This is a genomic window from Pseudomonas alkylphenolica (genome assembly GCF_016009175.1).
Taxonomy (GTDB): Bacteria; Pseudomonadota; Gammaproteobacteria; order Pseudomonadales; family Pseudomonadaceae; genus Aquipseudomonas; species Aquipseudomonas alkylphenolica_B.
The window spans coordinates 1-56,482 of record NZ_JADUCM010000005.1; the positions used below are offsets into that span (position 1 = coordinate 1).

Annotated in this window: 52 protein-coding genes (1 of these 52 cut by a window edge); 25 read left to right on the plus strand and 27 right to left on the minus strand. The window is 62.3% G+C overall.

Annotated elements, in window-relative coordinates; translation table 11 throughout:
- On the plus strand, positions 1-191 hold a 191-nt coding region (locus tag I5S59_RS26435), incomplete at its 5' end, for a hypothetical protein (protein WP_232239625.1).
- Positions 192-293: 102 nt separating this feature from the next.
- Here the strand turns inward: I5S59_RS26435 and I5S59_RS06980 are convergent.
- Both I5S59_RS06980 and I5S59_RS06985 read right to left on the minus strand, forming a co-directional pair.
- Positions 294-1,787 (minus strand): CoA-acylating methylmalonate-semialdehyde dehydrogenase, encoded by a 1,494-nt coding sequence (locus I5S59_RS06980; RefSeq protein WP_128321427.1) that lies wholly within the window; start codon positions 1,785-1,787, stop codon positions 294-296.
- A 75-nt stretch (positions 1,788-1,862) separates the two neighbouring features.
- A complete protein-coding gene (locus tag I5S59_RS06985; protein WP_128321428.1) occupies positions 1,863-3,209 on the minus strand; it encodes an aspartate aminotransferase family protein in 1,347 nt (448 codons plus the stop codon).
- 117 nt (positions 3,210-3,326) lie between these two features.
- On the opposite strand from I5S59_RS06985, the gene I5S59_RS06990 reads away from it, so the two are divergent.
- From I5S59_RS06990 to I5S59_RS07005, 4 genes are all read left to right on the plus strand, one after another.
- The gene (locus tag I5S59_RS06990; RefSeq protein WP_128321429.1) at positions 3,327-4,244 is read left to right on the plus strand and encodes a LysR family transcriptional regulator; all 918 of its coding nucleotides are present in this window, start codon (positions 3,327-3,329) and stop codon (positions 4,242-4,244) included.
- Positions 4,245-4,306: 62 nt separating this feature from the next.
- A complete protein-coding gene (locus I5S59_RS06995; protein WP_128321430.1) occupies positions 4,307-4,963 on the plus strand; it encodes a TetR/AcrR family transcriptional regulator in 657 nt (218 codons plus the stop codon).
- Positions 4,964-4,979: 16 nt separating this feature from the next.
- Complete coding sequence (locus tag I5S59_RS07000) at positions 4,980-5,564, plus strand: IMPACT family protein (protein WP_197875988.1); 585 nt, start codon at positions 4,980-4,982, stop codon at positions 5,562-5,564.
- 336 nt (positions 5,565-5,900) lie between these two features.
- Positions 5,901-6,581: an SDR family oxidoreductase gene (locus I5S59_RS07005; RefSeq protein ID WP_197875989.1), complete on the plus strand. Its 681-nt coding sequence runs from the start codon at positions 5,901-5,903 to the stop codon at positions 6,579-6,581.
- Between the two features lie 9 nt (positions 6,582-6,590).
- Here I5S59_RS07005 and I5S59_RS07010 read toward each other — a convergent pair whose 3' ends face one another.
- Positions 6,591-7,670: a calcium:proton antiporter gene (locus tag I5S59_RS07010; protein WP_197875990.1), complete on the minus strand. Its 1,080-nt coding sequence runs from the start codon at positions 7,668-7,670 to the stop codon at positions 6,591-6,593.
- A 147-nt stretch (positions 7,671-7,817) separates the two neighbouring features.
- Between I5S59_RS07010 and I5S59_RS07015 the strand changes: the two genes are divergently transcribed.
- Positions 7,818-8,771: an adenosine deaminase gene (locus I5S59_RS07015; RefSeq protein WP_197875991.1), complete on the plus strand. Its 954-nt coding sequence runs from the start codon at positions 7,818-7,820 to the stop codon at positions 8,769-8,771.
- A 69-nt stretch (positions 8,772-8,840) separates the two neighbouring features.
- Here the strand turns inward: I5S59_RS07015 and I5S59_RS07020 are convergent, their stop codons facing one another.
- Positions 8,841-9,557, minus strand: coding sequence for an ArsR/SmtB family transcription factor (locus tag I5S59_RS07020; protein ID WP_197875992.1), 717 nt, complete (start codon positions 9,555-9,557; stop codon positions 8,841-8,843).
- Between the two features lie 470 nt (positions 9,558-10,027).
- On the minus strand, positions 10,028-10,945 hold the full coding sequence (locus I5S59_RS07025; RefSeq protein WP_197875993.1) for a LysR family transcriptional regulator: 918 nt from the start codon (positions 10,943-10,945) through the stop codon (positions 10,028-10,030).
- Positions 10,946-11,059: 114 nt separating this feature from the next.
- Between I5S59_RS07025 and I5S59_RS07030 the strand changes: the two genes are divergently transcribed.
- Positions 11,060-12,073, plus strand: a complete 1,014-nt coding sequence (locus I5S59_RS07030; protein ID WP_197875994.1) for a zinc-binding alcohol dehydrogenase family protein — start codon at positions 11,060-11,062, stop codon at positions 12,071-12,073.
- Between the two features lie 135 nt (positions 12,074-12,208).
- Positions 12,209-12,373, plus strand: coding sequence for a hypothetical protein (locus I5S59_RS07035; RefSeq protein WP_197875995.1), 165 nt, complete (start codon positions 12,209-12,211; stop codon positions 12,371-12,373).
- On the opposite strand, the gene I5S59_RS07040 is transcribed toward I5S59_RS07035, so the two are convergent.
- The gene (locus I5S59_RS07040) at positions 12,357-13,538 is read right to left on the minus strand and encodes a multidrug effflux MFS transporter (protein WP_197875996.1); all 1,182 of its coding nucleotides are present in this window, start codon (positions 13,536-13,538) and stop codon (positions 12,357-12,359) included. The two genes, I5S59_RS07035 and I5S59_RS07040, sit on opposite strands and share 17 nt — an antisense overlap.
- Positions 13,539-13,654: 116 nt before the next feature.
- Entirely contained in the window at positions 13,655-13,852 is a 198-nt protein-coding gene (locus I5S59_RS07045) for a heavy-metal-associated domain-containing protein (RefSeq protein WP_197875997.1), read from the minus strand.
- A 147-nt stretch (positions 13,853-13,999) separates the two neighbouring features.
- Here I5S59_RS07045 and I5S59_RS07050 point away from each other — a divergent pair, with 147 nt between their 5' ends.
- Genes I5S59_RS07050 through cueR form a run of 3 tightly spaced genes read left to right on the plus strand, consistent with a single transcriptional unit; the run spans position 14,000 to position 17,243 of the window.
- Positions 14,000-14,386, plus strand: coding sequence for a hypothetical protein (locus I5S59_RS07050; protein ID WP_197875998.1), 387 nt, complete (start codon positions 14,000-14,002; stop codon positions 14,384-14,386).
- A gap of 53 nt (positions 14,387-14,439) precedes the next feature.
- Positions 14,440-16,842 (plus strand): heavy metal translocating P-type ATPase, encoded by a 2,403-nt coding sequence (locus tag I5S59_RS07055; protein ID WP_197875999.1) that lies wholly within the window; start codon positions 14,440-14,442, stop codon positions 16,840-16,842.
- Positions 16,839-17,243, plus strand: a complete 405-nt coding sequence (gene cueR, locus I5S59_RS07060; RefSeq protein ID WP_197876000.1) for a Cu(I)-responsive transcriptional regulator — start codon at positions 16,839-16,841, stop codon at positions 17,241-17,243. Before I5S59_RS07055 ends, cueR begins: the two co-directional genes overlap by 4 nt.
- Positions 17,244-17,247: 4 nt before the next feature.
- Here the strand turns inward: cueR and I5S59_RS07065 are convergent, their stop codons facing one another.
- Together I5S59_RS07065 and I5S59_RS07070 are read right to left on the minus strand one after the other, a co-directional pair.
- Positions 17,248-18,141, minus strand: coding sequence for a PA4780 family RIO1-like protein kinase (locus I5S59_RS07065; protein ID WP_128321442.1), 894 nt, complete (start codon positions 18,139-18,141; stop codon positions 17,248-17,250).
- A 182-nt stretch (positions 18,142-18,323) separates the two neighbouring features.
- Entirely contained in the window at positions 18,324-19,112 is a 789-nt protein-coding gene (locus tag I5S59_RS07070) for an AraC family transcriptional regulator (protein ID WP_197876001.1), read from the minus strand.
- An 87-nt stretch (positions 19,113-19,199) separates the two neighbouring features.
- On the opposite strand from I5S59_RS07070, the gene I5S59_RS07075 reads away from it, so the two are divergent.
- Positions 19,200-20,219 carry a bile acid:sodium symporter family protein gene (locus I5S59_RS07075; RefSeq protein WP_197876002.1) on the plus strand — a complete coding sequence of 340 codons (1,020 nt, stop codon included), beginning with the start codon at positions 19,200-19,202 and terminating at the stop codon, positions 20,217-20,219.
- Here the strand turns inward: I5S59_RS07075 and I5S59_RS07080 are convergent.
- Positions 20,206-21,483: an acetyl-CoA C-acetyltransferase gene (locus tag I5S59_RS07080; RefSeq protein WP_197876003.1), complete on the minus strand. Its 1,278-nt coding sequence runs from the start codon at positions 21,481-21,483 to the stop codon at positions 20,206-20,208. The two genes, I5S59_RS07075 and I5S59_RS07080, sit on opposite strands and share 14 nt — an antisense overlap.
- 118 nt (positions 21,484-21,601) lie before the next feature.
- On the opposite strand from I5S59_RS07080, the gene I5S59_RS07085 reads away from it, so the two are divergent.
- The 7 genes from I5S59_RS07085 (at position 21,602) to I5S59_RS07115 (ending at position 28,217) form a co-directional block, all read left to right on the plus strand.
- A complete protein-coding gene (locus I5S59_RS07085; RefSeq protein WP_197876004.1) occupies positions 21,602-22,954 on the plus strand; it encodes a 3-oxoacyl-ACP reductase in 1,353 nt (450 codons plus the stop codon).
- A 2-nt stretch (positions 22,955-22,956) separates the two neighbouring features.
- Positions 22,957-23,811: a MaoC/PaaZ C-terminal domain-containing protein gene (locus tag I5S59_RS07090; RefSeq protein WP_197876005.1), complete on the plus strand. Its 855-nt coding sequence runs from the start codon at positions 22,957-22,959 to the stop codon at positions 23,809-23,811.
- A 60-nt stretch (positions 23,812-23,871) separates the two neighbouring features.
- Positions 23,872-24,177 (plus strand): MazG-like family protein, encoded by a 306-nt coding sequence (locus I5S59_RS07095; protein ID WP_197876006.1) that lies wholly within the window; start codon positions 23,872-23,874, stop codon positions 24,175-24,177.
- Positions 24,174-24,923: a methyltransferase domain-containing protein gene (locus tag I5S59_RS07100; RefSeq protein WP_197876007.1), complete on the plus strand. Its 750-nt coding sequence runs from the start codon at positions 24,174-24,176 to the stop codon at positions 24,921-24,923. Before I5S59_RS07095 ends, I5S59_RS07100 begins: the two co-directional genes overlap by 4 nt.
- A gap of 19 nt (positions 24,924-24,942) precedes the next feature.
- A complete protein-coding gene (locus I5S59_RS07105; RefSeq protein ID WP_197876008.1) occupies positions 24,943-25,581 on the plus strand; it encodes a DUF4136 domain-containing protein in 639 nt (212 codons plus the stop codon).
- Between the two features lie 19 nt (positions 25,582-25,600).
- The gene (locus I5S59_RS07110; RefSeq protein ID WP_197876009.1) at positions 25,601-26,161 is read left to right on the plus strand and encodes a DUF4136 domain-containing protein; all 561 of its coding nucleotides are present in this window, start codon (positions 25,601-25,603) and stop codon (positions 26,159-26,161) included.
- 103 nt (positions 26,162-26,264) lie between these two features.
- On the plus strand, positions 26,265-28,217 hold the full coding sequence (locus I5S59_RS07115) for a pilus assembly protein TadG-related protein (protein ID WP_332262069.1): 1,953 nt from the start codon (positions 26,265-26,267) through the stop codon (positions 28,215-28,217).
- On the opposite strand, the gene I5S59_RS07120 is transcribed toward I5S59_RS07115, so the two are convergent.
- Positions 28,202-30,901 carry a PAS domain-containing sensor histidine kinase gene (locus I5S59_RS07120; protein ID WP_197876010.1) on the minus strand — a complete coding sequence of 900 codons (2,700 nt, stop codon included), beginning with the start codon at positions 30,899-30,901 and terminating at the stop codon, positions 28,202-28,204. The genes I5S59_RS07115 and I5S59_RS07120 overlap by 16 nt on opposite strands.
- A complete protein-coding gene (locus I5S59_RS07125; protein ID WP_197876011.1) occupies positions 30,898-31,341 on the minus strand; it encodes a TadE/TadG family type IV pilus assembly protein in 444 nt (147 codons plus the stop codon). The genes I5S59_RS07120 and I5S59_RS07125 overlap by 4 nt, the downstream gene beginning before the upstream one ends.
- A 74-nt stretch (positions 31,342-31,415) precedes the next feature.
- Between I5S59_RS07125 and I5S59_RS07130 the strand changes: the two genes are divergently transcribed.
- On the plus strand, positions 31,416-31,886 hold the full coding sequence (locus I5S59_RS07130; RefSeq protein ID WP_197876012.1) for a prepilin peptidase: 471 nt from the start codon (positions 31,416-31,418) through the stop codon (positions 31,884-31,886).
- Between the two features lie 133 nt (positions 31,887-32,019).
- Positions 32,020-32,802 carry a response regulator transcription factor gene (locus I5S59_RS07135; protein WP_197876013.1) on the plus strand — a complete coding sequence of 261 codons (783 nt, stop codon included), beginning with the start codon at positions 32,020-32,022 and terminating at the stop codon, positions 32,800-32,802.
- 18 nt (positions 32,803-32,820) lie between these two features.
- On the opposite strand, the gene I5S59_RS07140 is transcribed toward I5S59_RS07135, so the two are convergent.
- From I5S59_RS07140 to cpaB, 8 genes are read right to left on the minus strand one after another with little or no spacing between them, the layout of a single operon-like run.
- Complete coding sequence (locus tag I5S59_RS07140; protein WP_197876014.1) at positions 32,821-33,084, minus strand: DUF3613 domain-containing protein; 264 nt, start codon at positions 33,082-33,084, stop codon at positions 32,821-32,823.
- A 32-nt stretch (positions 33,085-33,116) separates the two neighbouring features.
- Positions 33,117-33,818 carry a tetratricopeptide repeat protein gene (locus I5S59_RS07145; RefSeq protein WP_197876015.1) on the minus strand — a complete coding sequence of 234 codons (702 nt, stop codon included), beginning with the start codon at positions 33,816-33,818 and terminating at the stop codon, positions 33,117-33,119.
- Between the two features lie 12 nt (positions 33,819-33,830).
- Complete coding sequence (locus I5S59_RS07150; RefSeq protein ID WP_197876016.1) at positions 33,831-34,718, minus strand: type II secretion system F family protein; 888 nt, start codon at positions 34,716-34,718, stop codon at positions 33,831-33,833.
- Position 34,719: 1 nt separating this feature from the next.
- Positions 34,720-35,577: a type II secretion system F family protein gene (locus I5S59_RS07155; RefSeq protein WP_197876133.1), complete on the minus strand. Its 858-nt coding sequence runs from the start codon at positions 35,575-35,577 to the stop codon at positions 34,720-34,722.
- 20 nt (positions 35,578-35,597) lie between these two features.
- Positions 35,598-36,869, minus strand: coding sequence for a CpaF family protein (locus I5S59_RS07160; RefSeq protein ID WP_197876017.1), 1,272 nt, complete (start codon positions 36,867-36,869; stop codon positions 35,598-35,600).
- Positions 36,866-38,056 carry a pilus assembly protein gene (locus tag I5S59_RS07165; protein ID WP_197876018.1) on the minus strand — a complete coding sequence of 397 codons (1,191 nt, stop codon included), beginning with the start codon at positions 38,054-38,056 and terminating at the stop codon, positions 36,866-36,868. The genes I5S59_RS07160 and I5S59_RS07165 overlap by 4 nt, the downstream gene beginning before the upstream one ends.
- The gene (locus tag I5S59_RS07170; RefSeq protein WP_197876019.1) at positions 38,053-39,300 is read right to left on the minus strand and encodes a type II and III secretion system protein family protein; all 1,248 of its coding nucleotides are present in this window, start codon (positions 39,298-39,300) and stop codon (positions 38,053-38,055) included. Before I5S59_RS07170 ends, I5S59_RS07165 begins: the two co-directional genes overlap by 4 nt.
- Before the next feature lie 20 nt (positions 39,301-39,320).
- Positions 39,321-40,250 (minus strand): Flp pilus assembly protein CpaB, encoded by a 930-nt coding sequence (cpaB, locus tag I5S59_RS07175; RefSeq protein ID WP_197876020.1) that lies wholly within the window; start codon positions 40,248-40,250, stop codon positions 39,321-39,323.
- A 322-nt stretch (positions 40,251-40,572) separates the two neighbouring features.
- Here cpaB and I5S59_RS07180 point away from each other — a divergent pair, with 322 nt between their 5' ends.
- Together I5S59_RS07180 and I5S59_RS07185 are read left to right on the plus strand one after the other, a co-directional pair.
- Positions 40,573-40,782: a Flp family type IVb pilin gene (locus I5S59_RS07180; RefSeq protein ID WP_197876021.1), complete on the plus strand. Its 210-nt coding sequence runs from the start codon at positions 40,573-40,575 to the stop codon at positions 40,780-40,782.
- Positions 40,783-40,852: 70 nt separating this feature from the next.
- Positions 40,853-41,260, plus strand: coding sequence for a response regulator (locus I5S59_RS07185; RefSeq protein WP_128321464.1), 408 nt, complete (start codon positions 40,853-40,855; stop codon positions 41,258-41,260).
- Between the two features lie 9 nt (positions 41,261-41,269).
- On the opposite strand, the gene I5S59_RS07190 is transcribed toward I5S59_RS07185, so the two are convergent.
- Both I5S59_RS07190 and pbpC read right to left on the minus strand, forming a co-directional pair.
- Positions 41,270-42,937: a ShlB/FhaC/HecB family hemolysin secretion/activation protein gene (locus I5S59_RS07190; protein WP_197876022.1), complete on the minus strand. Its 1,668-nt coding sequence runs from the start codon at positions 42,935-42,937 to the stop codon at positions 41,270-41,272.
- 107 nt (positions 42,938-43,044) lie between these two features.
- Positions 43,045-45,399 carry a peptidoglycan glycosyltransferase PbpC gene (gene pbpC, locus I5S59_RS07195; protein WP_197876023.1) on the minus strand — a complete coding sequence of 785 codons (2,355 nt, stop codon included), beginning with the start codon at positions 45,397-45,399 and terminating at the stop codon, positions 43,045-43,047.
- 104 nt (positions 45,400-45,503) lie between these two features.
- On the opposite strand from pbpC, the gene I5S59_RS07200 reads away from it, so the two are divergent.
- Entirely contained in the window at positions 45,504-45,797 is a 294-nt protein-coding gene (locus I5S59_RS07200) for a hypothetical protein (RefSeq protein WP_197876024.1), read from the plus strand.
- A gap of 19 nt (positions 45,798-45,816) precedes the next feature.
- Here I5S59_RS07200 and I5S59_RS07205 read toward each other — a convergent pair whose 3' ends face one another.
- The gene (locus I5S59_RS07205) at positions 45,817-50,724 is read right to left on the minus strand and encodes an alpha-2-macroglobulin family protein (protein ID WP_197876025.1); all 4,908 of its coding nucleotides are present in this window, start codon (positions 50,722-50,724) and stop codon (positions 45,817-45,819) included.
- A 137-nt stretch (positions 50,725-50,861) separates the two neighbouring features.
- Between I5S59_RS07205 and I5S59_RS07210 the strand changes: the two genes are divergently transcribed.
- Positions 50,862-52,202, plus strand: coding sequence for an MATE family efflux transporter (locus I5S59_RS07210; RefSeq protein WP_197876026.1), 1,341 nt, complete (start codon positions 50,862-50,864; stop codon positions 52,200-52,202).
- 101 nt (positions 52,203-52,303) lie between these two features.
- Here I5S59_RS07210 and speA read toward each other — a convergent pair whose 3' ends face one another.
- From speA to I5S59_RS07230, 4 genes are all read right to left on the minus strand, one after another.
- A complete protein-coding gene (gene speA / locus I5S59_RS07215; protein ID WP_197876027.1) occupies positions 52,304-54,217 on the minus strand; it encodes an arginine decarboxylase in 1,914 nt (637 codons plus the stop codon).
- 153 nt (positions 54,218-54,370) lie between these two features.
- Positions 54,371-54,742 carry a translation initiation factor Sui1 gene (locus tag I5S59_RS07220; RefSeq protein WP_010221702.1) on the minus strand — a complete coding sequence of 124 codons (372 nt, stop codon included), beginning with the start codon at positions 54,740-54,742 and terminating at the stop codon, positions 54,371-54,373.
- A gap of 194 nt (positions 54,743-54,936) precedes the next feature.
- The gene (locus I5S59_RS07225; protein ID WP_197876028.1) at positions 54,937-55,473 is read right to left on the minus strand and encodes an NUDIX hydrolase; all 537 of its coding nucleotides are present in this window, start codon (positions 55,471-55,473) and stop codon (positions 54,937-54,939) included.
- 3 nt (positions 55,474-55,476) lie between these two features.
- Positions 55,477-56,482, minus strand: partial view of a DUF2333 family protein gene (locus I5S59_RS07230; RefSeq protein ID WP_197876029.1) — the 3' portion only. Its footprint extends 68 nt past the window's final position; only the last 1,006 of its 1,074 coding nucleotides appear in the window; the start codon falls outside the window, past its right edge; its stop codon occupies positions 55,477-55,479.

The following is a 56,482-nucleotide window of genomic DNA, read 5'->3' on the forward strand; positions in this document are numbered from 1 at the left end:
ACTCGCTGCGATCTCTCGCCAGCGGGAGGCGAATTCTACAGCGTTTCAATCCGCTGTCAACCACCTTTTTCACCGCTGCCGATCTTTCGATCGAAGCCCCTCCGGTACTACCTGGAACATCTAACTCGTTGAATCTCAAGGAGTTTTCCGTTCCGACTACGCCGGAAGTGGGGCGAATTATAGAGAGATAAAACGGTGCGTCAAGGCTTAATTGCAATAAATCTGTCGCAGAGGTCAAAAACCCTAAAAACAACGGGGGAGGCCTGTCGGCCTCCCCCTTTATCTACCTTGCCTTAAAGGCTAGGGAACGCGAATTGCGACGCCTCATGGCTGGCACGTTGCGGCCAACGCTGGGTGATCGCCTTGCGACGGGTGTAGAAACGCACACCGTCCGGACCGTAAGCATGCAGGTCGCCAAACAGCGAACGCTTCCAGCCGCCGAAGCTGTGGTAAGCCACGGGCACCGGCAGCGGTACGTTGACGCCGACCATGCCGACTTCGATCTCGTCACAGAACAGGCGCGCAGCTTCACCGTCGCGGGTGAAGATGCAGGTGCCGTTGCCGTATTCGTGTTCGTTGATCAGGCGCATTGCCTCTTCCAGGCTGTTGACGCGAACCACGCACAGTACCGGCCCGAAGATTTCTTCTTTATAGATACGCATCTCCGGGGTCACGCGGTCGAACAGCGTGCCACCTACAAAGTAGCCATCTTCGTTACCGGCAACACGGAACCCCCGGCCATCCACAACCAGCTGCGCACCTGCGGCAACGCCGTCGTCGATGTAGCCAACCACTTTGTCACGCGCGGCTGCAGTAACCAGCGGGCCCATGTCCAGGCCGCAGGACGTGCCGGCACCGATTTTCAGTGCCTTGATCTGTGGTTCGAGCTTGGCGATCAGTGCATCGGCTACCTGGTCACCGACGCAAACTGCGACGGAGATGGCCATGCAACGCTCACCGCAAGAACCGTAGGCAGCGCCCATCAGGGCACTGACCGCGTTGTCCAGATCGGCATCCGGCATCAGCACGGCGTGGTTCTTCGCGCCGCCCAGGGCCTGGACGCGCTTGCCGCGCTTGGTGCCTTCGCTATAGATGTACTCGGCAATCGGGGTCGAACCCACAAACGACAGGGCCTTGACCTCTGGCGCCTCGATCAGTGCATCGACCGCCTCTTTGTCGCCGTGCACCACGTTCAGCACGCCGTTAGGCAGACCGGCTTCGTGCAGCAGCTGGGCAATCAGCAACGTCGAGCTTGGGTCACGCTCCGACGGTTTGAGAATGAAGCAGTTACCGCAGGCAATGGCCAGCGGGTACATCCACAGCGGCACCATCGCCGGGAAGTTGAACGGGGTGATACCGGCAACCACACCCAGCGGCTGGAAGTCAGACCAGGCATCGATGTTCGGGCCGACGTTGCGGCTGTACTCGCCCTTGAGCACTTCCGGGGCCGCGCAGGCGAATTCGACGTTCTCGATGCCGCGCTTGAGCTCGCCTGCGGCGTCTTCAAGGGTCTTGCCGTGTTCTTCGCTGATCAGTTGCGAGATACGCGCTTCGTTCTGCTCCAGCAGTTGCTTGAAGCGGAACATCACCTGGGCGCGCTTGGCCGGCGGCGTATTGCGCCAGGCCGGGAACGCAGACTTGGCCGAGTCGATCGCCTGCTGTACGGTTTGCTTGCTGGCCAGGGCGACCTTGTGGATAGCCTGGCCAGTCGACGGGTTGAAGACATCCGCGGTGCGCTCATCAGCAGCAACCAGCTCGCCATGGATCAAATGTTGAACAGTGCTCATGCAGAACTCCAGAAAGAGGCTGTAGCTGGACGCGAGCGAACCCGCGTCCTCTTCTTATATAGAAAGGGATAAGGATCAGGAGACCTGGTTGATCGCTTCGCCGACGGCGTCGAACAGACGATCCAGTTCCTGCGGCTGGCTGTTGAAAGTCGGGCCAAACTGCAGGGTGTCGCCACCAAAGCGCACATAGAAGCCGGCTTGCCACAGTTTCATGGCGATCTCGTACGGACGCACGATGGCGTCACCGTCACGGGCGGCAATCTGGATGGCGCCTGCCAGGCCATAGTTACGGATGTCGATGACGTTCTTCGCCCCCTTGACACCGTGCAGCACTTTCTCGAAGTGCGGCGCCAGTTCGGCGGCGGCCTGAACCAGGTTTTCCTTTTCCAGCAGTTCCAGCGCGGCGAGACCTGCGGCGCAGGCAACCGGGTGGGCCGAGTAGGTGTAACCGTGAGGGAATTCCACGGCGTATTCCGGCGTAGGCTGGTTCATGAAGGTCTGGTAGATCTCGCTGCTGGCAATCACTGCGCCCATCGGGATCGCGCCGTTGGTGACTTGCTTGGCGATGCACATCAGGTCCGGGGTCACACCGAAGGCTTCAGCACCGGTCATTGCCCCCATACGGCCGAAGCCAGTGATCACTTCGTCAAAGATCAACAAGATGTTGTGCTGGTCGCAGATTTCGCGCAGACGCTTCAGATAGCCCTTGGGCGGCGGCAGTACTCCGGCCGAACCGGCCAGTGGCTCGACGATCAGCGCAGCGATGTTCGAGGCATCGTGCAGCTCGATGACTTTGAGCATTTCGTCAGCCAGGGCAATACCGCCCTCTTCCGGCATGCCTTTGGTGAATGCGTTGCTGGCCAGCAGGGTATGCGGGATATGGTCAACATCGAGCAACTGGCCGAACAGTTTACGGTTACCGTTAACGCCACCGAGGCTGGTGCCGGCAATGTTCACGCCGTGGTAGCCACGGGCACGGCCGATCATCTTGGTCTTGGTGGCCTGGCCTTTCAGGCGCCAGTACGCGCGAACCATCTTCAGCGCGGTGTCACAGCACTCGGAACCGGAGTTGGTATAGAAGACGTGATTGAGATTGCCCGGGGTCAGGTCGGTGATCTTCTCGGCCAGCTGGAACGACAGCGGGTGACCGAACTGAAACGCCGGCGAGTAGTCGAGCACGCCCAGCTGACGCGATACCGCTTCCTGAATCTGCTTGCGGGTGTGGCCGGCACCGCAGGTCCACAGGCCCGACAGCGAGTCAAATACCTTGCGGCCTTTGTCGTCGGTCAGGTAGCTGCCTTCGGCGGCGACGATCAAGCGTGGATCGCGCTGAAAATTGCGGTTGGCGGTGTAGGGCATCCAGTGGGCGTCCAGCTTCAGCTGGCTGGCCAGACCGACAGGAGCGTTTTCAGGCAGATTCATCGGGCAAGTCCTCGCAAGGCAATTGAGCAGCGAAAGTGTTGTTGCGACTAAGTTGTCACGCGGATAAAGTCTGGAAAAGCCAACTTTTCTAATCTTCAGGTTGATGATCACTAAACTATGAGCCGCCGCCCCGATCCACTCGCTCAAGTCAGCGATTTCGATATTCGCCTGCTCAAGATCTACCGCAGCGTGGTGGAGTGCGGCGGCTTTTCCGCAGCAGAGAACGTGCTGGGTATCGGCCGCTCTGCCATCAGCCAGCAGATGAGCGACCTGGAGCAACGCCTGGGGTTGCGCCTGTGCCAACGCGGACGCGCTGGCTTTTCACTGACCGAGGAAGGCCGCGAGGTGTATCAGTCGGCCCTGCAACTGCTCAGTGCCCTGGAGAGTTTTCGCACCGAGGTCAACGGCCTGCACCAGCACTTGCGCGGCGAACTCAACATCGGCCTGACCGACAACCTGGTGACCTTGCCGCACATGCGGATCACCCACGCCCTGGCCCAGCTCAAAGACCGCGGCCCGGATGTGCGCATTCAGATTCGCATGATTGCCCCCAGCCAGGTTGAACAAGGGGTACTCGACGGTAGCCTGCATGTCGGCGTGGTACCGCAAACCAGCCCGCTGTCGGGCCTGGAATATCAGCCGCTGTACAGCGAACGCTCGCTGCTCTACTGCGCCGTGGGCCACCCGCTGTTTTATGCCGATGACCGCCAGCTGGACGACGACCGGCTCAATACGCAGGACGCCATTGCCCCGACATTCCGGCTGCCAGCCGATATCCAGGCGCACTACCAGGCACTCAACTGCACCGCCAGCGCCTCGGACCGTGAAGGCATGGCCTTTCTGATTCTCACCGGGCGCTACATCGGTTATCTGCCGGATCACTACGCCAGCTTCTGGGTGCAACAAGGGCGGCTGCGCGCACTCAAGCCCACCCAACGTTTCTACGACCTGAGCCTGTGCTGGGTAACGCGCAAAGGCCGACGTCCGCACCTGGTGCTGGAAAGCTTTCTGGAAAGCCTGGCGGCTACTCGCTGAGTGCTAATGCTGGTAGGTTAGCCCTTTGGAAGTGATACCCATTGCCTTGACTGGAACCGCCCATGTCCTTTGAAGTCCCTGCGCATCGTGTCACCGCCCCAGGCAAGCCCGCCGGGCGCATTCGTCAGAAGAACGAACAAGCCATCATCCAGGCAGCCGAAGACGAGTTCGCCCGGCACGGTTTCAAGGGCACCAGCATGAACACCATCGCCCTCAAGGCCGGCTTGCCCAAGGCCAACCTGCACTACTACTTCACCAACAAGCTCAGCCTGTATGTGGCGGTGCTGAGCAACATCCTCGAACTGTGGGACAGCACCTTCAACACCTTGAGCGTCGAAGACGACCCGGCAACCGCGCTAAGCACCTACATCCGCACCAAAATGGAATTCTCCCGGCGCAACCCTCAGGCCTCGCGAATCTTCGCCATGGAGATCATCAGCGGTGGTCAATGCCTGAGCGACTACTTCAGCCAGGATTACCGCGACTGGTTCAAGGGCCGGGCGGCGGTGTTTCAAGCCTGGATCGATGCCGGAAAAATGGACCCGGTCGACCCGGTCCACCTGATTTTCCTGCTCTGGGGCAGTACTCAGCACTATGCCGACTTTGCCACCCAGATCTGCCAGGTCACCGGCCGCAGCCGCCTGACCAAGCAGGACATGGAAGATGCCAGCAACAATCTTATCCACATTATTCTCAAAGGCTGTGGCCTGAAACCCTGAGACCGAATCTGCGTTTATGCCTTTTACCCTGCTCGACACCTGCGAGTTTCGCGAAGATATTCGCAAGAGCCGCTTCATCACCCTGGCGGCGCCGATCAACAGCGCCGCCGAGGCCATGAGCTTCATTGAACAGCACAGCGACCTGGCTGCCACCCACAACTGCTGGGCCTGGAAGCTGGGGGCGCAGTATCGCAGCAGTGACGATGGCGAACCCGGCGGCACGGCCGGACGGCCTATCCTCGCCGCCATCGAAGCCCAGGACTGTGATCAGGTCGTGGTCCTGGTGATCCGTTGGTATGGCGGCATTCAGTTAGGCACCGGCGGCCTGGCCCGGGCCTACGGTGGCGGCGCCAACAAATGCTTGCAGCAAGCCGAGAAGCGCTTGCTGGTAACCCGCAGCGAAGTCAGTTGCAGTTGCAGCTTCAGCGAACTGGCCCTGCTCAAACTACGCGTGAGCGAGGCCAATGGCCTGGTCCTGAACGAAACATTCACCGCCAATGGCGTCGACCTGCTGCTCGCGCTCGGTGAAGAGCAGATCGAGCCGTTGCAGCGTCACCTGGCCGACCTCAGCCGCGGGCGGATCCTGCTTGAACGCCACTGAACAATTGCCCACTTTTACTGTGGGCCCGGCTGTGGATAAGCTCTGAGCATTCCCTTGGGGCCCTTGATTTACGTGGCCTGCACGCAAACGATCATATTTTGATCAAGATTTGATGACAGCCTACCAACCGCCGAAAAATCAGTCAGTTATCTCCATTTATTGCCGGTGGGAAGAAGCCGACAGGCACTTATATCCACATGCTGTGATTGCTCACAGATACTGTGGAGCAAGCTGTGGATAAGCCGTGTAACCCTTCTTCAATGGCCTGTTCGGCCACGGTTTGACTAGACTGGTTATTCTTTGATCAACGACTCATTCATTGAAAGGAGTTCCTTCATGCCTTCGAACAAAACCGCCCTGATCATCGGTGCGTCACGCGGCCTCGGGCTCGGCCTGGTACAGCGCCTCAAGGAAGACGGGTGGGAGGTCGACGCCACGGTCCGCAACCCAGAGAACGCCCCCGCATTGTCGGCAATTCCTGGCGTCCGGGTACACACCCTGGAAATGAACAGCACCGAGCAACTCAATGCACTGCAAGCAAAGCTGCAAGGTCAGACTTTCGACCTGCTGTTCGTGAACGCCGGGATCATGGGGCCAGGCGACCAGAATGCCGAACGCGCAAAACTGGCCGATGTCGGCGACTTGTTCATGACCAATGCCGTATCGCCCATCCGCGTCGCCCAGCGCTTCAACCCGCAACTGCGCAACGATGGCGTGCTGGCCTTCATGAGTTCGATCCTGGGCAGCATTGCCATTCCCGACGGTAGCGAGATCTGCCTGTACAAAGCCAGCAAGGCGGCGCTGAACTCGATGATCAACAGCTTTGTGACCCTGAATCAGCCCACGCAAACCGTACTGGCCATGCACCCGGGCTGGGTCAAGACCGACATGGGCGGCGAAAATGCCGAGATCGATGTGCTGACCAGCACCCGTGGCATGGTTGAGCAGATCAACGCCAAAGCCGGCAAAGGCGGCCTGCACTTCATCAACTACAAAGGCGACAGCCTGATCTGGTGAAATGAGCAGTCAGAGCCCAAGCGTGGCCAGCAGGATAAAGGTGGCGAACAGCACAAAGTGAGTCATGCCCTCGATGGCGTTGGTTTCGCCATCGTTGAGGTTGATTGCACTGACAATCAGGGTGATGGAAATCATCACGGTCTGCACCGGCGTCATGGCCATCTGAAACGGCTGGCCAGTGTAGAGCGCCATCGCCTCCATCAGCGGAACCGTCAATATCACCGTGGACAGCGATGCGCCCATGGCGATATTGACCACCGACTGCATACGGTTGGCCAACGCTGCTCGCAAGGCGGTGAGAATCTCCGGCGCTGCCGAGATGGTAGCCACCACAATAGCCATCAACACCGGCGGTGCACCGCTGCCCTCCAGGCCATACTCCAGCGGATGAGACATGGTCTCCGCCAGCACGCCGATGATCACCACGCCGGCCACCAGGATCACCATCGAACGGGTCTTGCTGGTCGGTATCGGCGAAATGTTCCTGCGCTTTTTCTGTGGATAGCTGTAGCTGAAAAAGTAACTGTGCGGGCCGACCTGCATGCGCAGGAACAACGCGTAGAGCAACAGCATGGCGGCAATGGTGAAGGCCGAATACAGCTTCCAGTCACCCCGGGGAATGAACTCGGGCACCACCATCGAGACGCCCATCGCGGTCATGATCATCACGCTGTAGGTGCGTGCCGAATCATCGTTGTACGACTGCTCCCCATGCTTGAGCCCGCCCATAAGTGCCGCAAGGCCCAGGATGCCATTGATGTCGAGCATCACCGCCGAGTAGATGGTGTCGCGCACGAGGGTTGGCGATGACTGGTTGCTCATCATGATCGCCAGCACCAACACTTCGACCATCACCGCAGACAAGGTCAGAATCATCGTGCCGTAAGGATCGCCAACTTTCTCGGCCAGTACTTCCGCGTGCTGGGCAACACGCATCGACGCACAAATGATCGCCACCACCAGCACCAGCCCAGCCAGTAGCGCGACCGTGTGGCCATGCCCCAACAGCTGCCCTTGCAGCGGCCAGGCCAGCACCGCCAGCAGCACGGCCAGCAACAACGGCTTTTCCTGATTCAGAAGGGTGAGCATCGGCGACAGGGCTCAAGTGACGGCAGGCACCATGACTGTAGCCACTGTAGCAAGATTACGACATGTAACGCCCGGTCAGCTTTCTCCTCCAGCAGGGGACAACCCCTGTAGAATGCCGCCAACCGCACCTGATGAGAAACCGAGTTTATGTACGACTGGCTTAACGCGCTGCCCAAGGCAGAATTGCACCTGCACCTGGAAGGATCGCTGGAGCCCGAGCTGCTGTTCGCCCTGGCTGAACGCAACAAGATTGCCCTGCCGTGGAACGATGTCGAAGCCTTGCGCTCGGCCTACGCCTTCAACAACCTGCAGGAATTTCTCGACCTCTATTACCAGGGCGCAGACGTGTTGCGCACCGAGCAGGACTTCTACGACCTGACCTGGGCCTACCTGCTGCGCTGCAAAGCGCAGAACGTGATTCACACCGAACCGTTCTTCGATCCGCAGACCCACACTGATCGGGGCATTGCCTTTGAGGTGGTGCTCAACGGCATCAGCCGTGCACTGAAAGATGGCCAGCAGCAACTGGGCATCAGCAGCGGCCTGATCCTCAGTTTCCTGCGTCATCTGAGCGAAGAAGAAGCACACAAGACCCTCGATCAGGCCATGCCATTTCGCGATGCCTTCATCGCCGTCGGCCTGGACAGCTCGGAAATGGGTCACCCGCCAAGCAAATTCCAGCGTGTTTTCGACCGTGCCCGCAGTGAAGGTTTCCTGACTGTTGCTCACGCCGGCGAAGAGGGCCCTCCCGAGTACATCTGGGAAGCCATCGACCTGCTCAAGATCCAGCGAATCGACCACGGCGTGCGCGCCATCGAAGACGAGCGCCTGATGCAACGCATCATCGATGAGCAGATCCCGCTGACCGTCTGCCCGTTGTCCAACACCAAACTCTGCGTGTTTGACCACATGCGCCAGCACAACATCCTCGACATGCTCGAGCGTGGCGTGAAGGTGACGGTTAACTCGGATGACCCAGCGTATTTCGGTGGTTATGTGACCGAAAACTTCCATGCGCTGCACACCCACCTGGGGATGACCCAGGACCAGGCCCGACGCCTGGCGCAAAACAGCCTGGATGCACGTCTGGTAAAGCCGTAACGGCCTAAAGCCACACCGCGGGACCTGCTGCACAAGCAAGCCGGCCCCGCACTACCCGGCAAATGGCGCCTAGCTCACCGATTGCAACGCCCTGGGTTGCGCCATCTGGTTGATCTGCCGGATGCCGGTCGCACTGATCTGCAGCAGGCGGGATGTCTCGTTTTCGCGAATCCACCCGGACTGCATGAACAGTTTCAGCAAACTGCTACGCAAGGCGCCGCCCAGGTGCGGACGATGATCGTTCCATTCGCTGCAGCACCGGCAACTACTCAAGCCTTTGCATTGATAACGGGCAAACGCATCGATAAAGATGCCGTGGCGGGCAAACTGTCGCCGCCCTTCGGGAGTCACTTCGGCCTGCTGTTCCACACCCTCCAGCCAACCGGCATCATACAGGCGCTGATAGAGGTCGGCGGCCAGTTCGCCGCCCAGGTGATCACCACACAACCGTGCACGGCGCATCGACAAGGGCACATCGACACGCGCCTGGGCCGTTCCCTGGTCCCGGCCACTAACCTGAACACTGGCCAGCGCCTCCACGGCTGCGCCGACTTCAGGCCCGGCCAGTCTGAAGTAACGCTTTCGCCCTCGGGGCTCAAGTTTGAGCAAACCACTGGCGGACAGCTTTGCCAGATGCGCACTGGCCGACGACGGCGTCAGGCCGGCCAGGTGCGCCAGTTCATCCGAGGGCCGCGCCATGCCATCGATCAACGCCCAGAGCATCGCGCTACGTTTTGGATCGGCAAGCAAACTGGCAATCTGGCTGATACTTGTTACAGGTTTCATATCTCAACTCCCTGCGAGATCACATCTGATATCGATTGAATAACCATGTCAGCAGCATTTACTGCGAGGTTCCCGATGCCAGTGCGACTGGAAGTTGTAATGTCGGCTCACCTGTAGCCCGTACTGAAAAAATAAAAGTCAGAGTGAGAGCAATACGTGCCGGCCGTTGGCATGGAAGTTCCTCTCGCTGGAAACGACTGCTGGATCCATTATAAGCCGCTATGAGGATACAGTTTCCGCTGCCACTGGCAGGCACAAGGCAAATCAATCCTGCTCCTGCCAACCAGGAGAGGTCCTCACGCCAGATAATTATTGATAACTTTCGAAATGATTGTTGTAAAACCGCAGCCCACACCTATTTATTAAAGTTATTAAATAGCTGGCCATAAAAAAAATTGAAATGGAACCTACAAACACTGCACATAAAGACTACAAATCATTAAGTAAATTCTGCGGCATTGGATGGCCCTCTACAGACTGAAGGCCTTCAGTTGATCAAACAGTACCTGGCAACGCGCCCTGAGCAGGTTGCGCAGCAACTGCACCGGTTTGCCCAGTTGTGCCCGATGTGTGCAGATCAGGTTCAACGGCGCGGGTTCCCCCGGCAGCCCCCCCAACAGCACCCTCAAACGCCCTGAGCGCACATCATCAGCCACATCCAGCCAGGATTTATAGGCGATCCCGTGACCGGCCAGTGCCCAGCGACGAACCACATCGGCATCATCACAAAAGCGGTCACCGCTCACACTGATACCTGCAGCACTCGGTCCCTGGCCGAACTGCCAATAATCGTGAGCACGATTGCCCAATTGATAGAGCAGGCAATTGTGCTGCGCCAGGTGTGCCAACGCCGCAGGTTCACCGTAGCGTTCCACATAGGCCGGCGACGCGCACAATACCCGCCGATTGTCCGCGCACAGGGGTAACGCCACCAGGCTTGAGTCCTCCGGCGTGCCATAGCGCAAGGCTATGTCTGCAGCCTGACGAAACAGGTCGGCATTGCGGTCACCCAACAGCAGGCGCACGGACAGCTTCGGGTGGTCGCGTTGCAGTTCATCCAGCCAGGGCAACAGCACATTGCGACCGAAGTCAGAGGGTGCAGACAGCTGCAGGACACCGCTGACCTCATCCTGCCCCCGTACCAACTGGCGCCGCCCTTCCTCCAGACTGGCCAATGCACTGCGTGCATGCTGCAAAAAGCCTTCCCCCTCAGCCGTCAGGCGCAGGTTGCGGGTAGAACGGGCCAGCAAGCGCGTGCCAAGTTGCTGTTCAAGGCGTTTAAGCGCAGCACTGGCCACCGCTGGCGAAAGGTCAAGCAGGCGCGCTGCTGCAGACAGGCTACCCAGCTCTGCGGTGCGCACAAACAATTGCAGGTCATCGAATCGCACAGGGCTTCGCCATTATCAAAAAAATATTGAAAGTCTCTCTTGTTCTAGCGGCTTTTAACCAAAAGTAAAAGCGCCAATCATGACGCCCTCACTCTTGTTCGAAGAACGACGCCCATGAAAGCCATTGCCTACTACCACTCGCTGCCCATCACCGATCCGGCCTCACTGCAGGACATTGACCTGCCGACCCCGGTACCCGGCCCACGCGACCTGCTGGTAGAGGTGCGCGCGATTTCGGTAAACCCGGTCGACACCAAAGTACGCAACAACGTGCAGCCCGAAGCCGGTGCGGCCAAAGTGCTGGGTTGGGATGTGGCGGGCGTGGTCAAAGCGGTAGGCAATGAAGTCAGCCTGTTCCAGCCCGGCGACAAGGTCTACTACGCAGGTTCCATTGCCCGCGCCGGGGCCAACAGCGAGCTGCATGTCGTCGACGAGCGCATTGTTGGCCACATGCCAAAAACCCTGGGCTTTGCCGAGGCGGCAGCGTTGCCGTTGACCGCCATCACCGCCTGGGAACTTCTGTTTGAACGCCTGCAGGTACCTGAAGGCCAGGATGACCTGGGCCAACGCCTGTTGATCGTCGGCGCGGCGGGCGGTGTCGGCTCGATCCTGACCCAGTTGGCCCGTCAGTTGACCGGCCTCACCGTCATCGGTACCGCTTCGCGTCCACAGACCCGTGAATGGGTCGAACAGTTGGGTGCCCACCTGGTGGTCGATCACAGCCAGCCACTGGCCGAAGCGCTAAAGGCACAAGGCATTGATCACGTAACGCACGTGGCCAGCCTGACCCAGACCGACCAGCACCTGGCTCAACTGGTCGAAGCGCTGACGCCGCAAGGCAAGCTGGCACTGATCGATGACCCCAAGCAACTGGATGTTGGCTTGCTCAAGCGCAAGAGCCTGTCACTGCATTGGGAGTTCATGTACACCCGCTCGCTGTTCGAGACTGCTGACATGATCGAGCAGCATCACCTGCTCAACCGGGTCGCCGGACTGGTCGATGCCGGCACACTCAAGACCACCCTCGGCGAGCATTACGGCACCATCAATGCGACCAACCTGCGCCGCGCTCACGCCTTTCTGGAACGCGGTGCAGCCAAAGGCAAGATCGTCCTCGAAGGCTTCTGAAACCTTATGTAACAAAACGCCCACCTCGATTTCGGGGTGGGCGCGACCGTCAGTCTGACAACTGATGCAGATCATTTTCCAGCCAGCAGGCAGCGCTACAATTCTTCAGCCAACGCTAACCGCAGGTGTGCAACGATGATCATTCAAGTCAGTGCATCAAGCCAGAAACCCGGCTGCCCGTGGCAAGTTCGACTGGACCAGCACGTGGTGAGTTTTCGCAGCGAGGCCGAAGCCCGCACCTTCGTCAATACCTTGCAGACCCGTCTGCAGGCGCCCCATCCGCTCAAACAGGCCGGCTGAACTGCAAGCGCCGGGTGGCCATTGCAATCGCCACTGCCACCAGGCCACACACGCTGATGACCAAGGCCATCGGCACCGCCGTTCCATCGTGCAGCAGACTGACCATTGCCGCAGCCCCTGCGGCGACGCTGAACTGCACGCTGCCTAGCAATGCCGAGGCACTCCCGGCCCGTGCACCCTGCCCGTTCATCGCGCAGGCCGACGCGTTGGGAATGATGCAGCCCAGGCTGGCAATACACACAAACAGCGGAATCAGCAGTGGCCAGAGCCGGTCCGGTTGCAGTGCACTGACCGCCAGCAACGCCAACCCCGCCAACAGGTACACCCACACGGTGCGCGACAGCAAAAAAGCCGGCCCGCGCTTGGCCAACAGCCGGGCGTTAACCTGAGCGACCAGGATGAACCCCGCCGCGTTGCTGCCGAACAACCAGCCGTAATGCTCGGCAGGCACGCCATAGAGTTTGATGAAGACAAATGGCGAGCCCGCGATGTAGGCGAACATGCCCGCCAAGGCGATGCCGCCAGTCAACGCATGACCAAGAAAAATGCGGTCCTTGAGCAAACTGCCGTATTGGCGCAGCGCACCCGAGAGCGGTTGACGCGGCTGATTGGCCGGCAGGCTTTCGGGCAACCCGAGCGTAACAGCCAGGCTGCACAAGGCGCTGAACAGGGTCAGGGCGATGAAGATCGACTGCCAGCCAAAGGCATTGACCAGCACGCCGCCCAGCATCGGTGCCAGGATAGGCGCCAGGCCCATCACCAGCATCAGCTGGGAAAACACTTTGGCCGACGCCACCGCATCGCATTTGTCACTGACAATCGCCCGCGACAGCACCATGCCGGCACACCCGCCCAGCGCCTGGACAAAGCGCGCCAGGATCAGTGCGTCCAGGGTGGGGGCAAACGCGCAGGCCAGCGATGCCAGGGTAAACAGGCTGACGCCGATCAGTAGCGGAACCCGGCGACCAAAGCGATCAGCCATCGGGCCATAAACGAGTTGACCGATGGACAAACCGAGGAAGTAAACCGCCAGGGTGGTCTGAATGTGTTTTTCGTCGGTAGCGAATGCCAGCGCCATGGCCGGGAAACCTGGCAGGTAGAAGTCAATCGCCAGGGGGCCGAACGCACTCAAGGCGCCCAGAATCAAAATGGTTCGCAGGTTCATCGGAAATCCATAGCAGGCTAAGCAAGTCCGCTAGTCTAACCGCCCTGCCGGGGTTTGGCTGTGAAGAGTTGTGCCCGCGCCGCGAATCTTTTCGTGCTCGACGCGGGCAAATGGCCTCAGACCGCTTCGGCCTGGTAGCCCTCTTCACGGATCAGCTGAAGAATTTCCGGGGTCGGCAACGCGCTCTGCACCTTGACCTGCTTCTGGCCCAGGTCAACTTCGACAATGGCGTCAGCATCCTGAGCCTGGACGGCCCGAGTCACGGCCTTGACGCAATGGCCGCAGGTCATTCCTTGAACGTTGAACACTTGCATGGGGACTGCCTCCTGTGGGTTTGAGCAGAGTTTCAAGCTTGCCACCGGGGCAAGGTCAAGATCCTCGACAACCTGCCGGGCTGGAAATCGCGGCCCGGGTCGGCCAAGCTGCGAACCTGACGATTGACGATGCAGGAGTTTCAATTCATGCGCAGGGCAGCTTTCGGCCTTTACGGCCTGCTGGGTATTCTCGGTCTGTTTACTCAGGCCAACGCCGCCGGGCCAAGCGACTACAGCATTCTGATCATCTCCCGCGAACGCCTGGAAGTGGCCACTACGTGCGAGATTGGTGTGTACATCAACGACCAGTTGGCCGGCCGTGTGTTCCAGGAGCAATCGACCTCGTTCAACCTGCCGCCGGGCAGACTGGATGTGCGCCTGCGTTACCTGCCGGGTCATGTACCCGGCTGCCAGCCGGGCATCGAGAATCAACGCAGCACGCCACTGACGTTGCAGGCGGGCCAGATCAATAAATACCGGATCGCCGTCGATCAAGATGGACTCAAACTGATCAAGGCCGGCCTGGGCTATTGACCTTCCCCGCATGGCAAGGTTGATGCTGGTGGCCTGTCCAAGGAGGAGTGCCCATGTCTGCATCTACCACTTTCGATCTGCCCATTGCCGGTATGACCTGCGCCAGTTGCGCTGGCCGGGTCGAGCGCGCGCTGCGCAAAGTCAGCGGCGCCGAACAGGTCAGCGTCAACCTCGCCACCGAACAGGCGCGGATTCAAGCACCCGCCGATAGCTTGCCGGCGCTGGTCGAGGCCGTCGAACAAGCCGGCTACCATGTTCCCAGCCAGACCCTGGAGCTGCAGATCCAGGGCATGACCTGCGCCTCCTGTGCCGGCCGGGTCGAACGCGCACTCAGCAAGGTTGCCGGGGTACAACAGGTCAGCATCAACCTGGCCAACGAACGTGCCCACGTGCAAGTGCTCGGCCACCTCGACAGCAGCGTGCTGATCGATGCGGTCTCCCGTGCGGGCTATTCAGCCAGTTTGCCTCAAAGTGCCCAGACCAATCAGGTCGATGCCGAGCAACGCCTGCGTAAAGAGCGCTGGTCGGTGGCGCTTGCCGTTTTACTGGCGTTGCCGCTGGTGCTGCCGATGCTCCTGCAACCGTTCGGCGTGCACTGGATGCTGCCGGCCTGGGCTCAATTCGTTCTGGCCACACCGGTGCAGTTCATACTCGGCGCACGCTTTTATGTCGCAGCCTGGAAAGCAGTCCGCGCCGGTGCCGGCAACATGGACCTGCTGGTCGCCATCGGCACCAGTGCCGGCTACGGCCTGAGTCTGTATGAATGGGCCCAGGCAAGCCCCGGGGTGATGCCGCACCTGTACTTCGAAGCCTCCGCCGTCGTGATCGCGCTGGTGTTGCTCGGCAAGTACCTGGAAAGTCGCGCCAAACGCCAGACCGCCAGCGCCATCCGTGCCCTTGAAGCCCTGCGCCCGGAACGCGCCCTTTTGCTGATCGATGGCCAGGAGCGCGATGTGGCGATCAGCGAACTGCGCCTGCACGACCTGGTCGTGGTGAAACCCGGCGAACGCTTCGCCGTAGACGGTGAAGTGGTCGAAGGCCAGAGCCACGCCGATGAAGCGCTGATCAGCGGCGAAAGCCTGCCGGTGCCAAAACAGCCCGGCGACAAGGTCACCGGTGGTGCGATCAACGGCGAAGGACGCCTGATTGTCCGTACCCTGGCGCTGGGGACGGAAACCGTACTGGCGCGAATCATCCGCCTGGTCGAGGACGCACAGGCAGCCAAGGCGCCGATCCAGAAGCTGGTCGACCGGGTCAGCCAGGTGTTCGTGCCCGCCGTGCTGGTGCTGGCACTGATTACCCTGGTTGGCTGGTGGCTCACCGGCGCACCGATCGAAACCGCGGTGATCAATGCCGTGGCCGTGCTGGTAATCGCCTGCCCTTGTGCACTGGGCCTGGCAACGCCAACGGCGATCATGGCCGGTACCGGGGTCGCAGCCCGTCACGGCATTCTGATCAAGGATGCTGAAGCCCTGGAACGTGCCCATGAGGTCAACCGGGTGGTGTTCGACAAGACCGGCACCCTGACCTCCGGCAGTCCACGCATTGTCCACAGCCAGGCTGTCGTTGGTGAGGCCGCACAGTTGCTGCAACTGGCCGGCGCGCTGCAACGTGGCAGCGAACACCCGCTGGCCAAGGCCGTGCTCGATGCCTGTGCAGAACAAGGTCTGGCTGTGGCCGATATCAGCAACAGCCAGTCGCTGACCGGCCGTGGTATCGCCGGCAGCCTCGATGGCCGGGAACTGGCTCTGGGCAACCGGCGCCTGCTTGAAGAATGCGGCCTGCAACCCGGAGCGCTGGCAGCCAGCGCCCAGGCCTGGGAAGCCGAAGGCCGGACCCTGTCGTGGTTGATCGAGCGCAGTCCGCACGCACAGGTACTGGGCCTGCTGGCGTTCGGCGACAGCCTCAAGCCCGGTGCCGGGCAAGCCATTCGACAACTGGCCGACAAGGGCATCAGCAGCCACTTGCTGACTGGCGACAACCGCGGCAGTGCCAAGGTCGTCGCCCAGGCGTTGGGGATCGACGATGTGCACGCCGAGGTGCTGCCGGCCGACAAGGCGGCTACCGTGACGGCACTCAAGCAATCGGGCGTGGTGGCGATGGTCGGCGACGGCATCAACGATGCGCCGGCCCTGGCGGCTGCCGACATCGGTATCGCCATGGGCGGTGGCACCGACGTGGCCATGCAGGCCGCCGGCATCACCTTGATGCGCGGTGACCCGCGCCTGGTGCCAGCGGCGCTGGAGATCAGCCGCAAGACCTACGCGAAGATACGCCAGAACCTGTTCTGGGCCTTTATCTACAACCTGATCGGCATTCCTCTGGCCGCCTTCGGTATGCTCAACCCGGTACTGGCCGGGGCAGCGATGGCGCTGTCGAGTGTCAGCGTGGTCAGCAATGCGCTGTTGCTCAAGACCTGGAAGCCCGAAACTCCGCCGCAGGACGACGCCTCATGAATATCGGTCAAGCCGCCCGGCGCTCCGGATTGAGCGCCAAGATGATTCGCTACTACGAGTCCATCGGCCTGCTCAAGCCGGCCCTGCGCAGCGACAGTGGCTATCGCCTGTACCAGCAGGACGACCTGCACCGCCTGGCGTTTATCAAGCGTTCGCGGGACCTTGGGTTTTCTCTTGAAGAAGTCGCGCGCCTGCTGACCCTGTGGCAGGACCGCCAGCGCGCCAGCGCCGACGTCAAAGCCTTGGCCAGCCAGCATATCGACGACCTCAACCGGCGCATCGAGGAACTGGTCAGCCTGCGCGACACCTTGAGTGAACTGGTCGCCCACTGCCAGGGCGATGACCGCCCGGACTGCCCGATCCTCAAGGACCTCGCAGCCGGCGGCAGTTGCTGTCACTGACGGTTTATTGCAGCCACGGCGGCGCGGGCTCTTCATCCTTGCTCGCGCCGTGTTCGGCAGCCTCCCTGACAGCCCGACGACGGGCTTCATCGAGGCGTGCAGCGTCGATTTCGCGCATTACCCCGGCAACGTCGGCGCTGTGCAGCTCTTCTTTGAACTGCCCCGTCAGTTCGCTATCGGGCAGCAGTTCGCCGGCCTGATACAGGGCCCACATTTCTCGGGCATAGCGGGTCTGTTTAAGCTCCGGGGCAAATCGTCCGAAATAGGCCGCCATGTTGCCGACATCACGCTCGAGCATACTGAACGCGTGGTTGTTACCCGCGGCATCCACCGCCTGCGGCAAGTCGATGATCACCGGCCCTTCGGGGCCGAGCAGGACGTTGAACTCCGACAGGTCGCCATGCACCAGGCCGGCACACAGCATCAGCACGATCTGACGCACCACGAAGGTGTGGTACTCACGCGCCTGCTCCGGTTCCAGGTGCACGTCATTGAGGCGCGGCGCCGCATCACCGAATTCGTCCGCGACCAGTTCCATCAGCAGCACGCCGTCGAGAAAGTCGTACGGCCGTGGCACCCGCACCCCGGCATTGGCCAGACGGAACAGGGCCGCCACCTCGGCGTTCTGCCACGCGTCTTCGGCCTCCTTGCGCCCGTACTTGGAGCCCTTGGCCATGGCCCGGGCCTGGCGGCTATTACGGACCTTGCGTCCCTCCTGGTACTCGGCAGCCTGACGAAAGCTGCGTTTGTTGGCTTCCTTGTAGACTTTGGCGCAACGCAGTTCGCGGCCGCAGCGCACCACGTACACAGCAGCTTCTTTGCCACTCATCAGCGGTCGTAATACTTCATCGACCAGTCCGTCTTCAACCAGGGGTTCAATGCGTTTTGGAGTCTTCATCGGCTTTTGTCGGGGGTCCTGTTCTGCCAGACACGAGATTTTTTGTTGATCACCAGTACGGCACCGGCTTGTCGCTGTAGCAAGACCGCACTGCGTTGTAACGGCAAACCGGCCGACTTGCCATAGTTTTTGTAACTCTGTCGGCACAATCGTTCACAAAAACCGTTAGCCCCCTTTTCCAGCTACAGGCGCAGCTCGCCCGGGGTGGAGCCGAACAAGCCCTTGAAGGCCGCAATATAGGCCGATGTGGAGTCATATCCACAGCCCAATGCCGCTTCCGTCACGCTTTGCCCGGCCTCAAGCGCGGTCAGCGAAGACAGCAGGCGCATGCGCTGGCGCCAACCGCGAAAACTCAAGCCTGTTTCACGCTGGAACAGGCGCATCAGGGTTTTTTCCGAGGTATTCAAACGCTGCGCCCACTGTCCCAGGGTTTGCCCCTGCTCCGGGTTGGCGAGCAATTCGTTGCACAGTTCCAGCAAACGCGGGTGCTGCGGCAACGGCAGCGAAAACGCCACTTCCGGCAAGGCCTGCAACTGATCGAGCAGGACGCCCGCCAGCCGCGCTTCGGGGCTGTCACCTTCGGGATAATCCACCGGCATCAGGCAGAACTGCTTGATCAACTCTCGGGCCAGCGGCGTGACCTCCAGCACCCGGCACTGCCCCGGCGCCCAACCGGCTTCCTCACGGCGCACATAAAGGCTGCGCATCTCGGCCTGCATCGACGTCACCACTTCGTGCTCCACCCCGGCCGGTATCCATACCCCCCACTGCGGTGGTGCAAAGTAACTCCCTTCGGCGGTGTAGACACCGAGCACGCCACTGATTGCGTAGGAAAACTGCACCCAATCATGCTGATGACGCGGCGTCCAGGAGCCGGCCCCAAGGCTTTCCGCCCGTGCGTACAGCGGCCGTGGCAAACGTTCCAGCACGGGAATCGAACGAGGGGACGGCTGTTGTCCGTTAGTCGGCATCAGTTGGCCTTATGTCGCAAGACGGTATCCATGGACCGAGCGTAGCCTGTGCCGTCAATGAACACAAAATGATTCGAAGGTCCGCCTATGCACGTGCTCAAACACCTCAAACGCGTGGTAACCGACTGGTTCCTCTGCGGTATGTTCCTTGCCACGTTTCTGGCCTGGCTGTTTCCCGGCTTTGGCCGCAGCGGCGGCGCCATGCATGCCGAATACGTGATCAACATCGGCGTGTTTCTGGTGTTCTTCCTGCACGGCATCAACCTCTCCGGCGAGCAGATTCGCCATGGCCTGCGCAACGGCCGCCTGCACCTGATGGTGCAGGGCTTTACCTTCGTGGTCTTCCCGCTGCTCTGGTGGCTGGCCGACACACTCCTGGGCAGCCAGGTACCGGCACTGCTGATGCTGGGTTTTTTCTACCTGTGCGCCCTGCCCTCGACCATTTCGTCTTCGGTAGCCCTGACCGGCAGCGCCGGTGGCAACGTGCCTGCAGCGATTCTCAATGCCAGCCTGTCCAGTGTCCTGGGGATATTCCTGACGCCCTGGCTGGTCAGCCTGGTGGTGGGTACCGGCAGCAACGGCATCGATCTGGGCGCAACCTTGCTCGACCTGTGCACCTTGCTGTTGCTGCCGTTGGTGCTGGGCCAGGCGATGCGCCCATGGCTGGGACGCTTCTTTGCCCGCTACAAACGTTACACCAGCGTCGCCGACAAGCTGGTGATTTTGCTGCTGGTCTACGCCGCGTTCTGCAACTCGATGGTTTCGGGCATGTGGCAGGAACAAGGTAGCTCGGTGTTGCTCACCGCCCTGCTGGGCAGCGCGACGTTGTTGGCATTGATCCTTTGGCTGACCACCCGTACTGCCCGCGCCCTGCGCTTCAGCCCGGCCGATGAGGTGGCGGCGGTGTTTTGTGCGAGCAAGAAATCCCTGGCCGCCGGTGCGCCGATGGCGGCACTGATTTTCGGCGCACACCCTGGCCTGGGCCTGATCCTGCTGCCGATCATGATCTACCACCCGCTGCAACTGATCGTTTGCTCGATCATGGCCGAGCACTACGCCAATCGCCCGGCACCGACGACCGACGCGGCGTTGCTCAGCGCTCGATAATCGCCGTCACGCCCTGGCCCCCGGCCGCACAAATCGAGATCAGGCCACGGCCCTTGCCGGCCGTGGCCAGCAGCTTGGCCATGTGGGCCAGGATACGACCGCCGGTGGCCGCAAACGGATGCCCTGCCGCCAACGAACTGCCCTTGACGTTGAGCTTGCTGCGGTCGATAGCGCCTAGCGGTGCACTCAAACCCAATCGCGTCTGACAATACGCGGGGTCTTCCCAGGCCTTGAGGGTACAGAGCACCTGGGCCGCAAAGGCTTCATGGATTTCGTAATAGTCAAAATCCTGCAGGCTCAGGCCATTGCGCGCCAGCAACCGTGGTACAGCATAAGCCGGCGCCATCAGCAGCCCTTCCTGGCCTTTGACGAAGTCCACGGCGGCGGTTTCGCCATCGACCAGGTAGGCCAATACCTCCAGGTTGTGCTCTCGGGCCCAGTCTTCACTGCCCAGCAATACCACCGAAGCACCATCAGTCAGGGGCGTTGAGTTGCCGGCAGTCAGAGTGCCCTTGTCGCTACGCTCAAATACCGGCTTCAGGCTGGCGAGCGTCTCCAGAGTCAGGTCGGCGCGCAGGTTGTTATCGCGGGTCAGTCCCTGAAACGGCGTGAGCAGGTCATCGTGCCAGCCCTCGGCGAAGGAAGTCGCCAGGTGCTGGTGGCTGAGCAGGGCCAATTCATCCTGGGCCTCGCGGGGAATGCCCCAGGTCTGCGCCATCAGTTCACAGTGCTGGCCCATGGAAAGGCCGGTACGGGGTTCGCCATTACGAGGCAGCTCCGGTTTCAGGTGGTGCGGGCGCAATGCAAGAAAGGCCTTGAGCTTGTCGGCCAGGGTTTTGCCGCGGTTGGCCTGCAGCAAAATGCGCCGCAAGCCTTCGCTGACGGCTATCGGCGCATCGGAGGTGGTATCGACACCGCCGGCAATCGCGCTGTCGATTTGCCCAAGGGCGATCTTGTTGGCCACCAGCAACGCCGTTTCGAGCCCGGTACCGCAGGCCTGCTGCACATCGTAAGCCGGCGTTTGTGCCGACAGCCTTGAGCCGAGCACGCACTCGCGGGTCAGGTTCATGTCCCAGGAATGCTTGAGTACCGCACCGGCTGCCACTTCCCCCAGGCGCAAGCCATGCAGGCCAAAGCGCTCGATCAACCCTTCGAGGGCTGCCGTGAGCATCACCTGATTGCTGGCCGTGGCATAGGCACCGTTGGAGCGGGCGAAAGGAATTCGGTTGCCGCCAATGATTGCGACCCGGCGCAAAGAGCCCATGGGTAATGTCCTTTTTCTACGAAACAGTGCGCTACAGCGTAGGTGTTTTTTCTGCATTCGAACGACCAACGGCCAAAGATGGTCCACACTTTGAGGCTAATTTCCGGGAGAGCCGCACATGAGCGATCGCTATATCAACTTCGCCAACTCCGACCTCGGCCGCCGCCTGGTGGGCGCCGTCGGCCTGCCCAGCCCGGCACGTCTGGAGCGCTGGGAGGCCGGTCGCATGCGCCCTGTGGAAGGTGCCCTGCTGCTCGGTGGCGGGCCGCTGGCGAACAAGGTCGAAGCCTTCGCCAAGCGCCTTACCGACGATGTCTACAGTTTTGCCAGCCCCGACTTGAGCGCGACCGAATGGGTAGCGGGCCTTGGCCCCAAACTCAAGGCGGTGGTCTTCGACGCCAGCGAACTGGACGACAGCGATCAGCTCAAGCAACTGCGTGAATTCTTCCAGCCCTTGCTGCGCAGCCTGGCGACCTGCGCCCACGTGGCCATTCTCGGGCGCGCCCCGGAGCAACTCGATGACCCGCTGGCTCAAGTCGCCCAACGCGCTTTGGAAGGGTTCAGCCGTTCACTGGCCAAGGAGCTGCGTGCCGGCGGCACCCTGCAGTTGCTGTATGTCAGCGACGATGCCGAAGACCAGCTTGAAGGCGCCCTGCGCTTTTTCCTTTCGCCCAAGAGCGCGTTTGTTTCTGGCCAGGTCCTGCGCCTGACGGCCTGCGCTGGCCAGGTCCAGGACTGGACCCGCCCCCTGGCCGGGCGCAAGGCGCTGGTTACCGGGGCAGCCCGCGGCATCGGTGCGGCCATTGCCGAAACCCTGGCCCGTGACGGTGCCGAGGTGGTGCTGCTGGATGTACCGCAAGCCCGGAGCGACCTCGAAGCCTTGGCCGCACGCCTCGGTGGGCGTAGCCTGGCCCTGGACATCTGCGCTGCCGACGCCCCCGCGCAATTGATCGAAGGCCTGCCGGACGGTATCGATATCGTTGTGCACAACGCCGGTATTACCCGCGACAAAACCCTGGCCAACATGACACCGGAATATTGGGATTCGGTGCTCGCCGTCAACCTCAAGGCGCCGCAGTTACTGACCCAGGCCCTGTTCGACAGCGGTGCCCTGCACGACAACGCGCGTATCGTGCTGCTGGCCTCGATCAGCGGCATAGCCGGCAACCGTGGGCAGTCCAACTATGCCGCGAGCAAGGCCGGTCTGATTGGCCTGGCCCAGGCCTGGGCACCAAAACTGGCCGCCCGTGGTGGCAGCATCAACGCGGTGGCACCCGGATTCATCGAGACCCGCATGACGGCGGCCATTCCCTTCGCCCTGCGTGAAGCCGGGCGACGCATGAGCTCCCTGGGCCAGGGCGGGCTGCCGCAGGATGTCGCCGAAGCCATCGCCTGGCTGGCGCAGCCGGGCAGCGGTGCAGTCAATGGCCAGGTGCTGCGCGTGTGCGGCCAGGCCGTGATGGGGGCCTGAGCATGACTCGACAGTGGCATGACCTGAGCACTACCGATGCGCTGGCTGGCCTCTACGCACGCGCCGCACGCAAGCGCAAAATCAGCGGCGACACATTGCCCGACATCGGGTTGCGCTGTGATCTGGAGGTCCAGCCCGCGCAATTGGAGCAGTATCGCAAGCTTTGCCATTTCAGTGACGACGGGCGCCTGCCGCCGACGTTTCCTCATGTCATGGCGTTCGCGCTGCAGCTGCAACTGCTGACCGACAAGGCCTTCCCGTTTCCCCTGCTCGGCCTGGTTCACCTGGAGAACCGCATCCGCGTGCTGCGACCGCTTGGCGGTATCAGCCGGCTGCGCTTCAGCGTGCAGGTGGATAACCTGCAGCCCCACGAAAAAGGCGCCACCTTTGACCTGATCACCGACGCCAAAGACGGCCTGGGCCTGCTCTGGTCCGAGACCAGCCGCATGCTTTGTCGCGGCCTCAAACTCGATGGTGAGCCTACCGTCGCGCCAATACCTGAGCCCGTCGCGCTAAATGAACTGACCCGCTGGTATGCCGACAGCGACATCGGCCGGCGTTATGCAAAGATTTGCGGCGACTACAACCCGATTCACCTCAGTGCTGCCAGCGCCAGACTGTTCGGCTTCCCCGCCGCCATCGCCCACGGCATGTGGAGCAAGGCCATGACCCTCGCAGCGCTGCGAAACCATTTGCCGGTCAGTGGCTACGAAATCGATGTCAGCTTTCTCAAACCCGTACGCCTGCCCAGCGAAGTGATCCTCAATGCCAGCCCTGGCGCCGACACCGGCCAGTTGCAGCTGGATGGCCACGGCGAGCTGGTGCACATGCGCGGCGCCTGGCGGCCACTGGGCTGAAACCGCCACTTGCGTTGCAACGGCCCGCGCCTGAAGCTATGCAGCTTGAGGAGAGCCTTGATGAACCTGCACGAACTGACCCAACGCCTGCACCGCATCCGTGACACCAATGACTGGCGCGGCTTTCACAGCCCGAAGAACCTGGCAATGGCCGCCAGTGTGGAAATGGCCGAACTGGTCGAGATCTTCCAGTGGCTCAGCGAAGACCAGTCGCGCCAGTTGCCTGCCGATCAACTGGAACACGCCGGCCAGGAAGTCGGCGACGTCGTGCTGTACCTGTTGCTGTTGTGCAGCGAGCTGGGCCTGGACATGGAGCAAGTGGTGCGCGCCAAACTGGCCGACAGTGAAAGGCGCTTTGCCCGATGAAAGACCGTCATTTCGATGCGCTGGCCACCCGCTTTGCCGAAAAAATCTACGGCGGTGCCAAAGGCGCGATCCGCCTCGCGGTCCTTCAGGCCGACCTCGCAGAAACCCTGCCCGACCGGCCATTGCGCGTGCTGGATATTGGCGCTGGCCTGGGCCACATGGCCCTGTGGCTGGCCGAGCGCGGCCATCAGGTGACCCTCGCCGAACCGGCAGCGCCGATGCTCGAAGGGGCCCGCGAACGCTTCGCCGAGGCCGGGCAACCAGCCACGTTCATCCAGGCGCCCTGGCAAGACTTGCTGGGGCAACTGACCGAACCCTACGACCTGGTGGTGTGCCACGCCGTGCTGGAATGGCTGGCAGAGCCGGAAACCATCCTGCCGGTGCTGCACCAGTTGACCCGTCGCGACGGCCTGCTGTCACTGGCCTTCTACAACCGTGACGCACTGGTCTACCGCAACCTGCTCAAGGGCCATTTCCGCAAATTGCGCCGCGACGACATGGCCGGCGAAAAGCAGAGCCTGACCCCGCAAAAACCGCTTGATCCGCGCACACTCAAGGTGCAACTTGAAGACCTGTGGCAGGTCGAAATAGAAAGCGGCGTACGGGTTTTCCACGACTACATGCCCAGTGAATTCCAGGCCAGGGCCGAGTTGATCGACCTGCTGGAAATGGAGCTGGCCCACCGACGTCACCCCGCCTTTGCCGGCCTGGGGCGCTACCTGCACTGGATCTGTCGACCACGCTGAATCACACCGGGAGGGTGACATGCCGTACCGTTTGAGCGCAGGCCTGCTGTGCGTGGCACTGGCGGGCTGCCAAGGCAGCAATCCCTACGTCGCCAGCTCCCGTCCCCTGCCGCCGGCACCGCCCGGGGCAGCCACCACCTTTGATGCCAGCGCCTACCCGCCAGCACCGCGCGACTATGGACGCTACCGCAGCTGGACCTGGCGCGACGGGCAACTTCCGACCGGTGCTGCATTGACCGAGCCTGCACAACTGGCCGATGCCGTCAGCAATGCCCTCGACCAGCGCGGCTTGCGCCCGGCGCGCAATGGCCAGGGCGATCTGCTGGTCAGTGCCAACATGAGCCTGGAGCGTCGCCTGCGCCAGGTGCGTGAAGACTATTACCCCTACGATGCCTATCCCTACGGTGGATACGGCTACGGCGGCTACGGCAGCGTGGGACGCTACCACAATGGCTACGGTGTCTACGGCAGTGTGCCATTGGTGCGCACCTATGAAGTGGAAGTGATGGTGGTGCACCTGGAGCTGTATGACGCCCGCGACGGTCAGGCGGTGTGGAGCACCAGTGCCGAGACTGCCAGCCAGGGTTCCCAGGGCGAGCGCGAGGACGCCCTGCGTGAATCCGTCAAAAAAGCCCTCAGCGGCTATCCTCCTAGCTAAATGCAATTGGAGATCCATCATGTTGCGCCGTCTCGCTTTACTCCCATTGGTGATGTTGCTGGGTGCTTGCCAGAGCGGCAACGTCAGTCAGGACTACGATGCCAGCCGCGATTTTGCCGCTTACCGCAGCTGGGTCTGGCAAGAGCCCGCGTTGCAGTATCGCCCCGATGATCCACGTATCAAGAGCGACCTGACCGAGCAGCGCATTCGCCAGGCCGTCACCGGCCAGCTGGACCAGCGCGGCCTGCGTCCGGCCCAAAGCGGTGCCCACGGGGACCTTAAAGTGCAGACCTACCTCATAGTCGAAGACCGTCAGCAGCAGATCACCACCAACTACGGCGGTGCATGGGGCGGCTACTGGGGTAACTATTGGGGCGGGCCGATGTACAACGAAACCCGCAGCGTCGACTACAAGGTGGCGACCATCCAGGTCGACATGTTCGACGGCAAGGACGGCAAACTGGTCTGGCGCGGCAGTGCAGAACAGATCATGAACAACTACCCGCCCAGCCCGGAAGAACGTGCCAACGCGATTCAGAAAACCGTGACCAACGCCCTCTCCAACTACCCACCGCATTGATTGTCAGCGGGCCGGTCGCCATGCAGGCGACTGGCCATCTCCTTGACTACACTCCTCACACAGTTGTTGCCCCGCGCGGCCAAGGGCCGGCAAAGGAGTGCTCGTGTCTTGTCGCTTTCCCGCACGGCAGCGCGGCGCTATTGGCCTGATGGCCGCCCTGACCCTGGCGATGGGGCTGGTCTTCATGCTGATGGTGATCGACAGCAGCCGGCTGTATCTGGAGCAACGGCGCCTGCAGCGGGTGGTCGACATGGCTGCACTGGAAGCTGCAGGACAATACGCCGTCTGCAGCGGCAGCGGGCCGCAAGCTGATGCCGTGGCGCGCGCCAGCGCTTTGCGCAACGGCTATCAAGCAGCGGCTGACAACACACTGAGCACCGCCTGCGGCACGCTGAAGACCGAAACCAACAGCTTGCGCCACTTCAGCGTCGATGCCTTGCACAATGACGCCATTCGCGTAACCGCCACGCAGGCGGTGGCCACCAGTGTCGCTGCCGGGGTAATGGCCCTGGCCAGTGGCAATGCGCTGCCCACCACTACCCTGTTGAGCGCACGCGCAATTGCCGCAACACCGAAACCGCCGCAGGCCATGCTGCGTATTCGCAGCACACTGGCCACGGTCAATACGCAGCAATCGGTACTGCTCAATGCCATACTCGGTGCACTGGGCGGTAATGTGCAACTCGACCTGCTGGGCTGGCAGGGCATCGCCAATACTCAGATCAACCTGCTCAGTTACCTCGATCAACTGGCCATCATTGCCAACGTCAGCGCAGGTGATTACCAGCAGTTGCTCAGTGTTGGCGCTACCGCGAGCCAGATGGTCCAGGCTGCGGTCAAAGTGCTGCAAAAAGGCGGCGCCACCGTCGAGGTGGTGACCAATCTGGGGAAAATCGCCGCAGGGTCGGACAACACCCGGCTGCTGCAACTGGGCAAGATTCTTGACCTGCAAAGTGGTACGACCCAGGCCGGGCTCGATGCCAGCGTACAAGTGCTGGACCTGGTGCAAAGCGTCATTTTGCTCTCGACCAAAGAAAGCGCAGCCACCGTCGAAATGCCGATCGATGTACTGGGGCTGGCCAAAGGTAAAGTCCGCCTGAAGGTGATTGAACCCCAGCAGATTTCGGCCATCGGCAACCCTAAAAGCGATTTGATCAAGGTGCACACCGCCCAGGTGCGCGCCTTGATCTCGCTTGATCTGCCAGTGCTGAATACGGTGATCGGTTTGGTCAATGCGGTGCTGGACCTGGCTGCACCGCTGACCAACGTGCTCAATAACCTGCTCCACCTCGATCTGCTGGGCACCGTACAGTCGCTGACCTGCGCGCTCGGCATACCCTGCAAGGTCAGCGACATCATCCTGCTGCCGGGCACCGTGCACATCGACATCGGGGTCCAGGTGGCGAAAGCCACCAGCGAGATCAGCGACTACAGTTGCGCCCCCGAAAAGACCCTGACCGCGCCCACCCAAAGCTCCGCTGTCGACCTGGCGATCGGCCAGTTCAAGGACCCCAACGACTTCTTCAGCAAAGGCACCACGGCCGTTACTCCGCTGCCGCTGATCGACATCGGCACCAACTACTGCAGTCGCCTGCTGATCCTGCCACCTTCGTGCGGCACACGTACGCCCTTTGTCGGCGGAGGCATCGGGGTGATGGTCAACGCCCCCCTGCTTGGCAGCAACTCCACCGACCCGGTCTACACCTTGAGGTTCGCCCCCGCAGACCACACGCCACCGGACATCAACCAGTCGCCGGCGTACATGAGCACCACCGCAAGCAACATCGTCGACAGCCTGAATACCACCATCGCCGGGATCAAAGTGCAGGCCTACAAACCCGTGCAGGGCAACATCCTCGGCGGGTTGCTGGACGTCACCGCCGGGATACTCGATGACGTGAAAGCCATCCTTCAGCCGTTGATCAAGGGCCTGCTCAGCCCACTGGTCAATCCGTTGGTCAACACGCTGCTGAAAACCCTGGGGATTGATCTGGTGAAAGTCGAAGTAGGCGCCAACCTGACCTGCTCCAGCACGCGCGCTCAGCTGGTGCTGTGAACCGGTAGCTCGATACGGAAACACGCACCCTCGGCGGCGTTCTCGGCGCTCAGGCAGCCGCCCATGGCATCGATGATCCCGTAGCTCACCGAAAGCCCCAGGCCGGTACCGACGCCCACGGGCTTGGTGGTGAAGAAGGGCTCGAAGATACGTTCAAGCAGGCGCGGCTCGATGCCCCCACCGTTATCCTCGACCAGCAATTGCACCTGACGCTCGCCGGCCTGCATGCGCACGGCGATCCAGGGGTTAAGCTCTCGCTGCTGTTCTCGCCGCGCCAGCAAGGCATCGCGGGCATTGACCATCAGGTTGATCAGCACCTGCTCCAGCTGGTCCTGGTGACCGCTGACCATCAGGGCCTGCGCCGGGGTTTCGACCCGCAGTTCCACGCCTTTTCCGCGCAAGCCCTCGGCAAGTAGCGACAACGCGCCTTCCACGGCCTGCCACGGTGCAAACAGCTGTTGCTCGACTTCCGAGCGACGCCCAAACACACGCATGTGATCCACCACCCGCGAAGCACGCTGGACCTGGGCGTCGATACGTTTGAGCTTGTCCTGCAGGTAATCCGCCTGCACATCACCGTTTTCAAGGCGCTTGAGCGCGTTGACCACCGCCATGCGCATCACGTTCAGCGGCTGGTTGATCTCATGGGCAAGCCCGGTGGCCATCTCGCCAAGCGTGGCCATTTTCGCGCTTTGCAACAGCTGTTGCTGGGTGCGCCGCACCTGGGTGTTGTCACGTCCCACCGCCTGGATTTCGAGCAGCCGCCCCTGCGCATCGAACAGGCCACGATCCGCCCAGACCCACCAGGCATGCTCGCGGCCGGGTAGCGTCAGGCAGATTTCCGCCGTACTCACCGGCTGCTCCACCGTCAACCCGGCCAGGCGTTCGACAAAGGCATCGCGTTGCGCCGCCGACATCCACTGTCCCAGGTTGATCCCGGGTAACTGCGCCGTGCTGCACTCCAGGTAATCGGCCAGGGGCTGGTTGCCAAACACCAGGTTCAGTTCCGGCGTGTAGCGACAGATCATCGCCGGCGAGTCCTCCACCAGCACGCGGTAGCGTTCTTCACTCACCCGCGTGCGTTCGGCCGCCTCGGTGGCCTCGGTGACGTCCAGCCAGATACCCACCACCTCCACCGGCAAGCCAAGGTCATCGCGCAGCAGGCGGGCCTCATCGAGCACCCAGTGATAACCGCCCAGGTGGTCCCGCAAGCGATAGCGGCTGCGCACCTGGCCTTCGCGCAACAGCGTGCGCGTACGTGCCAGCCAGATGGACTGATCTTCCGGGTGCACCCATTGAGCGGGTTGCAGCACCTCATCGCCGACCTGCGCCCAACCCAGCATCGGATGCAGGCTGGCACTGAAGAACTCAGCTTGCAGCGCACCTTCGGCGTAGCGCTGGATGTAGATCACCGCCGGTGAACTGGCAATCAGGTTTTCCAGGCGAGCCTGAGCCGCGCTGGCCTGAACCTGCTGAAACTTGATGTCGCTGATGTCGAGCATGAAGCCTTGCAGCCGGCGCTGCTGACCACTCCCGCGTACCTGCCCGCACAAGCGATACCAGCGTGGATTGGCCTGCACATTGTTGTCCAGCAGGCGTACGTTAAGGTGCAACGCACAGCCGTCACGCTGCAACTCGGCCAGCGCCAGTTGCGCCGCTTCGCGATCAGCCGGGTGCACGCGACTGAGGCATTGGCCGACGGTCAATCGCGCGGGAACACCCAAAGTTGCGGCCAACCCGGGATCAAGCTGCAGGCTGGTTTCACTCAAACGCCATTGCCACCAGCCGGCGCCCAGCTGCAGTTGCAGGCTGTCCATTCGTTCGCTTTGCTGTTGCAGGTCGAACGCGGCCAAACGGCTTACCAGGGGCTCCGCATAGGCCGCGCAGGCATTCAAGGCATCCGCAGCGACCATCGCCTCATGCGCCCCCACACAGATCAACCAGGCCTGCACACAGTGCCCCTGAGCATAAGGCAGCAAGTACGCCCCCGCCTGCGGCAACAACTCGCGTAACGCCGCATCGTCGGCACTTGAAATCATTTGCCCGGGAGCCAACCTGCCCAGCAACGGCCCGAGCACCTCATCGCTGGGCCAGGGCAGTGGGTCACTGCTGGTGGCGTAGGTCTGCCACCCTGCCTCGCCTTGAAGCAGTATTCGCCCGCCGCTGGCCCGCCAATGGTGGACCAGCCACTGCAACTGTTCCTGGGCAACCCGGCCAAGGCATTCGATGCTGCAATCGCGCAACGCTGCCGCCAGATGGCTGGTCAGGTGGCGCTGGCGCTCGGCACGCACGGATTGCTGGCGGTGTTGCAACAGGTCGCCAATATCGAAGAGCTGCAACAGCCAGCCGTCAGGCTGCGCCTGCAACCAGCCGCGAGTATGCAGGGTGCCGCCGCTGGCGGTCTTGAAATCAAGGTCCAGAGACTGTGCCTGCCAATCTGTCGGCTCACCTTCAAGCACCAGCAGGCTGTAGGGCTGCACGCAGTCCTGCAGGCGTGTGCTGCTGTGCGTAGGCAGAGCCAGGGCCGAACGCAACGGGCCGGCCAGGCGCTGGACAATGGCCTGGTCGTCAATCCATACCTGCAGGCCCACACCCGACACACTGGTCGACGGTTCCGTGGCGGCTGTTGCTACCTGCGCAAAGCGCCCACGCCAGCGCCCGAACAGGCGTTGCCCGCCACTCAAAGTTGCAGGCTCGCTGCGGCGGTCAGGTGCGTCGGTAATCGCGGGACTTCGCCAATGCCCGGCAGAATCAGTACCGGCAGCACGGCAGACAGTTTCTCTTTGGCGTAATCGATCTTCACCGTCAACAGGTTGCCCGCTGTCAGGGTGACACTGGCATCACTGGCAAGCTGGAAGTTCAACGACTTGGGCATCCACGCCAACTGTTCGCCCAGTACCCCCTTGGCCAGGGTGTCGACATCGTTGCGGTAGGTTTTGCTCGACGGGTCCAGGGCCACGCAGCGGCGTACGGCTTCACTGCTGGCCTGGTTGAACGATTGCAGCATGAGCATGGGCAGTCCGTAGCTGACCACCCCGTAGAAGACTGCGAAAAAGATCACGAATACCGCCGCGAACTCTAGCGCGACTGCGCCTTTTTGTTGTTTGACCGAGCCTGCTTTCATGATCGCGTCTACCCTGACAGTGACACCTGAAAGACAGCATAGAATCATTCAACACAAAGGGATGCATTTCGCCAATGCAAAGCATTGTTCTGCTGCTGTGGCTTGCCTTGTGCGTTGAACAAGACGTGCGTGAGCGCCAGATTGCCAACACCTTGACGCTCGGTGCCGCAACCTGCGCACTGGGTTACCTGTTCATCACCGGACACACCTGGATTGGTGCCGATGCCAGCGAAGGCGGCTGGGCACTGGCCATCGTCATGCTCCTGACCCTGCCTGGCTACATGCTCGGGCGTTTCGGCGCAGGCGACGTGAAACTGCTGGCAGCCCTGGCTCTGGCAACAGACCGCATGTATATCCTCGGCACCTTCATCGGCGCAGGCATTGCGGTGCTGATCTGGCTGTCCAGTCGCCGCTGGCTGTGGTCGCTGCTGAGTCAAAAGGTTAAGAACCGTATCAAGCAGCTGAGCGAACAAGCGTCAACGAAACAACCCTTTGCACCGTTCATATTGGCCGGCTTCATATTGGCCGGTGTCTGGATCCATTAGTCGCCTAACTACCTGATCAGCGTCTTCAGTTCTTGTGCATAGTCATAAGGAACGACTACTTTCTAGGGAGTCAGCCACCCGATGCGTAACCCCAGGCTCCGGGAGAGAGGGGCTTATAAACAGGGAGTAGCGTGTGAACAAGACCGTCAAAACCGTGAAGGTGCTGGTCGTCGATGACCAGCCCTTGATCGTCGAGGAACTGTGCGAGTTTCTCGAAAGCCATGATTACTGCTGTATCCCTTGCCACTCCAGCGCCCAGGCCATCGATAGCTTTGCCGCCGACCCCGCCATCAACCTGGTGCTGTGCGACCTGCACATGCCGCAGTACGATGGCGTCGAGCTGGTCAGGGCGCTCAAGGTCATCGCCGGGCATCAGCGGATGTTCGAAGCCATCATGCTCACCGGGCGCGCCGACAAGCAGGATGTGATCCGGGCCTTGCGCGAAGGCTTTGCCGACTACTACCAGAAGCCTGTGGACCTCAACGAACTGCTCGAAGGCGTACAACGTCAGGAAGCGGCGTTGCAGGAGCGCCAGCAAAGCTTCCAGCACCTGGGCGACCTGAACCAGAAACTGCAGTTTCTCGCCGACTCGATCGACGACCTTTACCAGGACCTGGACAAGGCCCGGGGCCTGGGGCCGCATCGCCGTGCCTCCGACGTCGAGAGCGAGCCCGACACCGAAAGCCTGCCGGCGCTTTTCGAACAGCTGTCACCACGGCAACTGGACGTGGCGCGCCTGGTCAGCAAAGGCAAGACCAATTACCAAATCGCCTGCGAACTGGGTATTACCGAAAACACCGTCAAACTCTATGTATCGCAGGTGCTGCGCCTGACCCACATGCACAACCGCACCCAGCTGGCGCTGGCACTGTCGCCCGGCAATTCGCCCCTGCATCTGCGGGTAACGGCGCACTGAGGCGCCGCCACTCGCCCCTTATTTGCTGGACGTATTGCCTTGCTCCCAACGATAGAAGTCCGGGATTTCATAGCGGTAGCTGTCCAGCCAGCGCTGCATGCTCTGATCCCGCTCCCGGGGCGTTGCTGTCTGCGGAATCTTCGAGGCCTGCTCATTGCGGGCCTGCATCTGCAGCCAGTTCTCGGTGGCCTGTTGCTCTTTGGAGGAAGGCCCCGGTTCAATGGCAGAAGCAGCCCACGGCAGTGCACTCAACGACAACATCAGTAGCAATGTGGGTTTCATGGCGGCCTCACTGTTGCCTGGTGGGTGGAAAATTACTGCACTGCTGCGACCTGATCGCTGCGCACGGGTCGCGATGTACCCGGTTTCTTCAACTGCTCGGCACGCGACTTCGCCTCGCTGAACTGAGCGGAACTGAGGTTGAAACGTGACACCAGATCAGCCGCTTGCTGCCACTTGTCCTGGTACAGCAGCAAGCTGACCAGATTGACCGCGGCCAGGGTGTTGTTGTCTTTGAGCTCGATTGCCGTCAAAAACTCGAAACGTGCCTGTTCGCTGTTGCCCTGATTGAGGTAAACCACCCCCAGGTCGTTGCGCACTTTCTCGTCGGTGGGCGCCAGGCGCACCGCCCGCAACAGGTGCAACTGCGCCTGAACGTTGTCGCCACGCGCCGCAGACAATTGCCCCAGGCCATGCTCGGCCTCGGCCGCAAGGCACCCGCCAAGCAGGCTGCGATACAACGGCTCGGCCTCGCTGCGCCCCAGCAACCGCGATACCTTGGCCTTGCGCAGGCGCACCTGGGCCATATCGGCTGGCAGTGCCTCCAGGTGCGCCAGGCTGGCATGCGGACGGCCTTCGCTGAGCATCTCGTCGGCCATGCTCAACGCCAGTTCCTGGCTCGAATCAGGTTTCGAGCACCCGGAGTCGCCGCCATTCAATGCCAACCACGGCGCCTTGCCGTCGGCAGCACACCCCCCCAGCAACATCAGGCTCATGACTACAGTGACTGCTTTCATCCACACTTCTCCCTACGAGCCCATGGCCTTTGCCAATGCCGTGAAGCCGGGACCGGCCAGCACGATCAGCAAGGCAGGAAACAGAAACACCATCATCACCATCGACATCTTTCCGGACATCTTCGATACCCGTTCCTGCATCCGCGTCAGGCGCCGGTCATCGAGCAATTGCTTGAGTGCCAGCAGCGATTTCATCGCCGCCCCGCCCTGGGCAAGCAGCTGCTGAAGAATCACACAGGTGTCGCTGAACTCGTCCACTGCCAGCAACTGCGCGGTTTTTTCAAGTTCCGGGGCCAGCGCCAGGCCTGAATCGACCCGCGTCAGAATCGTGCGCAATTCCTGGCTGAGCACAGGCAGCAGTTGCCGCGCTTCCTGGCTGACCACACGCAAGCCCTGCTCCACCGCAAGTCCTGACTCGAACAGCACGCGCAGCAACGGAATGAAGGTCGACACCTCGCGCACGATCTGCTGCTGGCGCCGCGCTGCGGCGTAGGCCAGCAGACGCTTGGGTAACAGGTACCCCATCCCCATGGCACACAGCGGCATCACCAGCCAGGTGGTCGGACTGTCGCTCGTGGACGTCTGCTCGGCCACAATGCCAGCACCCAGGGCCAACAGCGGCGTGGCGAACTGGCAGGCGGCAAACAATGCCCGCTGACGCTGGCGACGCCAGCCAACGCGGTCGAGCAGCAGCCGCGATTCGCTGTCCAGGTTCAGCAAGCGCTGCGCCAGGTGGCTGCTGCCCAGCTGGTGCAGCCAGGTGTCCAGGCGCTTGTCGCGGGAAAGCTTGCCCTGCAGGCGCAGGGCAACCTGTTTTTGCCTGCGCTGCTGACGAACGAACTGGCTTAGCAGCAACCCGAATGCCGCAAAAAACAGCACCGCACTGAGCATCAAGGCCATCTCAGAGACTCCGCAACATGCGCCACAGCGCCAGACAACCCAGGGCCTGCATGGCAAATGCGCCCAACAGCAAAAGCTGGCCGTGGCTGTCGTGCCACATGCTCAGCAAGTACGTAGGGTTACTGAGCAAAAAGTAACCGGCTACGCCCACCGGCAACAACGCCAACACCATCGCCGTGACACGTGTTTCGCCAGTCATCGCGCGCAACTGGCGAGCACCCTGCTCGCGCTCGCGAATCAGCTTGATCAGGTTCTCCAGCAACTCACTGGCGTTACCGCCGTAGCGGTGATTGATGCGCAGCCCCAAGGCGAACAGGCGCAACTCGTCCTGATCGTAAAGCTCGGCCAGCTCCTGCATCGCATCGTCCAGGGCAATGCCCATCTGCACATTGCGCCGCACCCGTTGCATGGCGCCATGCAACGGCTCGCGCGAGGCGTCGATAGCCCCCAGTACGGCATCGCCCAAGGTTCGACCGGCCTTGAGACTGCGCACACTGTGATCAAGCAACACCGGCAATTGCTCGATCATGCGTTGCAGGCGCCGGTGGTAGCGCCAGCCCAGGTACACCCGGAACAACAGCGGCCCGGCCAGTAACAGGAGCGCCGCCAACCACCCGTGCAGCGCCAGCCCGACCAGCAACGACAACAGGGCCCAGAGCGCCATCCACAACACCAGGCGGTCATTGCGCCGTTCAAGGCCTGCGCGCTGAAACAGCCGGTCCAGCCTGTGGCGGCCGCCAGGCACGGGCGCCGAGAGTTCCTGCACCCGGCCGAGCCGCTCAAGAATGCGCTCCGTGCCGGACTTGCGCATGCCGCTGTAGAACAGCCGGACCGAGACACCCAGCAACCCCAGGCACATCAGCCCGAGCAACAGGGCGATCAAGGCCGTGGCTCGACGTAGTCGCGGCGCAGTTTTTCGCCGGCCGGGTTCATCGCCTCGCGCATGAAGCCTTCGCCACCGCGCCGGTCGAGGCGAAACAGGGTATTGGTGACATACACATCATCGCGTACACCCACCACCTCCAGCACTTCACTGACGCAGCGACGGCCATCGGCCAGGCGCGTCAGCTGGATCACCACATCCAGCGCGGCACAGATCATCTGGCGCAGGGTCTTTTCCGCCACCAGCCGCCCGGTCAGGCCCACCAGGGTTTCCAGTCGCAACAAGGCATCCTGGGCAGTGTTGGCGTGCACAGTGCTCATCGATCCGTCGTGCCCGGTGTTCATCGCCGTCAGCACATCGAGGACTTCCACGCCGCGAATTTCGCCGAGCAGGATACGGTCAGGGCGCATCCGCAGGGCGTTGCGAATCAGCTCGCTGGACTTGATTTCGCCATGCCCCTCGGCATTCGGCGGCCGGGTTTCCAGGCGCACCACATGCGGGTGGTCCAGCTGCAGTTCAGCCACATCCTCGATGGTCACCAACCGCTCTTGCGCGTTGATCAACTGGCTGAGGATGTTGAGCAGGGTGGTCTTGCCGGTACCGGTGCCCCCACTGACCAGAATATTGCAGCGACGCGCCACCGCCAGCTGCAGAAAGTCGAGGATGTTCTGATCGACCGTACGTGTGGCCAGCAGGTCGGCACTCTTGAGCATGTCCTTGCGAAACTTGCGGATCGACAGGCACGGCCCGTCCAGCGCAACCGGGGGAATGATTGCGTTGACCCGGCTGCCATCGGGCATGCGCGCATCAACCATGGGCGAAGACTCATCCAGGCGCCTGCCCAACGGAGCAAGAATGCGTTGCATCACCCGCTCGACATGGTGGGCGTCGATAAACCGCAGGTCGGTTTGCTGCAGTACGCCGGCACGTTCAACGAACACCCGGTGCGGGCCGTTGACCAGAATCTCGGTGACACTGGTGTCACGCAACAGCACTTCCAGCGGGCCGTAACCGGTCAGCTCATCGACCAGCTCTTCGGCCAGCCGCTCCATTTCGTAGCGCGACAACGCCAGGTGCAGGCGGGCGATATAGTCGCCCACCTGCTCCATGACGAACTGCGCCAGGGCCGGGCGAGCGCCTTCAAGCAGGTTGCGCCCGCTGTCTTCGATGGCATCGATGAGATAGCGGTGCAACGCCCGCTTGAGTACGTGAGGATCGTTGTCCTGATTGTGCCGAGGCCCGCCAAACAGTTCGTCGACGCTGCTCATTTATGCCCCCAGAGCCGGTTGAGCCAGTTGCCACCGGACGGTTTGCTGTGTTCCGAACGCCGGGCCAGCCGTTCACCCAAGGCTTTGAGCTGCTGCGTCAAATTTTCCCGTGGGGCGAGTTCAAACAGCGGCAGCCCCTGGTTCTTGCTGTTCAGGCGCACCTCCGGGCTGTACGGCAGCACCACCAGCAAGGGCAGTTCAAAGCGCTTGGCCAGGGCGTCGGAATCGGGCGCCACGCCCTTGAGGTAACGGTCGACCAGCAGGCTCGCATGCTCGAGTTTCATGCCCTTTTCCCGCCACAGGGTCAGCACATCCAGGTTGCGCCGACAGTCGAGCACGTTCTGGTCGGTGTACCAGATCAGCTTGTCGCAATGGCTGACGAAGGTACGTAGCGCCTCACAATCGGTCTGCCCCGTGAGGTTGACGACGATGTGCTGGAAATGCTGGCGCAGGGCACTGAGCAGCATGTACAGCTCGGCGGCGCTGGTGCGTTCCAGCGGTTCGTCACCGTCGGCATAGGCCAACAGGCGCAAGCCCGACTGTTCACGGGTGAACGCGCTGTCGATCAGGGTGTTGTCCAGGCGGCGCAAGTGACGCAGGGCATCGCCAAAATGAAAGGACGCTTCGAGCCCCAGCAAGGCCAGGCTGTCGCCGCGCGGCAACCCCAGGTCGAGCAGCAGGGTTTGCTGGCCGCTGACCTGTACTACTCGCGCCAGGTGCGTCGTCAGCAACGCACCATCGGCTGCGCACTGGGTACCATAAAGCACGGTCAGGCCGCCCAGGCTGGGGTTGCTGGCCACTTGTGGCAGGCGCTTGCTCAAGCGCCGCACCAGCCCCGCCACTTCACTGGAGCGTGAGCCGTAGGCGACAAAATCCCGCGCCCCGGCGCGCATGGCATTGAGCACCAGCTGGTTATCCATGCCGTCGCCCAGGGCTACGATCGCCAGCATCGGTTTGGCTTCCAGTACCCCTTCGATCAGCGCGCACTGGTTGACCACCTGATCACGGTCCAGGCCAACGAAGATCAGGTTGGCAAAGGTCACGTCGATCAACGCCAGCAGCTGGTCAAGGCTGCCGCTGCCGGCGCCGACCACCTGGCCCAGCGGCGCCAGCGCCCCTTGCAGCCATTGCAGGTCGGCCTCGTTGCGGGTGAGGGCAAGAAAGGTCTGGCTCAGGCTTTCGCTCATTGGGATAACCCGCTGCGACTCTCGAAGTCGCCGTTTTCCAGAAAGAACAACCGGCCCCAGCTCGGGTCGTAGTTGCGCAACTTTTCGCCCGGCAAGGATGGTAACTGTGCATTGGCGGCGATGGGCTGGACCAGGTGCGGGGTAACAATCATCAGCAGTTCGGTTTCATCGCGCTTGAGTTGCGACTGGCGGAAGAACGCCCCGAGGATCGGGATGTTGCCCAGCCCCGGAAACTTGTCCACCGCCGAGCGTGTGCTGCTGCTGATCAAGCCACTGATGACGAAGCTTTCGCCATCGGCCAGGGAGATGCTGGTATCGGTACGCCGCACCGTGAGCCCAGGCACCAGGGTTCCGGCGATGTTTACCGCGTTGGTGTAGTCGAGTTCACTGACTTCCGGGGCAACCTTGAGCGTGATGCGGTCGCGGCTGACCACCGTCGGCGACAGGGCCAGGCGAATACCGAACTCCTTGTACTCGATTGAAACGTTGTCGCTGCCGCTGCTGGGCACCGGGATCGGGATCTCGCCGCCGGCGAGGAAGCTCGCGGACAGGCCACTGAGCACCACCAGGCTCGGACGCGCCAGGGTGTAGGCAAAGCCACTGTTTTCCAGGGCATTGATCGCCGCCAGGAAGCGGCTGCTGCCACCGCCCCAGACAATGTTGAACACATCATTGTCGAGCGGAATGCCGCGCACCACATCCGGCACGCTGCCCGGGCTGACCGTGGTAATCGGCGTAGCCCCCGGCGAACCGATCAGGGTGTTGTTCGAGCCTTTGAAAAACAGCCGCGCACCGGCTTCCTTGTATTTGGTCCGGTTGACTTCGACAAAACGGATATCGGCCTGAACCTGACTGGGCAACGTCGCATCCTGCGAGGGCGCAAGCGCCGTCTCCGCCATCGCCGCCGTCGCCACACCCTTGACGAACAGCATGGTCTGCAACGGCGCCTTGGCACAGGCGGTCCAGACCATCAGGCTGGTCGCACCGGGGCTCAACGCCGTGAGCAACACGGCGTCATCGCCGCTGGCTTGCACATCGGCCACTTTCGAGTCGCCGACCGCTACCCGGGTGATGGCGACCGATGCCCGCACCTCCTGCTGCAAGCCTTGATCCATCTCGATCACCGCCGGCAGCTGGGACAGTGCCGAGCAACCGCCGCTGGCCTGGGCCTGGGGCACGAGCGGTGCGGTCCAGAATACAGCCCACAGCAAATGTTTGACGACGCGCAGGGAACGACTGCTCATTGAAGGGCATCCTAGCTGGATCAGGGAGTGGGCTGACCGGATTGATTACCGCGGATGATTTCCATGCCTTGGCGTGGTGCTGCCGAGGCCACAGCGTGGACAACCGGCGTCTGCGCCAGCTGACTGAAGCGATAGAGTTCGCGGTTGGCGTTGTCTGCTACCTGCGTGCGGTTCTGTGGGTCGGACCAGTACCGTGCCAGCAGTTTTTCTTCGGCACTGCGCACTGCCAGGCGCAAGCTACCCGCCTGGGCAGCCAGCAACAGGCGATTCACCAGGACCTCCGGCACCGCCAGCACCACCGTGCGGGCGGGTGTGCGCTGTTGTTCCAGGCGCGCCTTTTCATCCAGCGCCGGCTCTACCGGCTGGCCATCGCTGCCGAGCCCAAGCTGCCTGCCGACACTGAGCAGGCGCAGCGCCGGCAACACCACCTGGGCTGACGCTTGCGGGTTGTTGTTTTCTTCGCGCAGGTACAGCAACACGTCGACGTAGTCGCCCGGGCTCAACTGCCCGGCGACGCCCACCACCTCGTCAACGGCCAATGCCAGGGCGCGTTCGTCGGGGCGGATCATGCGCGCCAGCGGGCCGCCGGACTCGAAACTGCTCTCTTGCAGCCAGGTGCCGGCAGGCAGCGCCCGCCAGCTACTGCGGCCGAGCACTTGTTCCTGGGTCTGGAAGCTACCGGCGGGAGCGACCTGCAGGCGTTCTACCAGCAGGTCTTCCGCCGTCAGCGGGGTAAACGGCGCCACATCGCGGCGCAGCACTACCACCGGCTGACGTGTTTGATCCAGCGCCTTTTCAACGACAGGAGCCGCGACAGGCGTGGCGGCAGGGGGAGCAGGTGCGGCAACAGGCTCGGCGACCGGAGCGCTCAGCTTCAGGCCCCAGTAGCCCGCCACCAAGGCACCGAACAGAAAGAGGCCCGCAAGGATGATGGTAAAACGACTGCTCATGCCGGCGCTCCCTTCTGACTACCTTGTACGTCCATTGCACACGACGTGAACCGGCACACACCGTCGACACAGGAAGTAACTATTTCGCTATTTGAAGGTAGCGCAACTGAGCCAAAGTGCCATTACCCGTCAGAAAATTTTCCATCCCAAAGCCGACACCCCCCTAAAACAACAGCTTATTGGCGTCAGTCTTTCACTATAACTTTCGTATTAATGCCTTCTTACATTTGCTGGAATATCAGCCGTTGACGATGCTGTGGTGGCAAAGGGGAATCACCGAATAAGCCCCGCCATCTGCGCCTCGTGCGCCAGGAGAAGTGCCATGCGTCTTTCCAAAGTACTCAAGAGCTGCAAAGAGTTTTTCTACCGCAAGGATGGCGCGTCCGGCATTGAATACGCGATTGCCGCGGCGATGGTGGCGGCGGTGTTGACGACGTTCATGTCGCCTATTTCCGATGGGTTGAAGACTGTGTTTACTACCGTGCAAACGTCGTTGACCAGTACGGCAAATGCGGGCAAACCTGCAAATTAACGTCGCTTGAGTAGGCGCATAGCGCGTTATCGAACTGCCATCGTGATCATTTTTTAAACGGAAATTCTCCATGCTGACCTCTTCCCAGCGACAACAGATTCTCCTGGTGGATGATGAAGAGGACGCTTTGCTGGAACTTGCCGAGCTGCTTGAGGGCGAAGGTTTTTGCTGTTACACCGCCACGTCGGTGAAACTTGCCCTGCAACAGCTCACCCGCCACCCGGACGTGGCGCTGGTGATCACCGACCTGCGCATGCCGGAGGAAAGCGGCATTTCACTGATCAGGCGCCTGCGCGAGCACACTGCCCGCCAGCACTTGCCGGTGATTGTCACCTCCGGGCATGCCGACATGGACGACATCAGTGACTTGCTACGTCTGCAAGTGCTGGACCTGTTCCGCAAGCCGATCTATCACACCCGCCTGCTGGAAACCCTGGACAACCTCTTTCCCTTACCTCGCCTGCACCTTGTGAACTGAGTGCAGCAGCTACAACGAGTACCTGAAGCTCAAGGTATAGCGCGGCCGCCGATCGAAACTGTCCAGGGCAATGTCCGACATCGGTTTGGCCGCTTCCAGTGAAAGACTGTAATTGCGCGCATCCCCCAGACGCACCCCAAGCGCAACGGACGACAAGCGTGAGTCGCGCACGTCGAGCTGGTTGAACCAGCTACGCGCCGCATCCACCACGCCATAAGGCTGTACGAGTTTCAACAGCTCACCCGTGCCCTGGATGCTGTAGTTGAGCTCATAGGCGGCGCCCCAGCCTTTATCACCCGAGGCCTGGTCGCCGGGATAACCACGGCCGAAGTTCTGCCCGCCGAACACGGCGCGCTCACTGTCGGGCAAGCTGTCATTGCTCCAGTACAACGCCGCCGAGGCGACGCCTTGCCAATGGTCGAAAAACCCATCGCTCTGCACCCCGGCTACGCGCACGCGCAAAAAATCCAGATCGATTTCACTGTCGGTTTTCGCCCCCAGGTAATCCAGGCCCTGGTAGGCGCCGACGCTGAGGATGCGCAATTGCCGGGCAGTGCTCGTGCGCCAGTCACCCTCGAACCCCAGTGCGCGCAGGTCGGTACGACTGTTGTACCTGAGCGGCACATCAACGCCCTCGTAGTCGGTGTCGTCATTGACGGTGTAAAAGCGGCCGGCAACGCTGAGCCATTCGTGGGAAGACGCCGTCAGCGTCTGGCTCAGGCCAATCGAATAACGGTCAAGGTCGCGGTGCTGCCTGAGGTCGATACCATTATTCAGGCGCAGCCGCGCATTGGGGTCGCTTCGCAGCTGCGTGGCAGACAGGTTCAACTGGCTGCCTTCGCTGTCCAGGTACTGCGAATAATCCAGGCGGTAATAGTGTTCGTGTTCATTGCCTGGGGGAAACAGGGCGCTGAAGCTGACCTGCTCGGCCAGCGAGGTCTGGGCATTGCTGCTTGCGCCCAACAATGCCTGCAGGCTCTCGCGGTTGCTGTCAGCAAGGTCCAGTGTTGCGGCAAAAGGTTGGCGTGAAGCGTGAACGATCATGGTCGTCGCACCATCGCTTGTGCCGGCCGAGGTGACCTCAGCCTGAAGGCTCACACCGGGCACCCGGCTCATCAGCGTCGTGTAGCGCTCAAGGGTCTTGCGCATGACCGGGCGTTCCGCCTTGAGCTTGCTTGCCAACTGCTTGAGGTAGTTCGCTGCGGGGCCAACGTCGCCGTGCAGCTCAACGTCGCGAATGTAGCCCTCGACCAGCACCACCTGCACGCGCCCATCGGCAAAATCCTGGGGCGGCAGGTAGGCATAGGACAACACATAGTCGTCCTGCTGGTAGCGGCGGGTCAGGCGTTCGGTGGCTTCGGTCAGTTCCGCCAGGGTGACATCGCGGTCAATCAGCCCCTGATAGTTGTCGCGCAGATCACTCAGGGCATACAGGCTGCCACCTTCAAAACGTACCTTGCGCACCTTGATGCGGGTGTTCGCCGGCAACGCTTGCGACGGCACAGCAAGCGTCGGCAATTGCAGTACGGGTAGCAGCGGACGGTAGGCGTCGATCGGCAGGTTGGGAGCGGGCAGGCTGCGTTCTGTTTCATTGCTGTTGAGGTAACTCGGCAGGGGCTCGGCGCTTGGCACAGAGGCCCAGGAAAGCCCCAGAATGGCAACGGCCAACGATCGCATAGGACGCTCCGTGATCCTCAACGGTAAGCGGAAGCCAGGACTGCACAGTGGTCACTCAAGCGTAGGTGGTCGCAGCATCCCCGTCTAATGCGTCCTGCCTTCCCCCTTCAATCATTGACCTGGAACTCGACCCGCGCGGTCTGGCCGCTTTCGTCCAGCGCGCTCAACTCGACCCGCCCGGACTGCTCAAGGTTCACCGTCAGCCCCTGCTGCCCGTTCGACTCGCCCAGTGGTGAGCCATTGAGGAACCACCAGTGTCGGCCACTGCCGCCCAACGCCGAGACATCCAGGCGCAAGGGCTCGCGGCTGCTCGCGGGGCGACGCAACTGATCACCCTGGCGTACCCCGACAATCGACAACGGCGGTGCGCTGGGTGGCACCTGTGGCGGACAGTGCGGGTCCACCGCCGGCAAGCGCGCCTCACGGCGTTCCACGCGTGGCAACCAGGGCTCCAGCGGCGCCGGCCACAGGGCAACCTGCGTGGCCTTGGCCCCTGGGCAACTGGCGTCACCCCGCAGCCCTTGGCCGTTGACCCAGACGGTTTCGTCCAGGCCGACGCTCAAGGGCTGGTCAGACGCCTGCAAGGTCGGCGGCGTGGTGCCATCCAGGGTCCAGGCAAAACGCTGGCGCCGACAATTGGCATCCTGGCGCGCCAGCGGCTGGCCCAACGGCCAGCAGATCGCCGCCACGCCGACATTGGCCGGCACCCCCACGGCCGCCACGGCGATGCCCCGCTGGCTGTCACGATTGCTCAGCACATCGTGAACCTGCAGCATCAAGGGCGCGGCCGACGCCAGGCCAAACTGGCCGGGCACCGGTGTGCCATCGGGCCGGCCGATCCAGATACCGATCAGGTAGCGTGGCCCGACGCCGATGGACCAGGCATCGCGAAAGCCATAGCTGGTACCGGTCTTCCAGGCCAACAACGGGCGCTGCACCAGTTCGGCATGCGGGTCACGGTCCGGCCGCGCCTGGCCACTGAGAATGCGCCGGATGATCCAGGCGCTGCCCGGCGACAACAACCGGCGTTCGAGCAACGGTGCATCCGGCTGCAAGCGAATCGATGCACTCAGGCCAGCGCGCGACAAGGCGCCGTAGCCGGCCACCAGGTCCTCCAGCCGACTGCCGGCACCGCCCAGGATCAATGACAGGTTCGGTTCGGCCAGCGGCGGCAGCGTCAATGGCACGCCACCGTTGCGCATGTGCGCGGCGAAGCGTTTCGGGCCATACGCTTCGAGCAATTGCACCGCCGGCAGGTTCAGCGACAGCGCCAGGGCAGAACTGGCCGCCACCGGGCCGCTGAAACCCAGCGAGAAGTTCCCCGGCCGATAGTCGCCGTAGCGCCGTGGCACATCCTGCAGCAGGGACTCGGAGTGGATCAGGCCGTCATCCATGGCCATGCCATACAGAAACGGCTTGAGGGTTGAACCCGGAGAACGCAACGCGGTGATCATGTCGACATGGCCGAAGCGGCGCTCGTCATTCAGGTCGACCGAGCCCAGGTAAGCACGCACCGCCATGTTCTGCGCCTCGACAACCAGAATGGCCGCGGACGTGCGCTCGGGCAGGCGCGCGCGCCAGCCCAGCAGCAAGTCCTCCAGGCGCCGCTGCAACGAAGCATCCAGGGTAGTACGGATCAGCGGCGGGCTGTGCGGGCGGTTCAGGCGTCGCGCCAGCAACGGTGCCAGCGCGGGCTCCTGGCGTGGCGCCAGCAACAGCGGCTCTTCCATCGCCTCGACGACCCGCTGGGCCGGCCAGACGTCGTACTCGGCCAGGCGTTGCAGGACTTTGTCGCGCGCTTTCTGAGCCCGTGCCGGGTGCCGGTCCGGACGCAAGCGGCTCGGCGCCTGGGGCAGCACCGCCAGCAATGCCGCTTCGGCGGGCGTAAGGTGCAGGGGCGATTTCCCCAGGTACGCCCAACTGGCCGCCGCGACACCCTGCAAGGTGCCGCCAAACGGAGCACGGTTGAGGTACAGTTCGAGAATCTGCGCCTTGGACAGGTGCCACTCCAGCTGCGCCGTGCGCCACAGTTGGCGCAGCTTGCCCGGCAGCGTACGTGAGTGCGGGTCAAGCAGGCGCGCCACCTGCATCGTCAGGGTGCTGCCGCCCGACACCACGCGCCCGCCACGCAGGTTCTGCCAGGCAGCACGGCCCAAGGCCAGAGGGTTGACCCCGGGGTGCCGGTAAAACCAGCGATCCTCGTAATTGAGCAACGCCTGCAGGTAATAAGGCGAAACCTGCTCGACGCTGACCGGATACCGCCAGACCCCCTCGGCATCGGCGAAGCGCCACAAGGGTGTGCCGTCTTCAGCCAGCACCACCCGCGCCAGATCGTCGGTCGGCAACGGCAATGGCCACAGGCGGTCAGCCGCCCACAACAGGCAGCCCAGCAACAGCACCGCGCCCAGCACGACACCCAGGCATTTCGCCATCGGCCGCAAAGGGCGCGCTAAGATGTGCATCAGGCCCACCTGTTGCTGGCAACAGCCAGGGAACCGAGCAGGCCAGGGCATGGCCAAACACAGGGTAACGGCAGACTCGCCGGTTCGATCATCAGGAAGCAACTATGCATGTAGAAGGTTTTTTCGAGTGGCTAGGCCAGGCCTTGGGCGCACTGATCCGCTTTATCGTCGATGGCCTGAGCGGGCTGTTCAACCTGCTGGCCAACGCCGGTGGCAATTTCATCGATGGCCTGGCACGCACCTTGGGCATGGACACCTCGCTGGTCAGCATCGTTGCCCTGATCATCGGCCTGATGCTGCTGTACTCGGCTATCCGTGCGTTCATGCGCGCGTCGATCATCGTCGGCATCATCTGGTTGCTGCTGGGCCTGTGGGTGCTGAGCTGGATCATCCACTAGCCCTGCACCCACCGGCGTCTCAACGCCCCTTCACCACCAGTTCAGGCACCGATTCTCCCACTGCCTGCAGGTTTGGCCGGTACATCGACTCAACCTGCGGCGGCGGAACCCGATAGCTGCCCGGCGTCACTGCCCGCGCCAGGTACAACAGGTGGGTGGTGCCATAGCCTTCCAGATTCAACGCAGCCACGTAGCGGTCATCACGAAACTCCTGATGGACCACGTTGGCGTTCTGCATCGACTCACGCCACTCTTTGACCGCACTGCTGGCATTTTCAAGGCTGGCCGCACTCTGCGCCAGGTTCTGGTTCTCCAGCTCCAGGCCCGCCGGCAACAGGTCGACCACCAGCGCATCCGGCACCCGCGACGCGGACGTCAGCGCCAGGTGTACCAGCACCAGGTCACCGCTGTGCAGCGCGCGCACATCCAGGGCCTGGCCGTTCATGCCAAGGTACTCGCGGCGAATGCTCATGCCATTGCTGCTGGCCGCCGGCGCCTGGCGCGGGTAGCCGGAGAGGGTCAGTTGCTGGAACAGGGTGTCGCCCCCCTGGTTGTGCACCGTCAACGGTGTGGCCAGAAGCGGCCCTTCGAGCTTCAGGCCTGACTGCGCCGCATTCAGTTCACGCACTTCACCGGCACTGTCCAGACGCGCCGACCATTGCCCTTCCGGCCTGGTCAGCAAGCCGCGCCCGGCGAGGAACAAGGCGTTGCGTTCCTGGGTCGACAACCAGCGATTGGCAGCCAGTTGATCGGACAGTTCAAACAAGCGGGCATCGAGGCTGTCGCTGGCCAGGTTGTTCTCTTCGAGCAAGGCCAGGATCAGGGCTTGATCGCGCACCGGGCTACCATAGTCACCCAGCCAGTCGTCACTGCTGCGGCTGACCGCCAGGCCGGCCTGCAGGGCTTGCTGGGCTCGGGGTTTGTCGCCCATCTTGTCCAGGGCGATAGCCAGCTGCACCAGTGGCAAGCCGGAACGGGCGTCACTGCGACGCTCGAACAGGCTGCGCAATGCACCCAATGGCGCCTGCTGCGTGCGGGCAAGCACCTGGCCCGCATAAGCCTGTACGGCAAAGCGGCTGTGCTCGGCATTCTTGCTGTAGTTCACCTCGATCAGGTTGCGTTCCTGCAGATAACGCAGCAGTCGCTCGCTGGCCTTTTTCAGCGCATCGGCAGGCACTGCATAACCCTGCTCGCGAGCGCGCAACAAGAAGTCGGTGACGTACGCGGTCAGCCAGTACTCTTCCTCGCTATCGGCACTCCACAGGCCAAAACTGCCGTTGTAGCGCTGCATGCCCAGCAGGTGCTCGATGCCCATTTCGATCTTGCGCTTGCGCACCTCGGCCGGCTCACCGCTGATGCCCAGACGCTTGAGCGTTGCAGCGTCGGCATACAGCGAGGGGTACAGGCCGCTGGTGGTCTGTTCCAGGCAACCGTAGGGATAGGCTTCCAGGGCACGTATCTGTTCGGCCAGGTTCAGCGGCGGACGACTCGACAACGCCAGCGTCGCCTCAAGCCCCGCCGCTTCGAACTCGGCCAGGTCACCGGCCGGCAGGCTCCACGGCTGGTCCTTGAGGGCCACCCGGTAGTGCTTGAGCATGGCCGGGTAGGCCGGGCGAATGCCCAGCGTCCATTCACGGCTGAAGGCAGTAGCCGATTCGCCGGGCAGTTGCAGGCCGCTGACCTGCACCGTGACCTTGCCCTGGCCCAAGCCACCGCTCGCCTCGACCGGTACCAGCAAGGTCACGCGCTTGCCCTGGGCCAGGTCAAGGTGCTGCTCGGCAGCGCCGAGCAGGTTCAATTGACCTTCGGTACTCAGGTGTACGTCGAGCTTTTGTGCCAACCCGGAGAGGTTCGACACATCCAGCGCCAGGGTGGTGCGGTCACCGCCTGCAAGAAAGCGCGGCGCCGACAGTTCGGCAATCAACGGCGCTGCGACCACGGTCTTGCCCTCGGCCATGCCGTAGCGTTCGTCGGTCCAGGCCTGGGCCATCAGCCGCAGTTCACCATTGAAATCGGGGATGTCGACAGTGGCCTGGCCCTCACCGTTTTCATTCAGGGTCACCGGCATGCTTTGCTGGGCGACGATGGTTACGCTGGTACTCGGGCGTTTACCGCCCTTGGCCATGGCCGCGTCACCGCCGAAGGCCAGGCTGGCCAGACGGCCCTGCCCGGCTTCGATCAGTTGACCGTAGATATCCAGCTGGTCGGCGCCATAAGCCTTGCGCCCGAACATGCCGGTAAATGGATCCGGCGTCGGGTAGTCGGTGATGTTGAGGATGCCCACGTCCACCGCAGCCAGCAGCACGTGCACCTGTTTCGGCACACTGCCGTCGGCGTTGCGCGCCTGCACGTTTACCGTCAGCGGTTGCTTGGGCCGCATCTTTTCCGGGGCGTTGAGGCTTACCGCCAGTTTGCGCTCGGCGCGGTCCAGCGGCAGGTGCAAGACCCCGACCGCACGCTTGGGCGTGGCATTGACCTTGCGTTCTCCCGGGCGGATGACCAGGGCGCTGACATACAGGTCATGACGGGCCCACTTCGGATCGAGCTTGACCGCAAAGGTCTTGCCTTCGACAGGCACATCGATTTCCTGCCACCACAACGGGCCATCGCTGGATTCAACCATCAGGTAACCCGTACCGGCGGCCGGTGGCGTAACGGTGATGTTGGCCGTGGCGCCATCGGCGTAAGACGGTTTGTCCAGGGCGAGCTTGACCTGGTCCGGACGTACTGCACCGCCGTCGGCATTGTCCTGGGCGCGATAACCCGCCCAGAAACGCTCGCTGGACACCAGGCCGGTCTGCGGGTCTTCGACTTCGACGCGATAAGGCCCCCACTCAACCTGGAAGTTCAGGCGAGCGGTGGAACCCGCCTTGATGCTCAGCGTTTCCTCGCTCTGGGTCAGGAACTTCTCGTTGAAGTTGTAGCTCCAGCCATCGCTCTGCGAGTAGTTCCAGTAGTAGTCGCGACGCTCGCGGATCAGCCGTACCTTGAGGTTGTCGGCGGCCAGCTTGTTGCCATCACGGTCGGCGACCAGCACCTCGAATTCCACCGGGCCGTCGCTGTCGGTTTCTTCACCGTCGAACAGGCCGCGCAATCCGGGCAGGCGCTCGGCCGGCCAGATGGGTTGTTCCAGACGCCGGGTGATCGGCCGGCCACCCGACTCCTGCAGGCTCGCCTGCACAGTCAGCTGCAAGGGCGAGCGCGCTTCAGACCACTTGCTCTCGATACTCAGGGTGGCTTTGCCGTCGGCATCCAGGCTGACTTCATCCAGCTCCAGGTCCTGGCTCAACTCCGGCTCGGTGATCGAGCCGAACTGGTAACCCGGCAATGCCGGTACCGCCTCGCGCAACGGGCGCACGTAGGCCTGACCACTGAGGCGGTTGCCCGAAGCCGGGGCTCCGTAGAGGTAACGGCCATTCACATCGATTTCGGCGCTCTGCTCCGGACTCAGCGGGGTATCGCTGCCCTTGAGCTCCAGGGCCAGGCGCTCGGGCAGGAAGTCTTCGACGAGAAACTCGTAGAGCTGCTTCTTGCCGCCACCCAGGTCGAACAGCAACTGCCAGCGCCCGGTCGGCGCTTCGGTAGCCAGCTGCAACTGATACTGATAGAGCCCCGTCGTGCCTGGCTCCCAGACGAACTTGCGGCTGATCTGCTCGTCGGGGCGACGCACCTCCACCGTCACCGGTTGCGGGGTGACCGGGCGCCCGTCCTGATCACGCAGCAGGCCGTTGAGCAACACCGTCTCGCCGGGCCGGTACAGGTCGCGCGGGCCGAACACGAAGAACTGCAACGGGTTGGCCTGGGCACCGGTGATATCGAATTCAGCCAGGTCCAGCGCGGCGCTGTTCAGGCGCAGCATGGTGGTGTGCACGCCCTGATGGGCCAGCAAGGTTTCCGCCTTGGGTGGCATAGGCAATTGGGCATGACCGTCACTGCCAGTCGTACCCTGGGCCAGCACACGGCCTTCGCCATCGAGCAATTCGAGGTTGACGCTGTTCATGGCCTTGCCGCCTTCCAGCCCTTGGGCGAAGACGTCCAGGCGGTTCTGGTAGCGGTGAGCCGACAGGCCGATGTCACTGAGGGTAAACAGGGTGGCCGGCTGCGAATAGTCGTAGGTGCCTGAAGCGCGCATCACCGCCAGGTACACGCCTGGCTGCTGCAGCGGCTTGATCCCGGCAATCGGCAACAACAGGGTTTCGCGGGTGTTGCGCGCCGGGTTGAGGTCGAAGCGGCCGCTGTAGACCAGCTCGGCCATGTCCAGGGTTTCCTTGGACTGGTAGTAGTACAGGCTGCTGTTGCGTCCCCAGGCGCTGAGGAACGGCGAGAGCGATTCAGGTTTGATCCGGAAGAACTCGACATCGACCTTGTTGACGTTCAGGGCGATCACCGGCAGCCCTTCCGCCAGCCGCGTCGGCAGCAACGAACCGCGGCTGGCGAAGCCGATCGTGGCCTGCATGTCACGCGTTTCCAGGCGGCTCACCGATTCGGCGGCCAGGCGCTTGCCATTGACGGCCTGCAACCCTGCATCGACGGTCAGCACCAGCTTGCGCTGCGGCTCCAGATGGCGCAGGCGCAGCTCCATGCCGTTATCGGACAACTCCCAGGCACCGTCCACCTTGCCTTTGACGGTATCGACCAGGTGCACCCGCTCGGCGAAGTTCTGCTCGGCATCCAGTGGCACCGAAAACGTCAGGGACAGGGCACTGGCACCATCGACCTGCACTTCCGAGACATCCACCACGCTCAGCTCGCGACCGGCGTAGCGCTTGGCCAGGGTCGCGGCATCTTCCCGCGCAGGTTTTGCTGCGGATGCAGCCTGTTCGGCCTGGACCGGCGTTGAAGTCGTCGCCGGTTTATCCGGCGCAGACGAGTCGCAGGCACTGAGCAAAGCCAGCACGCAGGCCAGCAACAATCCTTTGTTGAGCATGGAAATAACTCTTTGGCAGCAGGTTCTAAGGGGTGAACTATATCCCAAGGTCAGCGCAGACGCTGGACACAGATCAGTACACAACTGCATCAAGCGCCGCTGCAGCGGCTACAATGCCCGGCCTGCCTGGAGCCGACATGTCCCGATTGCTGACCGACTGGCGCGACCGCCCTACCCACCGCAAGGTCTGGGCACTGGCGGCGCCGATGATTCTCTCCAACATTTCCGTGCCGCTGGTGGCGCTGGTCGACAGCGCCGTGATCGGCCACCTGCCCCATGCCCATCAACTGGGTGCCGTGGCGGTGGGCGCCAGCCTGTATACCTTCCTGGCCTTTCTGATGGGCTTTTTGCGTATGGGCTCCACCGGCTTTGCCGCCCAGGCAGCCGGGCGTGCCGACGGCGCAGCGTTGCGTCAGGTACTGGTGCAGGGTTTGCTGCTGGCGCTACTGTTCGCCCTGCTGCTGGGGCTGCTAGCCCTGCCCTTCAGTCAGTTGGCCCTGCAGTTGATGCAGCCGTCGGCAGCGCTGGAGCAGTCCACCCGGGAGTTTTTCCACACCCGCTTGCTGGGCCTGCCCGCGGCGCTGGCGAGTTTTGCCCTGGTCGGCTGGTTTCTCGGCACCCAGAACGCCCGGGCACCGCTGGCGATTCTGCTGACCACCAACCTGCTCAACATTGTCTTGAATCTCTGGTTCGTGCTCGGACTGCACTGGGGTGTGCTGGGGTCGGCGCGGGCGTCGGTGATCGCCGAATGGAGTGCCGCCCTGCTCGGCCTGGCGCTGACCCGACCGGCCTTGCGGGCCTACCCGGGCCAGATCGCCTGGGCGCTGCTGGCCCGCTGGCAAAGCTGGCGCCCCTTGCTGGCCGTCAACCGCGACATCTTCATTCGCAGCCTGGCCCTGCAGGGGGTGTTCTTCCTGATCACCGTACAAGGCGCACGCCTGGGTGAAGATACTGTGGCCGCCAACGCGCTGCTGCTCAATGGCCTGCTGCTCACTGCCTATGCCCTCGACGGCCTGGCCCACGCGGTCGAGGCCCTGTGCGGCCACGCCATCGGTGCCGGCGACCGACCGGCCCTGCGCCGATCGTTGACGGTAGCCTGTGGCTGGTCATTGCTGGCCAGTGCCGGCTTTGCCGTGCTGTTTCTGTTCGGCGGGCACCTGTTCATCAACCTGCAAACCGACATTGCCAGTGTGCGCGACACGGCCTACCAGTACCTGCCCTACCTGGCGTTACTGCCGCTGGTGGCGGTGTGGAGTTACTTGCTCGATGGGTTGTTCATTGGCGCAACGCGCGCACGCGAGATGCGCAACGGCATGTTGATCAGCGTCGTCGTGGCCTTGCCGATTGCCTTTGCCGCAACAGGTCTGGGCAACCACGGGCTGTGGCTGGCGTTTCTGCTGTTCATGGCGCTGCGCGGGGTGACACTGGGGGTGATGGGCTGGCGGTTGCAGAGGCGGGATGGGTGGTTTGGCCGGTAATATTGCCGCTCAATCGCAGGCTATCGCCAGCTCCCACAGGATCGATGGAATTCCTCAAGAACTACACCAACCCTGTGGGAGCGGGTTTACCCGCGAAGGGATCAGCTCGACAGGTAGGACGAGCGCGTCAGCCCCAAACGCAAGGCGTCGAGGAACTGAGTCTTTTCACGTGCGGTGATCTTGGCGCTGGCGCACTTGTCACGGTAGTGAGTCATCAGCTCCTCCGGCGACAGGTGCACATAACGCAGCATGTCCTCGATGGTGTCATGGGTCTCGATACCGGCGTGATACACGCTGCCATTGGGGTTCTGGTAGATGTTCACCGAGTCGGTGTCACCGAACAGGTTGTGCATGTCGCCAAGAATTTCCTGATAGGCACCGACCAGGAATACGCCGAGCAGATAGTCCTCGCCCTCTTTGACCGAATGCACCGGCATGCTGGTCTCGATGCTCTGCTCGTCGACGTACTGGTTGATCTTGCCGTCGGAGTCGCAGGTCAAGTCCTGCAGCACCGCACGACGCATGGGTTCTTCGTCCAGGCGGTGCAGCGGGATGATCGGCAGCACCTGACCGATGGCCCAGGTGTCCGGCAAGCTCTGGAACACCGAGAAGTTGCAGATGTACTTGTCGGCCAGCTTGTCATTGAGCTCGTCCAGTACCTGCCGGTGTGAGCGCTGGCGGGCCTTGAGCGAGTTGTGCAGGCGACGGCAGACAGCGAAGTAGCACTGCTCGGCCAGGGCCTTTTCGGCCAGGCTGATCTTGCCATCGGCATACTGCGCGGCCACGTCACCCATGTAGTGGGTAGCGCGCCAGTAGGTCTCGGTGACCATTTCGATATCGGTCGGGCCCAGCAGGTCGGCCAGCCACTGCACGGTCTCGGGCAGGCTTTCCTTGTTCTCGATCAGCGGTACTTCATCGTTGTGGCTCTCGACGTCGGTCACCTGGATCACCAGCATGGCGTGGTGCGCGGTGAGCGAGCGGCCGCTTTCGGAGAAGATGTGCGGGTGCGGCAGGCCCTGCGCGTCGCAGAACTCTTTCAGCATCCCGACGACGACACCGGCGTAGTCGTCCATGTCGTAGTTGATCGAGCTGGCGTTACGCGAGTGGGTGCCGTCGTAGTCGACACCCAGGCCACCGCCGACGTCGATATGGTCGACCGGCAGGCCCAGCGCACGCAGTTCGCCGTAGTAACGAATGGCTTCCTTGAAGCCGTGCTGGTAGTCCGCCAGGTTGGCAATCTGCGAGCCCATGTGGAAGTGCAACAGGCGGATGCCCTGGTCCAGGCCGGCATCGCGAAAGCGCTGCACGACCGAGATCAGTTGCGCGGCCGACAGGCCGAACTTGGACTTCTCGCCACCGGTGTCGGCCCACTTGCTCGACGCCAGCGACGACAGACGTACCCGCAGGCCGACCTGTGGCTTGACCTTGAGCTCGGCTGCTTCTTCGATCACCAGGGCCACTTCCGACTCTTTCTCGATGACGATGAAGACGTTGTGGCCAAGCTTCTGGCCCATCAGCGCCAGGCGAATGAATTCACGGTCCTTGTAGCCGTTGCAGACGATGGTGCCGCCCTTCGGCGCCAGCGCCAGCACAGCCAGCAGCTCGGGCTTGGAGCCGGCTTCGAGGCCGATGGAGACGTTCTGGGTGGCGATGATGTTCTCGACCACCGCTTCCTGCTGGTTGACCTTGATCGGGTACAGCGCGGTGTACTGGCTCTGGTATTCCAGGCGCGCGATGTTGGCATCGAAGGCACCGGTCAGCTGACGCACGCGGTCTTGCAGGATGTCCGGGAAGCGGACCAGCAGTGGCAGCGACAGGCCGCTCTTGCGCAGCTCATCGACTTGTTCGTACAGGTCGATCGGTGCGCTGCCAGGCCCGTTCGGGCGAACTTCGACGCGCCCGGCCTCGTTGATTGCGAAGTAACCGGCCCCCCAATGGCGAATCCCGTAAACACTGCGGCTGTCCGCAACTGTCCATTGGCTGCCATCGTCTTTGCGTGTGCGTCGTACGGACATTGAAGTCCCCTATATAAAAAGTCGAATAACACCGCCCCGCAGGTGGCGGGCTCAGTGTAAAGCCTGGAAATGACGATTTTCCGTGTTCAGGGATAGACCCTTCCTACGGGAACGAGTTTAGAAAGCGAACGGCAAAAAATCGCGATGCGGTCTTCAGCCGCCGGACTTTTTCGCTTTGAAGCCTTGCTTGATCAGCTCTGCCAACAACAGCTCGACGTGATCGCCCTGGATTTCGATGACCCCGTCTTTCAACGCGCCGCCGGTTCCGCAGCGGCGCTTGAGCGTGCTGGCCAGATCCTTGAGCTGTTCCAGGGGCAGCGGTACACCGCTGATGGTCGTCACCGTCTTGCCGCCACGGCCTTTGCTTTCGCGGCGCACGCGAGCAATGCCATCGCCTTCGGGGATGAGCGTCTGTTTGCAGATGCAGGCATCTATGGGTTTGCTGCAGTCCGGACAATGCCGACCTGCATCAGTGGAGAACACCAGGCCACCCAGGGCGGCGAATGATGCGGCTTTCTTGGCCACTTTTGATCCTCGTAACGTGAGGACAAAAACTGGTCGGCGCCCCGGGCAGGGTACCGACCGCGAAGCCCCACTCTGGCAGGGGCAGCGCAACTGCCGACACAGGGTACGGCAGCCTTAAAAGGCCGCGCAGTGTAACGATAAATGCCGCCGCTGCTAAGTACAAAACTGCGCCATTTTGCATGTGATTCGCGACGTCAGGCCCGTCGGTCGATGTAGCGTTGCAAGGCGGCCAGCGAATCGGGGCAGTAAGGCTGCTGCCGACTGTCGGCCAGGGCCTGTTCGAGCGGCAGGAAGCGGGCCTCGCTGACCTCCTCGGGCTGCAGGCGCAATGGCCCGTCCCAGACGGCCGAGAACACCGCACACCAGAGGCGGTTGCCAGGCTGATCGAAGAAAAAGCGCTCGTGTGCCGTCAGCGCTACACCGGCCACCCCCAGCTCTTCTTCCAGTTCACGCGCGGCCGACTCGGCGAAACTCTCATCCGCCTGGACCATACCGCCAGCAGCCACGTCCCAGTAGCCGGGATAGATGGCCTTGCTCTCGGTACGCCGGTGTACGCACAGCTCACCGGCCGAGTTGAACAGCAGAATGTAGGTGCCCCGCCCGATCAGGCCCTTCTCGCGCAATTCGGCGCGAGGCAAGGCCCCCAGCGGTTGATCGTTTTCGTCGACCCAGGCAATCAGTTCGGCGTCGGAGGCTGCGCGATGCGCCGCCTCCTGCTTGGAAATGCTCACCGCTTAACCTTGCGACAGCAGTTGGCGCAGGTCGATCACGGCCGCGTTGGCGCGGGAAATGTAGTTGGCCATGACCAGCGAGTGGTTGGCCCACATGCCAAAGCCGCTACCGTTCAGCACCATCGGGCTCCACAGCGGCTCCTGGGAGGCTTCCAGCTCACGGATGATCTGGCGCACGCTGACGGTGGCGTTCTTCTTCGCCAGCACATCGGCAAAGTCCACTTCGATGGCGCGCAGCAGGTGCGACAAGGCCCACGCCTGACCACGGGCTTCATAGAAGACGTTGTCGATCTGCAGCCACGGCGTCTCGACCACTTCTTCATCCAGTTGCGGCGCCTGGCCGGCGACCACGCTTTCGGTCTTCAGGGTGCTGTTGAGCTTGACCCGGCCGACGCTGGCCGACAGCCGCTGGGACAGCGAGCCCAGGCGGGTGGCAACGTCGCCCAGCCAGTTGTTGAGGTTGTCGGCGCGGGTGTAGAACAGCGCGCCGGGCTGATCCGGTGCCGACAGACGCTTCTGGTAGCGGCTCAGGGAGTTGATGCCTTCCTGGAACTCCGACTCGCTCGACGGCAGGATCCAGCTCTTGTTGTCGAAGTTGAAGCGCGGTTCGGCCTTGGCCAGGTCGGCGTCTTCAGTGGACTGCGACTGCGAACGTGCGAAGTCTTTACGCAGCGCCCGGCTCAGGTCGCGCACCTGGACCAGCACGCCGTATTCCCAGCTGGGCATGTTGTCCATCCACAGGCCCGGTGGAAAACGGTCGTTGGAAATGTAACCGCCCGGCTTGTTCAGCAAGGTACCGGCAACGGTCTTGAGGGTTTCTACCGTGGTGTAGCCGACCACCATCTGATGGCCGTTTTTCTCGGCCGCCGCCTGGGCATTCTGCTGCACCGGGAACAGGTCTGGCTCAGCGCTCCAATACCAGCCAAGGCCAATGCACACCAAGAGGTACAGGCCGATCAGCGTGCCCAGTGCACGGCTGAAAAACAACCCGCCAAAGTAACTGCGGGTG

Excerpts from the sequence above, each read along its gene's own strand:
- I5S59_RS06980 (WP_128321427.1), bottom strand. The coding sequence starts at position 1,787 with ATGAGCACTGTTCAACATTTGATCCATGGCGAGCTGGTTGCTGCTGAT.
- I5S59_RS06985 (WP_128321428.1), bottom strand. The coding sequence starts at position 3,209 with ATGAATCTGCCTGAAAACGCTCCTGTCGGTCTGGCCAGCCAGCTGAAG.
- I5S59_RS06990 (WP_128321429.1), top strand. The coding sequence starts at position 3,327 with ATGAGCCGCCGCCCCGATCCACTCGCTCAAGTCAGCGATTTCGATATT.
- I5S59_RS06995 (WP_128321430.1), top strand. The coding sequence starts at position 4,307 with ATGTCCTTTGAAGTCCCTGCGCATCGTGTCACCGCCCCAGGCAAGCCC.
- I5S59_RS07000 (WP_197875988.1), top strand. The coding sequence starts at position 4,980 with ATGCCTTTTACCCTGCTCGACACCTGCGAGTTTCGCGAAGATATTCGC.
- I5S59_RS07005 (WP_197875989.1), top strand. The coding sequence starts at position 5,901 with ATGCCTTCGAACAAAACCGCCCTGATCATCGGTGCGTCACGCGGCCTC.
- I5S59_RS07010 (WP_197875990.1), bottom strand. The coding sequence starts at position 7,670 with ATGCTCACCCTTCTGAATCAGGAAAAGCCGTTGTTGCTGGCCGTGCTG.
- I5S59_RS07015 (WP_197875991.1), top strand. The coding sequence starts at position 7,818 with ATGTACGACTGGCTTAACGCGCTGCCCAAGGCAGAATTGCACCTGCAC.
- I5S59_RS07020 (WP_197875992.1), bottom strand. The coding sequence starts at position 9,557 with ATGAAACCTGTAACAAGTATCAGCCAGATTGCCAGTTTGCTTGCCGAT.
- I5S59_RS07030 (WP_197875994.1), top strand. The coding sequence starts at position 11,060 with ATGAAAGCCATTGCCTACTACCACTCGCTGCCCATCACCGATCCGGCC.
- I5S59_RS07035 (WP_197875995.1), top strand. The coding sequence starts at position 12,209 with ATGATCATTCAAGTCAGTGCATCAAGCCAGAAACCCGGCTGCCCGTGG.
- I5S59_RS07040 (WP_197875996.1), bottom strand. The coding sequence starts at position 13,538 with ATGAACCTGCGAACCATTTTGATTCTGGGCGCCTTGAGTGCGTTCGGC.
- I5S59_RS07045 (WP_197875997.1), bottom strand. The coding sequence starts at position 13,852 with ATGCAAGTGTTCAACGTTCAAGGAATGACCTGCGGCCATTGCGTCAAG.
- I5S59_RS07050 (WP_197875998.1), top strand. The coding sequence starts at position 14,000 with ATGCGCAGGGCAGCTTTCGGCCTTTACGGCCTGCTGGGTATTCTCGGT.
- I5S59_RS07055 (WP_197875999.1), top strand. The coding sequence starts at position 14,440 with ATGTCTGCATCTACCACTTTCGATCTGCCCATTGCCGGTATGACCTGC.
- cueR (WP_197876000.1), top strand. The coding sequence starts at position 16,839 with ATGAATATCGGTCAAGCCGCCCGGCGCTCCGGATTGAGCGCCAAGATG.
- I5S59_RS07065 (WP_128321442.1), bottom strand. The coding sequence starts at position 18,141 with ATGAAGACTCCAAAACGCATTGAACCCCTGGTTGAAGACGGACTGGTC.
- I5S59_RS07070 (WP_197876001.1), bottom strand. The coding sequence starts at position 19,112 with ATGCCGACTAACGGACAACAGCCGTCCCCTCGTTCGATTCCCGTGCTG.
- I5S59_RS07075 (WP_197876002.1), top strand. The coding sequence starts at position 19,200 with ATGCACGTGCTCAAACACCTCAAACGCGTGGTAACCGACTGGTTCCTC.
- I5S59_RS07080 (WP_197876003.1), bottom strand. The coding sequence starts at position 21,483 with ATGGGCTCTTTGCGCCGGGTCGCAATCATTGGCGGCAACCGAATTCCT.
- I5S59_RS07085 (WP_197876004.1), top strand. The coding sequence starts at position 21,602 with ATGAGCGATCGCTATATCAACTTCGCCAACTCCGACCTCGGCCGCCGC.
- I5S59_RS07090 (WP_197876005.1), top strand. The coding sequence starts at position 22,957 with ATGACTCGACAGTGGCATGACCTGAGCACTACCGATGCGCTGGCTGGC.
- I5S59_RS07095 (WP_197876006.1), top strand. The coding sequence starts at position 23,872 with ATGAACCTGCACGAACTGACCCAACGCCTGCACCGCATCCGTGACACC.
- I5S59_RS07100 (WP_197876007.1), top strand. The coding sequence starts at position 24,174 with ATGAAAGACCGTCATTTCGATGCGCTGGCCACCCGCTTTGCCGAAAAA.
- I5S59_RS07105 (WP_197876008.1), top strand. The coding sequence starts at position 24,943 with ATGCCGTACCGTTTGAGCGCAGGCCTGCTGTGCGTGGCACTGGCGGGC.
- I5S59_RS07110 (WP_197876009.1), top strand. The coding sequence starts at position 25,601 with ATGTTGCGCCGTCTCGCTTTACTCCCATTGGTGATGTTGCTGGGTGCT.
- I5S59_RS07125 (WP_197876011.1), bottom strand. The coding sequence starts at position 31,341 with ATGAAAGCAGGCTCGGTCAAACAACAAAAAGGCGCAGTCGCGCTAGAG.
- I5S59_RS07130 (WP_197876012.1), top strand. The coding sequence starts at position 31,416 with ATGCAAAGCATTGTTCTGCTGCTGTGGCTTGCCTTGTGCGTTGAACAA.
- I5S59_RS07140 (WP_197876014.1), bottom strand. The coding sequence starts at position 33,084 with ATGAAACCCACATTGCTACTGATGTTGTCGTTGAGTGCACTGCCGTGG.
- I5S59_RS07145 (WP_197876015.1), bottom strand. The coding sequence starts at position 33,818 with ATGAAAGCAGTCACTGTAGTCATGAGCCTGATGTTGCTGGGGGGGTGT.
- I5S59_RS07150 (WP_197876016.1), bottom strand. The coding sequence starts at position 34,718 with ATGGCCTTGATGCTCAGTGCGGTGCTGTTTTTTGCGGCATTCGGGTTG.
- I5S59_RS07155 (WP_197876133.1), bottom strand. The coding sequence starts at position 35,577 with ATGTGCCTGGGGTTGCTGGGTGTCTCGGTCCGGCTGTTCTACAGCGGC.
- I5S59_RS07160 (WP_197876017.1), bottom strand. The coding sequence starts at position 36,869 with ATGAGCAGCGTCGACGAACTGTTTGGCGGGCCTCGGCACAATCAGGAC.
- I5S59_RS07165 (WP_197876018.1), bottom strand. The coding sequence starts at position 38,056 with ATGAGCGAAAGCCTGAGCCAGACCTTTCTTGCCCTCACCCGCAACGAG.
- I5S59_RS07170 (WP_197876019.1), bottom strand. The coding sequence starts at position 39,300 with ATGAGCAGTCGTTCCCTGCGCGTCGTCAAACATTTGCTGTGGGCTGTA.
- cpaB (WP_197876020.1), bottom strand. The coding sequence starts at position 40,250 with ATGAGCAGTCGTTTTACCATCATCCTTGCGGGCCTCTTTCTGTTCGGT.
- I5S59_RS07180 (WP_197876021.1), top strand. The coding sequence starts at position 40,573 with ATGCGTCTTTCCAAAGTACTCAAGAGCTGCAAAGAGTTTTTCTACCGC.
- I5S59_RS07185 (WP_128321464.1), top strand. The coding sequence starts at position 40,853 with ATGCTGACCTCTTCCCAGCGACAACAGATTCTCCTGGTGGATGATGAA.
- I5S59_RS07190 (WP_197876022.1), bottom strand. The coding sequence starts at position 42,937 with ATGCGATCGTTGGCCGTTGCCATTCTGGGGCTTTCCTGGGCCTCTGTG.
- pbpC (WP_197876023.1), bottom strand. The coding sequence starts at position 45,399 with ATGCACATCTTAGCGCGCCCTTTGCGGCCGATGGCGAAATGCCTGGGT.
- I5S59_RS07200 (WP_197876024.1), top strand. The coding sequence starts at position 45,504 with ATGCATGTAGAAGGTTTTTTCGAGTGGCTAGGCCAGGCCTTGGGCGCA.
- I5S59_RS07205 (WP_197876025.1), bottom strand. The coding sequence starts at position 50,724 with ATGCTCAACAAAGGATTGTTGCTGGCCTGCGTGCTGGCTTTGCTCAGT.
- I5S59_RS07210 (WP_197876026.1), top strand. The coding sequence starts at position 50,862 with ATGTCCCGATTGCTGACCGACTGGCGCGACCGCCCTACCCACCGCAAG.
- speA (WP_197876027.1), bottom strand. The coding sequence starts at position 54,217 with ATGTCCGTACGACGCACACGCAAAGACGATGGCAGCCAATGGACAGTT.